Origin of the sequence: Collinsella aerofaciens (assembly GCF_028206995.1) — a bacterium.
Lineage (GTDB): Bacteria > Actinomycetota > Coriobacteriia > Coriobacteriales > Coriobacteriaceae > Collinsella > Collinsella aerofaciens_AQ.
Genome location: NZ_JAQLFL010000007.1, coordinates 1 through 57,488, shown reverse-complemented (window position 1 = coordinate 57,488; position 57,488 = coordinate 1). Strand labels below are relative to the sequence as shown.

The window sequence follows — 57,488 nt, the reverse complement described above, 5'->3', positions numbered from 1 at the left end:
TGTCCGGCGAGACGATCGACCTTCCCATTAAGGCGAACTTCCGCGAGGGCCTACTGCCGCTCGAGTACTTCATTTCGACCTACGGCGCCCGTAAGGGCCTGGTCGATACCGCATCCCACACCTCGGACTCTGGTTACCTGACCCGCCGTCTGGTCGACGTGGCCCAGGACGTCATCGTCCGCGAGGAGGACTGCGGTACGCACGAGGGCGTCACCTACAACCTCATCATCCCCGGCACCACCGACCTCAACACCGACCTCGTCGGCCGTTGCTTCATTGAGGACGTCGTGGCTCCCGATGGCACCGTGCTCTTTGAGCAGGACGGCTACATCGAGAAGGTCGCCGACATCCAGAAGATGGTCGATGCGGGCCTCAAGAAGGTCAAGCTTCGCGCGCTGCTCACCTGCCGCTCCAAGTACGGCGTGTGCCAGAAGTGCTACGGCTGGGATCTTTCCACCCGTCGTCCGGTCGCTATCGGTACCGCGGTCGGCATTATTGCCGCCCAGTCCATCGGCGAGCCCGGTACGCAGCTTACGATGCGTACCATTCACTCCGGCGGCGTCGCTGGCGTCGACGATATTACGCAGGGTCTGCCTACGGTCAGCCGTATGTTCGATATCGTCGGCAACGTCAACGAGAAGATCCTGGGTCGCGAGGCCGAGCTGGCTCCGTACTCCGGCCACCTCTCGATTAAGCCCGAGAAGTCCGAGTACGTGCTGACGCTCACCGACTCCGAGGATCACACCCGTGTCCTCGACGAGCGTCGCGTCCCCGCTTCGGTGCGCTTTATGCCCGAGATCGAGGACGGCTGCGAGGTTCGCGCCGGCGACCAGATCACCAAGGGCTTCGTCAACTTCCGCAACCTGCGCAAGCTGACCGACATCGAGTCGACGATGCACACCTTCGTCGAGAGCGTCAAGGACGTCTACACCAGCCAGGGCGTCGACCTGAACGACAAGCACATCGAGGTGCTCGCACGTCAGATGCTGCGTCGCGTTCAGATCACCAACCCCGGTGACTCCAAGTACCTGCTTGGTCAGTACGTCGACCGCTACGAGTTCGCCGACGAGGTCGAGCGCGTTGCCCGTCTGGGCGGTCAGGCTCCTGTGGCCGAGCCCGTCATCCTGGGTACGCTCAAGGTCGCGTCCAACATCGACTCCTGGCTGTCGAGCGCTTCGTTCATCCGTACCGCCGGCGTCCTTACCGAGGCTGCCATCGAGGGCAAGGTCGACCACCTGCTCGACCTTAAGTCCAACGTCATCGTCGGTAAGAAGATCCCGGCCGGTACCGGCCTCAAGCCGTACGCCAACGCCAAGCTGACGTATCGCACGGCCGACGGCTACGTGGACATCGACGGTCCGGCTTCGCCCAACGCCAAGTCGCTGCCCGAGTGGGCTCCTGTGGAGCTCAAGGACCTGGACGAGCAGCTTCCGCAGCAGCTCGACTGGGCCGGCTACGACGAGTTCGGTGGTGCTGACGGTTCGTTTACCCGCAACGGCCACACCATCTCCGCCGAGAAGGCTCGTCTGTACCTGTTCGACGACCTGGGCGTGTCGCAGCGCTGGACCAACAAGTTCAGCGAGGTTGGCATCGAGACGGTCGGCGACCTGGTCGGCAAGTCCGAGGAGGATCTGCTGCGCATCGATGGCATCGGTGCCAAGGCGATTGAGGAGCTCCGTGACGGCCTCGAGGCCCACGATTTGCTCTACATCCTCGAGAACAACGACGACGTTGCCGACGAGGAAGACCTCTCGCAGCTGCTGCAGATGGTCTTTAGCCCCGACGGTCCGGACGATATCCTGCTGGGTACCTCAGCTCCGACGCATCACGCTGACGCCGACGAGGAGCTCCTGGGCGCCCCGATCGACGACAAGAAGGCTCCCGCCAACGGTGCCATCAACGAGGACATGGCTTCCCTCGACGAGCTGCTCAACCAGCTCGTGGACACCGACGATGCCGAAGAGGCCAAGGACAACGACGAGGAGTAATTTCCTAGTACGTTAACCGTCCTTCCAAAGACCCGCTTCCCAACAGGGGAGCGGGTCTTTTTTGTTGATGAAAACCTACCAAAAAGGGACAGGTTTATTTTGGTAGGTTTTTCCTGCTTGAATTTGAAACATTCCGTTCGGTCAAAGCGTATCTATGGTGAGGGCCTCATCAAGAATCATTAACGTCACCGGGAGGTGATTATGGAAGAACAGGCATTTAGACAGGCGGTCGAAGATCACCGGGATATCGTGTTTCGGATCGCATTGACGTACCTGCGCGATTGTGCCGACGCCGACGATGTTGCCCAGGATGTCTTTCTTAAGCTGCTTAAAAGCGATGGACATTTTGAGAGTTGGGAGCATCTTCGCCGCTGGCTTATCCGGGTCACGATCAATGAATGTAAATCGCTCTTTCGAAAGCCATGGAGGCGCGTGGAGGATATTGAGAACTTGGCCGATTCGCTTTCGGCGGCGCAGGATGAGACCAAGGCGGTCCTGTCAGACGTTATGCGACTTCCGGAGCGATTCCGCGTTCCCATCGTGCTCTATTACTATCTGGGCTTTTCGACCTCAGAGATTGCCGAGTTGTTGCATGTACCAGCCGCGACCGTTCGAACGCGTTTGGCTCGCGGCAGGTCGAAGCTCAAGTTCATCCTAGAGGAGGGCGACCGTGAAATCCAACCAAATCAAGCAGGCCTTCGAGTCCATCCAAGCCGATAGCGATCTTGCAGATCGCGTCCTAAATACCGCTGCGGGTGAGCCGCTTCATCGAAAGGGCCACGCGAAGCCTCTCTATGTTGCCGTAATCGGATGTCTTGCCGGAGTACTGGCGACCGGAGGGGTCGCCTACGCCGTTGTCAATTCTGGCTATTTTGCCTCAGCCTGGGGAAACCACGGCAATGGGGATTCCATTACCTGGACCAACGGTGGCTCATCGGGGACTAAATACACCTACACCAGAGAGTTTGGTGATGGCATCGCGCCCCAAAGCCTGGAGGGTGCAGTCCAGAAGGTTAATCTGTCCGTCGAGGGTAACGGTTATACGCTCGATATCCATGAGATGGCTATCGATCAAAACGGCTGCGGCGCCGTGACGTTTACGTTGTCCAATCCAAATGGAGTTAACTGCTACAAGCCGGCAGCAGAGATCGGCGAACTTGTTCTTTATGGTGAAGAAGAACAGGGCATCGGCACGCCCGACATGAAGTTCGGCGAGGAATGGGCTGACACACGCTGCACCATTGATAAGGACACATCAAGCGATACTGTCATTAATGGCACGATGTACTTTGCTTCTATGGATCGCGAGCGAGGTTTTCAACATGCGGTCACCTGGAATATCTCGTGGACCGAGGGCGAAGGCGAGGATGCGAAGCCGTTCGAGGCATCGACGCCCGAGTTTAGCGTTGGAGCGTACGTCGATACAAAGGAACTCCGCTCCGATGACTCGCCTCTCGAGATCAGCCCGTTTTCCATCCAGACGCACATCGATGATTTAGGCTATGAAGCAGTTGATAATAAGCTGACCGTCAGCTACAAGGATGGATCGGAGCAGATTATCGAAGATGACGACGCAGGGGTGTTCAACTTATATTTTTCTTATGCGCGCAATAGCGGAGAGAACATCTGGGTGCCAACGAAGTTGATTGATGTCGACCAAGTGGTCTCAGTAACGCTTGAGGGCACGAGGTGCACGTCAACAGGAGAGACCGAAACGGAAGAGCCCTTTACTATCGTCTATTCGTAAGGTCTGAGGCCGCTTCCTACTAGGGGAAGCGGCCTCTTTTGCGTTAAATGGAAACGCCGCCGATTTCCATGCGACAGATGAGAGCAGATTACCGCTGGAGCGCAGCGTTTCCCCAGATAAAACCGACCAAAATAAACCTGTCCCTTTTTGGCGGGTAACGTTGCCCCGACGAGCACGTCGGATTCCCGGGCCGGGCGGCACAGGGGTTAAGTTTGTCGCGAGTTCCGCACGAGCCGGAGGCCACTTAATGTGGCCTCCGTGCGAGCCAGGACTGTAGAGCAGCAAACTTAACCCCTGTGCCGCCCGGACCGGGAATCCGCCCACGCGCACAGAAGGGGATCCCTTTTGTGTAGGGTTTGCGGAAATGTGCCCATTTTGGGATACGCCCGGCGGCGTGGTCTGTTGACGGCACAGCTAACGCCACGTATTCTATCGAACTGCGTGTTTCGTAGGGGGATGCTGACCCCTCGATTCAAGCCGTTGCACTTTACAGAAAGCTGGAATCATTCGAGAAGGAGTACGCTTTGCCTACTATTAACCAGCTGGTTCGCCAGGGCCGTCGTTCCGTGCCCAAGAAGTCCAAGAACGCTGCTCTGCAGCACAACTCCCAGAAGCGCGGCGTGTGCACCCGCGTCTTCACCACGAGCCCCAAGAAGCCGAACTCGGCTCTTCGTAAGGTTGCCCGTGTTCGCCTTGTCAACGGCATCGAAGTTACTGCTTACATCCCGGGTGAGGGCCACAACCTGCAGGAGCACTCCATCGTGCTCGTCCGTGGCGGTCGTGTCCGTGACCTCCCTGGTGTCCGTTATCACGTCATCCGTGGCGCCTACGACGCTGCTCCGGTCCAGAACCGTATGCAGGCCCGTTCCAAGTACGGTGCTAAGCGCCCCAAGGCTAAATAAGCCAGATAACGTTTTGATACTTTCGCCGTGTGCCGCCTAAGCGCCGCACGGTAGACACTTAAGGAGATTTCACATGCCGCGTCGTGCAGCAGCTAATCGTCGTGAGGTTCAGCCTGACGCCGTTTACAACAACCGCCTGGTGACTCAGCTCATCAACAAGGTCCTTCTTGACGGCAAGAAGGCCACCGCTGAGCGCATCGTTTACACCGCTTTCGAGATCGTTGCCGAGAAGTCCGAGGGTGGCGACGCTCTCGCTACCTTCAAGAAGGCTATGGACAACGTCAAGCCCACGCTCGAGGTTAAGCCCAAGCGTGTCGGTGGCGCTACCTATCAGGTCCCGATGGAGGTCAACTCCCGTCGTTCCACCGCTCTGGGTATCCGCTGGATCGTCAACTTCTCCCGCGCTCGCAAGGAGAAGACCATGGCCGAGCGTCTCGCCAACGAGATCCTCGACGCTTCCAACGGCCTGGGCGCTTCCGTCAAGAAGCGTGAGGACGTCTTCAAGATGGCCGAGGCCAACCGCGCGTTCTCTCACTATCGTTGGTAAGTTAAGGTAAGGAACTAACATGGCTAAGCCTAAGTACAAGCTTTCCGATACCCGTAACATCGGCATCATGGCTCACATCGATGCCGGTAAGACCACCACGACCGAGCGTATTCTTTACTACACCGGTAAGACCCACAAGATCGGTGAGGTCCATGAGGGCGCTGCCACCATGGACTGGATGGTTCAGGAGCAGGAGCGCGGCGTAACCATTACCTCCGCTGCTACCACGTGCTTCTGGAACAAGGACGGTAAGGACTACCGCATCCAGATCATCGACACCCCGGGCCACGTTGACTTTACCGCCGAGGTCGAGCGCTGCCTGCGCGTCCTCGATGGCGCTGTCGCCGTCTTCGACGCCGTTGCCGGCGTTCAGCCCCAGTCTGAGACCGTTTGGCGTCAGGCTTCTACCTTCAACGTTCCCCGCATCGCCTTCATCAACAAGTATGACCGCGTGGGCGCTGACTTCTTCAACGCTATCGAGACCATGAAGGATCGTCTCGACGCTAACGCCGTGGCCGCTCAGGTCCCGATGGGCGCCGAGGACAACTTCTGGGGCGTCATCGACCTCGTTACCATGACTGCATGGGACTTCAAGGCCGACGAGAAGGGCATGACCTACCCCGAGCCGATGGACGAGATCCCGGCTGAGTTTGCCGACATCGCTGCCACCAAGCGCGAGGAGCTCCTCGACGCTGCTGCCAGCTTTGACGACGAGCTCATGGAGAAGATCCTCATGGAGGAGGACTTCACCGTCGAGGAGCTCAAGGCTGCTCTGCGCAAGGGCGTTCTGGCCAACGAGCTCAACCTCGTCTTCGTGGGCTCCGCCTACAAGAACAAGGGCGTTCAGGAGCTGCTCGACGCTGTCGTCGACTATCTGCCCAGCCCGCTCGACGTTGAGGCCGTCACCGGTACCGATCCGGACACCGGTGAGGAGATCGAGCGTCATCCTTCCTTCGACGAGCCCTTCTCCGGCCTGGTCTTCAAGATCATGACCGACCCGTTCGTCGGTAAGCTCACCTATGTCCGCGTTTACTCCGGTCGTGCCGAGTCCGGCTCCTACGTGGTCAACGCTTCCAACGGTCAGCGCGAGCGCCTCGGCCGCATCCTCGAGATGAACGCCGCCGAGCGTATCGACCGTGACGACGCCGCTGCCGGCGACATCGTCGCTTGCGTTGGCTTCAAGAACTCCACCACCGGCGACACCCTGTGCGCCGAGGGCAAGGAGATCGTCCTCGAGAAGATCGAGTTCGCTAAGCCCGTTATCGACGTTGCCATCGAGCCCAAGACCAAGGCCGAGCAGGACAAGATGTCCCTGGCTCTGACCAAGCTCGCCGAGGAGGACCCGACCTTCCAGGTGTCCACCAACCACGAGACCGGTCAGACCATCATCGCCGGCATGGGCGAGCTGCACCTCGAGATCATCGTCGACCGTCTGCTCCGTGAGTTCAAGGTTGACGCTAACGTTGGTAAGCCCCAGGTTGCCTACCGCGAGACCGCTGGTCACGACGTCGAGAAGGCTGAGGGCAAGTTCGTCCGTCAGTCCGGCGGTCGCGGTCAGTACGGCCACGCCGTCATCAAGCTCGAGAAGATGGAGGAGGGCTTCGGCTACGAGTTCGTCAACGCTATCGTCGGCGGCGTCGTGCCCAAGGAGTACATCCCGTCCATCGACAAGGGCATCCAGGAGGCCCTGAACACCGGTGTTATCGCCGGCTTCCCGGTCCTCGACGTTAAGGTCACCCTGTTCGACGGTTCTTACCACGAGGTCGACTCCTCCGAGGCCGCCTTCAAGATCGCCGGTTCCATGGCTATCAAGGACGCCCTCAAGAAGTCCGATCCGCAGCTGCTCGAGCCGATCATGGCTGTTGAGGTCGAGACCCCCGAGCAGTACATGGGCGACGTTATGGGCAACCTCTCCGGTCGCCGCGGCAAGATCGAGGGTATGGAGGATCGCAAGAACAGCAAGCTCATCCGTGCCAAGGTGCCGCTGGGCGAGATGTTCGGTTACGCTACCGACCTTCGCTCCCAGACCCAGGGCCGTGCATCCTACACGATGCAGTTCGACTCTTATGAGCCCGCGCCCAAGTCCATCGTGGACGAGGTCATGAGCAAGAACGCCTAAGTTCGAGCTCCCTGTTACGTAATCCGCGAGAACATCTCTCGCACTCTTTGGAGGTTTAAGTTGGCTACCCAGAAGATCCGCATTCGCCTCAAGGGCTATGATCACGAGGTCGTCGATCAGTCCGCGAAGCTCATCGTCGAGACCGCTCAGAAGACCGGCGCTCGCGTTTCCGGTCCTGTCCCCCTGCCCACCGAGCGCAACCTGTACACGGTTATCCGCTCGCCGCACGTGAACAAGGACTCCCGTGAGCAGTTCGAGATGCGCACCCACAAGCGCCTCATCGACATCCTCGACCCCACCTCGGGCACTGTTGATTCGCTTATGCGTCTCGACCTTCCCGCTGGCGTCGACATCGACATCAAGCTCTAAGCGATATCCTCATAGCTTAAAGGGCCCCGCTGCCGTTACGGTAGCGGGGCCCTTTTGTTTTGAGTTTAGATTTTGGGATAGCGAATTCGTCTGCCGAGCCGACGGCTGCGGCGCCCTATTCGCTCAGGGGGCGCAAGGATGCTTCTTCGAAGTGGAAGACGCACAAGCCGCTCTCGGTCTCAATGCTTGCGCGGCCGCAATCGTCGACCGTTCTAAATATGCCTCGTGCCAGCTCGTCTCCAGCGGGGGAGCGGGCGATAACGTGCTTCCCGATCCAATTGAGGTGAGCGATATATTCGTCGTGGACGGGCGCGAGCGGACCGGCGTCTTCTTCCTTGGCGTTGAGGCGCTCTGCCCAGGTATCTACAGCGTCTATAACTGCGTGATAGACCTCATCGAGGAGCATGTCGACGGCGGGAACGCTCTCGTTGAGGTCCGAGAGGCCAATTGCCGCCAGGCCGCCATCGGGCACCTCTTGGGGCGTGTAGTTTACGTTGACACCAATGCCGCAGACGGCGAAAGGTTTGCCTTCGTTATCGCGTGCGGCCTCGACCAGAATGCCGCCGAGCTTGCGTCCTCGCGCGACCAGGTCGTTGGGCCACTTGAGGGCTATTTCGCTTGCAAGGCCTTGCTTTTCGAGTGCTTCGAGCACCGCTAGGCCGCTGACGGCGGCAAGACCAGAGTACTTTGCGGGATTAACGCATGGACGCAGGACAATCGAAAGCAATAGGTTGCCGGCGGTTGAATCCCACTTGTGGCCGCGCCGGCCGCGTCCTGCCGTTTGCGCGCGGGCGGCAAGTCCTGTGCCGTGCGGCGCACCCTGTTTTCCTGCCTCGAGCAGGTCATCGTTGGTCGATCCGGTTACATCGACAATCGTTAATTGGGCATCCATAGCGGCTGCTACCTCCTTATTGAATAAGTGAATGGCGCAATGGTGTCGAGAGATAGACACAATGTGAAGCCTTTGTCGCATTTGGACAATTTAATGTTAACACGTCAACAAAGACTGAAATGCGTTATCCTCTCTTGGTCGATGTAAACACGTCAACAACTCAAAGGAGGTTAGTGATGGGTTTCACGATTCTTGGAACAGGTTCGGCACTTCCTGAGCGCAGTGTTTCCAATGACGAGCTGTCTGAGTTCCTCGATACCTCGGATGAGTGGATTTTTACTCGCACAGGTATCAAGAGCCGCCACGTCTGCACCACCGAGTCACTTGACGACCTTGCCGTAGCAGCGAGCGAGCGGGCACTCCAGGTGTCCGGGATCGACGCGAGCCAGCTGGATCTGATCGTCTGCTCGACGACGACGGGTGACCACCTTGTTCCCGCCGAGGCGTGTGCCGTTGCTGAGCGACTAGGCGCGACGTGCCCTGCCTTCGATGTCTCGGCGGCTTGTGCCGGCTTCGTATTTGCGCTCGATGTCGCCGAGGGCTATATCGCCCGCAGCCGTGCCGAGCGCGTGCTTGTTGTTGCTGCCGAGCAGATGACGCGCGCGCTCGAGTGGACCGACCGTGCCACCTGCGTGCTATTTGGCGATGGGGCAGGCGCCGCAGTGATTGAAGCTGGGGGAGACAACCCCCTTGCCGTTGAGCTTTCGACGGCGCCCGACGTCGAGACGTTGCGCGTTCCCGGTCTGGTCGGTACGTCGCCGTTTAAGGCCTCCGCAGATAGCGCGAGTGTGCTGTCCATGAATGGCCGCCGCGTGTTCAAGTTCGGCGTCAACGCCATCTGCGACACGGTCCATAAGCTTGCGATCGATGCGGGCATTTCGGTCGAAGACATCGATCATTTTGTATTCCATCAGGCTAACGAACGAATCCTGAGCCAGGCGGTCAAGCGCCTGGGCGTGCCGGACGAGCGCGTGGTTCGCACGTTGCGCGAGACCGGCAACATTTCGAGCGCATGCATTCCGCTTGCCCTCGACCGGCTGGCAAACGCCGGTGCACTTCACACAGGCGACACCATCGCCTTGGTTGGATTTGGCGCCGGTCTGGATATAGGTGGCTATCTGCTTCGTTGGAAGTAGTCGCACATAGGAAATGAAAACGCCCCTAGGGCACAAACAAAGGAGAACTACCATGGCAGATCAGAAGACCTTCGAGCGCGTTTGCGACGTTATCCGCGAGACCGCTGGCCTTGACGACGTCGAGATGAAGCCCGAGTCCACGCTCGAGGAGATTGGCCTCGACAGCCTGGGTACCGTCGAGATTCTCGTCGCCGTTGAGGACGAGTTTGGCATCCAGCTTGATACCGAAGAGAACCCCAAGACGGTCGGCGAGTTCGCCGATACGGTCGAGGCGGCATTGGAGAAGTAGAGATGCTCAAGACTCCTCTCTGCGATCTGCTCGGCATCGAAAAGCCCGTGTTCCAGGGCGGCATGGCCTGGATTGCCGACGCCTCACTGGCATCGGCCGTATCCGAGGCGGGCGGCCTAGGCATCATCGCGGCAATGAATGCCGACGCCGACTGGCTTCGCGACCAGATTCATGAGCTGCGCACCAAGACGGATAAGCCCTTTGGCGTTAACGTCATGCTCATGAGCCCGTTTGCCGACGAGGTTGCACAGGTTGTGATCGATGAGCAGGTGCCCGTTGTGGTGACTGGTGCCGGTAATCCCACCAAGTACATGAAAGCTTGGAACGATGCGGGCATCAAGGTCATCCCCGTTGTGGCTTCGGTGGCGCTCGCCCGTCTCGTGGCGCGTCGTGGAGCCACAGCGGTTGTTGCCGAGGGCACCGAATCGGGCGGCCATATTGGCGAGACCTCGACGATGGCACTGGTGCCGCAGGTCGTCGATGCGGTCGACATTCCCGTAGTGGCTGCCGGCGGTATTGCCGACGGCCGTGGCGTGGCGGCCGCCTTTATGCTGGGCGCTGCCGGCGTCCAGGTGGGTACGCGCTTTCTCGTTGCAAATGAGTGCACCGTCTCGGAGCAGTACAAGGAAATGGTCCTGAAGGCCAACGACACTTCGACGCGTGCGACCGGCCGCTCGACGGGACATCCGGTGCGCGCCCTCAAGAGCCCCTTCACCAACGCCTACGCCAAGAGCGAGGCGGCGGGCGTAAGTGTCGAGGAGCTCGGGGCCATGGGCACGGGCGCCCTTCGCAAGGCCGCCAAGGACGGCAATTACGAAGAGGGTTCGTTTTTGTGTGGACAGATTGCCGGCATGGTTAGCGAGCGCCAGAGCGCACGCGAAATCGTTGACGATCTGGTCGATGGCGCCGAGCGCGTCCTGAAGGGTGCGTCCGCATGGGTAGCGTAGCGTTTCTGTTTGCCGGCCAGGGTGCCCAACACCCCGCGATGGGCGTCGACCTGATCGAGACATCGCCGGCGGCCGCCGAGGTGTTCACCATTGCCGACGAGGTGCGCCCGGGGACCAGCGAGCAGTGCCGGAGTGCCTCCAAGGAGGAGCTCTCGCAGACCGAGAACACGCAGCCGTGCGTGTTCGTTCACGACCTGGCAGCGGCTGCCGCCCTGCGTGAGCGCGGCGTGGTACCTGCCGCCTGTGCGGGTTTTTCGCTGGGCGAGGTCGCCGCGCTCACCTTTGCGGGGGCATTCGATACGCGAGCGGGCTTTGAGCTCGTGTGCGAGCGCGCGGTGCTGATGGCCGTGGCTGCCGAGCGCCATCCGGGCGGCATGCGCGCCGTCATCAAGCTCGATGCGGAGCAAGTCGAGGGCCTGGCAAAACAGGCCGGCGAGGACTGCTGGCCGGTCAACTACAACAGCCCGCAGCAGACGGTCGTTGCCGGAGCGCCCGAAGCGCTGCAGGAGCTCGACGTCCTAGTAAAAGAGGCCGGTGGCCGCGCTATGAAAGTCGCGGTGTCGGGTGCATTTCATAGCCCCTATATGGCCGAGGCGACTGAGGGGCTGGCGACGTATATCCAAGCCGGCCACGCGCCGTCTCCGCTGCTGATTCCGGTCATGGCAAACATGACGGCGGCGCCCTATCCGGCGGACCCGCGAGCGGCATCGGATGTCTTGGCCAACCAGGTGAGTCATGCCGTTCGCTGGGTCGACACGCTGCATACTCTGCAGGATCAGGGCATCGACACGTTTATTGAGGTCGGCCCTGGCAAAACCCTGTCGGGCCTGGTCAAGCGTACGCTGAGCGATGTTCGCGTGTATTCGTGCGAAACGGCCGAGCAGGTCGCAGCTATTGCCGACGAGCTTGCATAGTCCACAGGGCTGTAACCCGAAAGGAATGACATGGGCAACTTGAATAACGGCACGCTCGAGCGCAACGACTCACGTCGCGTGGCGCTGGTCACGGGTGGCTCGCGGGGTATCGGCCGCGCCTGCGCTGTCGGTCTGGCGGAGGACGGCTTTGATATCGCCGTCGTCTATGCCGGTAGCGTCGATGCGGCGCGCGAGACGTGCGAAGCCTGCGAGGCGGCTGGCGCCACGGCACGCGCATATCAATGCGACGTGGCCGACCCCGCTGCCGTCAACGCGTGCGTGGAAGCGGTCCTGAGCGACTTTGGCTCCATTTGGGCGCTCGTCAACAACGCCGGCATCACCCGCGATGGCCTGCTCATGCGCATGGGCGATGACGCCTTCGATCGCGTGCTCGATGTCAATCTCAAGGGAACATTCAACATGACGCGCGCGCTCACCAAGACCTTTATGCGCCAGCGCGGCGGCTGCGTCGTCAACATGAGCTCGGTCGTGGGCCTGATGGGCAATGCCGGGCAGGCCAACTACGCTGCCTCCAAGGCGGGCGTGATAGGGCTTACCAAGGCGGTGGCGCGCGAGCTTGCGCCCCGCGGCGTACGAGTGAACGCGGTTGCCCCCGGGTTTGTCGAGACGGATATGACGGCAAAGCTCTCGGAGAAGGTTCGCGCGGCAACCGAGGAGCAGATTCCCCTAAAGCGCATGGCGCGCCCCGAGGAAGTGGCCGGCGTGGTGCGCTTTTTGGCGAGCGATGCGGCTGCCTACATTACGGGCGAGGTCGTACGCGTTGACGGCGGAATGGCGATGTAGAAATCAGGGCCGAAGAACGGCTTGGATGAGGAGACCATGATGGAACAGAGAGTTGCAATCACCGGCATCGGTGCCGTATCGCCGCTCGGCAACACCGCGCTTGCCACCTGGGCGGCCATGTGCGCCGGCACGTGCGGCATCGGCCCGATCACGCACTTCGATACCGATGCGTTTGCCGTTAAGGTGGCGGCCGAGGTCAAGGGCTTTGACGGCAACGAGTACTTTGGCAAGCGTGACGCCAAGCATCTCGACCCCTGCGTTCAGTTTGCGATGGCGGCTTCGGACGAAGCCATGCACGATGCGGGCTTTGATGTCGAAGGCGCCATCGATCGCGAGCGCCTGGGCGTCTACGTGGGCTCGGGCGTGGGCGGCATGACGACGCTCGTCGACAACGTCCATACGATTGCCGAACGTGGGCCCCGCCGCGCATCGCCCTATATGATCGCGATGATGATCCCCAACATGGCATCGGGCAATATCGCAATCCGCCACAAGGCAAAGGGCCCGACCCTGCCCGTGGTGACCGCGTGCGCAACCTCGGCCCATGCGGTGGGCGAGGCGTTCCGCGCCATCAAGCACGGCTATGCCGACGCGATCCTCGCGGGCGGCGCCGAGGCCGCAATTATCCCCGATGCCGTTGCGGGCTTTACGTCCTGCCGCGCATTGACCACCAACCCCGATCCCGCGACGGCCTGCCGTCCGTTCGATGCAGACCGCGACGGCTTTGTGATGGGCGAGGGCGCCTGCGTGCTCGTGCTCGAGAGCATGGAACATGCGCAGGCGCGCGGTGCGCACATTTATGCCGAGGTCGTGGGCTACGGCAACACCGATGATGCCTATCACATCACGAGCCCTGATCCCGAGGCTGCCGGCATTGCCCGCGCGATATCGCTGGCGGTGACCGAGGGCGACGTCAAGCCTTCCGAGGGTCTCTACATCAATGCCCACGGCACATCTACCAAGCTCAACGATTCGTCCGAGACGGCGGGCATTAAGCGTGCGCTCGGCGAGGACGCGGCGCGCGCCGCGCACGTCTCGTCGACTAAGTCGATGACCGGCCACATGATCGGTGCCACGGGCGCCATCGAGGTCATGGCCTGTGCCATGGCGCTCGAGCAGGGCGTGGTGCCGCCGACCATTAACTACCACACACCCGATCCCGCCTGCGATCTTGATTACACGCCCAATCGCGCGGTTCGCGCCGACCTTACCTGGGCGCTTTCGACCAACCTGGGCTTTGGCGGGCACAACGCCGCCATCGCACTGCGTAGATATACGAGGAGCTAGAGCATGGATTCCAAAAGACTTGCCGAGATAGCCGATGTTATGGAGGACCGCGGCCTCACGCGCGTGCGCGTTGAGGAGCCCGATGGCACCGCGGTCGAACTCGAGCGCGCGAGTGCGGCACAGCCGGTTGCCGTGCCCATGCCTATGCCGGGTGCCGTGACTGCTCCGGCGGTGGCTCCTGTCGCCATGCCTGCCGCCGCACCGGAGCCCGCCGCGCAGGCGCCTGCCGCCGCACCGGAGCCCAAGGGCACCGAGGTGACCGCTCCCATGGTCGGCGTTTTCTATGCTGCCCCGGCGCCGGGCGACGAGCCGTTTGTGCACGTGGGCTCCAAGGTCAAGGCCGGCGAGACGCTCTGCATCATCGAGGCCATGAAGGTTCTCAACGAGGTGACGGCAGAGGCGGATGGCGAGGTGCTCGAGATCTGCGTGGCCGACGGCGACCTCGTGGAGTTTGGCAGCTGCCTCATGAGGATCGGATAGGTGATATCCATGAACAAAGAAGAGCTCAAGAAGCTGTTACCGCATCGCGAGCCGATGCTTTTGCTCGACGAGGCCGAGCTGGTGGGCGACGAGGCCCACGGCAAGATCACGATCACGGGCGACGAGTACTTTTTGCAGGGGCATTTTCCGGGAAACCCGGTGGTCCCCGGCGTGATCCAATGCGAGATGCTCGCCCAGAACTGCTGCGTGCTGCTGATGGGCGATGAGGAGGCGCGCGGCGCGACGCCGTTCTACACGAGTCTGGACAAGGTGCGCTTTAAGCGTCCGGTGCGCCCGGGCGACACGGTGGACCTGGTGTGCTCCATCACGCGAGCGCGCGGGCCGTTCCGCTTTGCGACGGGTACTGCGAGCGTCAACGGTGAGGTTTGCTGCCGCGCCGATATGTCCTTTGCACTCATGCACGAAAGTTAAGGAAGTCTTCATGTTCGACAAAGTGCTCATCGCCAACCGCGGCGAAGTCGCGGTCCGTGTTATCCGCGCGTGCCGTGATATGGGCATCAAGACCGTCGCCGTCTACTCCACGGCCGATGCGGACGCGTTGCACGTGCAGCTTGCCGACGAGGCGTATTGCATCGGCGGCCCGCGTCTTGCCGAGAGCTACCTCAACGACGATGCCGTGCTCACCTGTGCCGTAAAGTCAGGAGCTAAGGCAATTCATCCCGGCTATGGCTTTTTCTCCGAGAAGGCGAGCTTCGTACGCGACTGCGACAAGTATGGCCTAGCGTTTGTCGGTCCTTCGGCCGAGGTAATCGACAGCATGGGCGACAAGGACGCCGCACGTCGAACGGCTGCCGCGGCGGGCGTGCCCATCGTTCCGGGCTGCGATTTGCTCAAAAGCCCCGAGGAGGCAACGGCCGAGGCCGAGCGCATTGGCTGCCCCGTGCTCATTAAGGCGCGTGCAGGTGGCGGCGGTCGCGGCATTCGCAAGGTCGAGCGCGTGGAAGATGCGGCAAAGGCGTTCATCGAGGCGCGTGCCGAGGGCGAGGCCGTTTTTGGCGACGGCGAGTGCTACATGGAGAAGTTCGTCGCGCCGGCGCACCACGTTGAGGTGCAGATTATGGCCGATAAGCAGGGCCATGTGTTTTCGCTCGGTGAGCGCGAGTGCTCGGTGCAGCGCCGCAACCAAAAACTGATCGAGGAGAGTCCCGCGCCGTGCCTCGACGGACACGACGACATTCGTGCTCGCATGCACAAGGCAGCACGTGACCTGGCTCGTGCCGTCGGCTACGAAGGAGCCGGAACCATCGAGTTCCTGTATTCGGACGACGGCAATTTCTACTTTATGGAAATGAACACGCGCTTGCAGGTGGAGCATCCGGTTACGGAGTTTGTGACCGATACCGACTTGGTCAAGTGGCAGCTGCGCGTGGCAGCCGGCCAGCCTCTGCCCTTTGAGCAGGAGGACATGCCGGTCCGCAACCACGCCATGGAGTGTCGCATCAATGCCGAAACGCCGGACTTTCTGCCGTCATGCGGAACGGTCACCGCGTTGCGTGTGCCGGGCGGTCCGCGCGTGCGCTGGGATTCCGCCATGTTTACCGGTGCGAACGTTCCGCCGTACTACGACTCCATGCTCGGCAAGCTCATCGTGTGTGCGCCCACGCGTGACGGCGCCATTCGCAAGATGCGCTCGGCCCTGGGCGAGCTCGTGATTGAGGGCGTGAGCGAAAACAGCGAGCTTCAGCTCGACGTGCTGGCAAACGACGAGTTCTTGTCGGGCATGTATCACACCGATCTGATGGGGCATCTCTATGCTGATGAATAGAAAAGCGAAGACGGTTAACGTCCTCGAGGGGCCGATAACCGAGTCGTGCGCCGAGTTTCCCGCGCGCCACGTGTTTATCAAGTGCCCGGAGTGCCGTCGCGTGATCGATGAGGCGCGCCTGCACGACAACCTCGAGGTCTGCCCTCGTTGCGGCAAACACTTTCGCGTGAGCGGTCGCGCGCGCATGCGCATGACGGTTGACGAGGGCACGTTTGAGGAATGGGATGCCAATCTGGCGTCGGAGGACTTTCTCTCGTTTCCCGGCTATGCCGACAAGCTCAAGAGCGTAAGCGAGCGTTCGGGCGAGCGCGATGCCGTTGTGTGCGGCAGGGGCAAAATCTGCGGTTGCGATACGGCGCTCTTCTTTATGGACGCCAACTTTATGATGGGCTCGATGGGTTCCGTAGTGGGCGAGAAGATCTGTCGCGCATTTGAGCGTGCGACCGAGTTTGGATTGCCGGTTGTCGGTTTTACCGTTTCGGGCGGTGCGCGCATGCAAGAGGGCGTGACATCGCTTATGCAGATGGCCAAGATCTCTGCGGCGGTTCGGCACCACAGCGAGGCGGGCGGCCTGTATATCACGGTGCTCACCGACCCCACGACCGGAGGCGTAACCGCGAGCTTTGCCATGGAGGGCGACATTATCCTGGCCGAGCCCGATGCCCTGACGGCATTTGCCGGCCCGCGCGTGATCGAGCAAAACATGCACAAGCGCCTGCCCAAGGGATTCCAGCGCTCCGAGTTTTTGCTGGAGCACGGCTTTTGCGATGCCGTTGTTCCGCGTGGCGAGATTGCGCTCACGGTAGGCGAGCTGCTGGCGCTGCACGAAGGGCACGCGCCCGGCCTGGGGGCACCGCATGAGATCGTGCATACGGGTCGCCGTGGCAAAAAGCTGGGACACTTGTTCAAGCGCTCGGCCGCACCAAAAACCGCGCTCGAGATTGTCAAGCAGACCCGCTCGGCAGATCGCGCCACGGCAGGCGAGATGATCTCGCTGGGCCTGGATGGATTTGTGGAGCTGCACGGCGACCGCTACTTTGGCGACGACGCTGCTGTGGTGGCTGGCATTGGCTGGAAAGACGGACGCCCCGTAACGGTCATCGCCATCGAGCGCGGCACCACGACCAAAGAGCGCATGCGTCGCAACTTTGGTATGGCACATCCCGAGGGCTACCGCAAAGCGCGTCGCCTGATGCGCCAGGCCGAAAAGTTTGGTCGACCGGTTCTGTGCCTGGTCGATACTTCGGGCGCGTTTTGCGGCATCGGTGCCGAGGAACGCGGCCAGGGTGAGGCGATTGCCCAGAACCTCATGGAGATGAGCGGCCTTAAGACGCCGATTGTCTCGGTGGTGACAGGCGAGGGCGGCTCTGGTGGCGCGCTGGCGCTGTCCGTGGCCGACCGCATCCTGATGCTCTCGAGCTCGGCCTATTCGGTCGTGAGCCCCGAGGCCTGTGCGTCGATCCTGTGGAAGGATACCGAGCGCGCGAATGAGGCCGCCGAGGCGCTTAAGCTCACGGCCCCCGATCTGCTGGCGCTCGGCATCATTGACGGCATTGTTGACGATAAGGGCCTGTCGCATGAGGAGATCGCCGGTGCCGTCATGTCCTCGGCACTTGATGCCTTCGATGCGCTTGGGCAGCTCGACGACGCGACCCTCACAAACCTCCGCTACGAAAAGTACCGCGCAATCGGTCAGTACCGCACGATGTGACAAAGGGACAGCCCGCATGTCATATTGGGAAAGGCGTTCCATGCTACAAGTTTCTAACACCTCGTTTACAACGTCGGTTTCATCAAACGCCATGGCCGTGGTCGATTATCTGTCCAAAAGCATGATGTCGGCGCTGCCGTTTATTGTCTGCGCGGCGTTGTTCCGCACCGTCGCCGTCATTATGGGCGAAGGCATGCTGGGCCTGTGGTCTGCCGATTCCGAAATCTATCGCCTGTTCTACAGTTGGCTCTATAACGCCGGCTACTACTTTTTGCCCATCTATCTTGGTTGGGCGGCCGCCCGCCAGCTCGGTTGCTCGGAGCAGCTGGGTATGATGCTGGGCGGCGTATTGATTGCGCCCGATCTGCTCAAGCTCGTCGATGCCGCATCGACGACGGGGGCATCGATGACTTCCGTGTATGGTCTGCTTCCCGCGCCGGTCAACGATTACACGACGACTGTTATTCCAGTTCTCCTTTCGGTGCCTGTGCTATGGCGAGTGGAGTGTTTCTTTCAGCGCGTTATCCCTAGGGCCGTGGCGTTTTCGTTTGTTCCGTTTGCGACCATGCTTGTCATGGTTCCGGTTTCGCTGTGTATTACGGCACCGGCGGGCAGCTATCTGGGCATGCTGTTGGGCCAGCTTATGTTTATGCTTGGCAATTCCGGTGGCATCGTGTCGCTGCTCACGCTCATGGGGCTTGCTGCGGGCTGGGAGTTCCTAAAGATCGCCGGCGTCAGCAACGTTGTCCTATCGCTCGCCTATGCGCAGTTTATGAGTGTGGGAACGGATTCGTGCATCCTGATCGCCGCGACGATGGCAACGTTCGCCGTTTGGGGCATGCCCTTTGGCGCGTCGCTTCGCGTTGCGGATAAGGACGAGAAGGCGCTCATGCTGGGCTATTCAATCTCGGGTGTTCTTGGCGGCGTAAGCGAGCCGGCGCTGTACGGTTGCGGCTTTAAATATGGCAGGTGCCTGACGTGCATGGCCATTGGCGGCGCCGTCGGAGGCCTTGTTGCGGCCGTGGGCCACGTTACGGCCTATACCATCGGCATGACGAATGTCCTTATGGTCATTGGCTTTGCCACGGGCGGCATCTCGAACCTGCTGTGGTGCTGCGCTGCCGGCGGTGTGGCATTTGCGGTGTCTGCGGCGCTGAGCTACTGCTTTGGCGTGGTGCCGGCGAAGGGACAGACGACGGGGGACGGAGCCGATTCACCCGAAACCTCGAAGAGCGTGGCCGAAGTAAGCGCGTAAACCTGTGCGACACAAGGACGATTCCTTTGCCATATTCCAAGGCCGTGGCCCGTGTGGGTTGCGGCCTTTTTGTATCTGGGGGACAAAGTGGCTACACTACAATCCGTTTGAGCAATAGATATATAGGTAGTACCGTGGGGGCGGATGTAGATGGTCGAGTGGATTGTTAAGCGTGCGCAGGGCGACCGTGCGCGCGTGGGCACGTTGACGGGCGTGGTGTGTATTCTCGCCAATGTGGCACTATGCGCTGCGAAGGGCGTAATTGGCGTGCTGTCGGGATCGGTTTCGATTGTGGCGGATGCCATGAACAACCTGTCCGATGCAAGCTCGAATATCGTGAGCGTGCTGGGCTTTAAGCTGGCGAGCAAGCCGGCCGACCCCGAGCATCCTTACGGACATGGCCGCTACGAGTATCTCTCGGGTCTGGTCGTGGCGGCGCTCGTGCTGCTGATCGGCCTTGAGCTTATCAAGGCCTCGTTTGAGCGCATCATCCACCCCGAACCTGTCGAGTTCTCGCTTGCCCTGGTGGCAGTTCTAGTGCTTTCGATGGTCGTAAAGCTCTGGATGGCGGCCCTCAACCAAAAGCTCGGCGATCGCATTGAGTCCGAGACGCTGCATGCGACCGCGCAGGATTCCAAGAACGATGTCCTTGCCACAGGCGCCGTGCTGGCATGTGCGATTGTTTCGCAGGTGACGCACATCAATCTTGACGCATGGGTTGGCCTTGCCGTTGGCGCCTATATTGGCTGGAGCGGCCTTGAACTTATTCAAGATACGGTGAGCCCGCTTTTGGGCCAGTCACCCGATCCTAAGCTGGTCAAGCACATTCGAGACAAGATCATGAGCTATCCCGGCGTTTTGGGCGTTCACGATTTGATGGTTCACGACTACGGCCCGGGCAGGAAGTTTGCAAGTGCGCACGCCGAGATGGCGGCCGAGGCCAGCCCGCTGGAAAGCCACGACACGCTCGATAACATCGAGCAGTCGTTTAGGGACGAAGACGGCATGATCGTCACGCTTCACTACGATCCCATCGTGACCGATGACCCCAAGGTGGCGAGCATGCGCTTGCGCATTCACGCCATGGCTCAGGAGATCGATAACCGCCTCTCGATTCATGACCTACGCTGTGTGCCGGGTCCTACGCACACCAACGTGATCTTTGACTGCGTGCGTCCCTCGGATCTGCAGATGAGTGCCGAAGACTTAAAGCACGCGCTGGCACAACGGGTCGAATCGGAATTTCCCAAGTCGATTGCCAAGATTACGATCGACGAAGACTACGTAGGGCATACCCACGAGTAAAGCTGTGCCGGCAAAGCAGGTTATGCAGAAGGGGAGAGCATGAAGAAGCTGTATCTACTCCGCCACGGTCAGACGGAGTTCAACGTCAAAAAGCTGGTCCAGGGCCGCTGCGATTCGCCGCTGACCGATCTGGGCCGTCAGCAAGCCGGGATGGCAGCCGCATGGCTTAAGGGCCACGGCGTCGTCCCCGACAAAGTGGTCTCTTCGCCCTTAGGCCGAGCCATGGACACAGCTCAGCTCGTCGCATGCGAGCTCCTCGGCCCGGACGCAGCAGCCGAGCCCTGCGAAGGCATTATCGAGCGCTGCTACGGCTCCTTCGAAGAAGGCCCGCACGGCGCGCTGCCCACCGACGTCTGGGATCCGGGCGAGGACCTGGTCCCCTTCGGAGGAGAAGGAAGCCAGGCGCTGCAAGAACGTATGGTGGATGCGCTTACCAATATCATGGGCTCCGAGGGCATCGAAACCCTTCTAGCAGTAAGCCACGGCAGCGCCAGCCGCCAATTTATCAAGGCCGCAGCCCCAGAGGGCTTCGAGCTCCCAACAAAACTCCCCAACTGCGCCATCATGATCTTCGATTTCGATGAGCAAAAGCCACAAGCAGAAGGCGAACCAATGCAGTGTAAGTTCACCCTTCAGCAAATAGTGGACCCCCAACAAAGTAATTAGCTGAGCGAGCAGAGTTAAACAGACATCAACGTGTCGTCTCCCGAGCTTGGCAGAGGGGCGGCGAAATATATTAAGTTTGTCGCGAGTTCCGCACGCAAAGGAAAGCACTTAATGTGCTTTCCGTCTTGCGCAGGACTGTAGAGCAGCAAACTTAATATATTTCGCCGCCCCTCTGCCAAGCCCAGGCGACTCCACGCACTTTACCTGCGTAAACAATGTGAGTGAAATATGAATCTCGATGGATACGCCCGCAGCCGTGTATACTAAACAGCTGTGTGTAACCAGGGGAGTATTCTGGCTGGACAAAATGCCTGCTTAATAGGGTTGTCAGGTAGTCCGGGCGAAATACAAGGCTGGGGAGCACGTCGTGTAAGTAGTGGTCCTCTAGGGGCGTACGCTCGGTGGTGTACGCATTGTCCCAAGACCACGCGAGAGTTGGGATCATATCTTGATCAGCATGATTCTCGGCCGCAAGATTGGCATGACCCAGGTTTGGGACGAGGACGACAACGTCGTTCCCGTCACGGTCATCCAGGCTGGCCCCTGCGCTGTCTCGCAGGTTAAAACTCAGGCAACCGACGGCTATGACGCCGTCCAGATCGGTTTCGGCGACATCAAGGCCAAGAACGTGAACAAGCCCATGGCTGGTCACTTCGCCAAGGCTGGCGTCGAGCCTGTTCGCTTCCTTCGTGAGGTTCGCGTCGAGAACGGCGAGGAGCACAAGGTCGGCGAGGTCGTCACCGTCGCTGATTTCGCTGATGTCGAGAAGGTCGACGTCATCGGTACCTCCAAGGGTAAGGGCTTCCAGGGTCGCATCAAGCGCTGGGGTCAGCGCCGCGGTCCTATGACGCATGGTTCTCACTTCCAGCGTCACCCCGGTTCTATCGGTCAGTGCGCCTATCCTGCGCGCGTCCTCAAGGGCGTCAAGATGGCCGGTCACATGGGTAACGAGCGCGTTACCGTCAAGAACCTTTCCGTTGTCCGCATCGATGCCGAGCAGAACCTCATCTTGGTCAAGGGCGCTGTCCCGGGTGCCAAGAATGGTCTCGTCGCCATCCGTATGGCCTAAGGGCCCAGCCCATTTAGCCCAGCGTCATACCAAGGAGAACACTTAAATGGCAAAGTTTGAAGTAAAGAACAGCGAGGGCAAGAAGGTCGCCGAGGCCGAGCTCGCCGCTGAGGTGTACGGCATCGAGCCGAACATCCACGTTATGCACCACATCGTCAAGTGCCAGATGGCCTCTTGGCGTCAGGGCACCCAGTCCGCTAAGGGCCGCTCTGAGGTTTCCGGTGGCGGCAAGAAGCCTTGGCGTCAGAAGGGCACCGGCCGTGCCCGCCAGGGTTCCATCCGTGCTGCCCAGTGGCGTCACGGTGGCGTTGTCTTCGCCCCCAAGCCCCGTTCCTACGCTAAGCGTATGAACAACAAGGAGGTCAAGCTGGCTATGCGCTCCGCGCTGTCCGCCAAGCTGGCCGATGGCGAGCTCGTGCTCGTCGACGACTACGGCTTCGAGAAGCCTTCCACCAAGGCTGCCGTTGCCATGCTTAAGGCTCTCGGCCTTGAGGGCAAGCGTCTGACCATCATCGTTCGCGATGAGGACGTCAACGCCTACCTGTCGTTCCGCAACATTCCCAAGACGTTCATCATCACCGCCGACGAGGCCAACACCTATGATCTCGTCAACAACAACGCCGTGCTGATGCCCGCCGACATCGCCGCTCACTTCGGGGAGGTGCTTGCATAAATGACCGCCCACGAGATCATCATCCGTCCGATCGTGTCCGAGCGTTCCTTCTCCGGCATGGAGCAGAACAAGTACACGTTCGAGGTCGCCAAGGATGCTAACAAGTATCAGATCAAGGACGCTGTCGAGGAGATCTTCGGCGTCAAGGTCGTTCGCGTGAACACCCTGACGGTCAAGCCCAAGACCAAGCGCGTGCGCTATGTCGCCGGCAAGACCCGTTCTTGGAAGAAGGCCATCGTCACGCTGGCCGAGGGCGACACCATCGAGGTCTTTGGCAACCAGGCCTAAGACTCGCTGCTGTTGAGTGAGCTCATGCCTCCCAAATAGGGGAGGCGGGAGCTCAAGGTTTTGGGCGTATTAAATGGACACGCCCGGAACCGTGTATACGTCCGGTGTCATCGCACCCGAGGCAGAACCTCGAATCCCTGTCTGCGATGGCTAACGGATTCCTATTGAAAGGGATTGTAATGGCTGTAAAACACCTTAAGCCGACCTCCGCTGGTAGGCGTTGGCAGACGATCTCCGACTTCTCCGAGATCACCTGCACCAAGCCCGAGAAGTCTCTTCTCGAGCCCCTGCCCAAGAAGGCCGGTCGTAACAACAACGGCCGCATCACCACCCGCCACCAGGGCGGCGGCGTGAAGCGTCGTTACCGCGTGATCGACTTCAAGCGCAACAAGGACGGCGTGCCCGCCAAGGTTGCCACGATCGAGTACGATCCGAACCGTTCCGCTCGCATCGCTCTGCTGCACTACGCTGACGGTGAGAAGCGCTACATCCTGGCCCCCAAGGGCCTCGAGGTCGGTCAGACCATCATGTCCGGTTCTGACGCCGACATCAAGCCGGGCAACGCTCTGCCTCTCGCCGACATCCCCGTCGGTACGCTCATCCACGCCGTCGAGTTCCAGCCGGGCAAGGGCGCCGCTATCGCCCGTTCCGCCGGTAACTCCTGCCAGCTGATGGGTAAGGAGGGCAAGTACGCTATCGTCCGTATGCCTTCCTCCGAGATGCGCCGCATCCTCGTTACCTGCCGCGCCACCGTCGGTGAGGTCGGCAACGCCGATCACTCCAACATCGTCATCGGCAAGGCCGGCCGTAAGCGTCACATGAACGTGCGCCCGACCGTCCGCGGTACCGTCATGAACCCTGTCGACCACCCGCACGGCGGTGGCGAGGGCAAGAACCACACCTCTGGTCGGCCCTCCGTTACCCCCTGGGGTAAGCCGACGAAGGGCCTTCGTACGCGCAAGAAGAAGAAGGTCTCGAACCAGCACATCATTCGTCGCCGTAAGAAGTAATTTCGGATACCGAGTTTTAGGAGAAAGCACTTATGAGCAGAAGTCTCAAAAAGGGCCCGTTCGTGGAGACTCGCCTTCTCTCGCGTATCACCGCGATGAACGAGGCTGGCAAGAAGGACGTCGTGAAGACCTGGTCCCGCGCGTCCACCATCTTCCCCGAGATGGTTGGTCACACCATCGCCGTCCACGACGGCCGCAAGCATGTACCCGTGTATGTTACCGAGTCCATGGTTGGTCACAAGCTCGGCGAGTTCGCGCCGACTCGTACGTTCCGTGGCCACAAGGCCAAATAGGGGGTTAACCGTAAATGGCAACTAAGTCTATTGAAACTGAGGCCACCGAGGTTCGCGCCGTCGCTAAGTACGTGCGTGTTTCCCCCAGCAAGGCCCGCCTGGTGGTCGATCTGATCCGCCGCAAGCCTGTCGCTCAGGCCTTCGACATCCTCCACTTCTGCGACCGCGCCGTCGCCGTGGATGTCGAGAAGGTTCTCCGTTCCGCCGTTGCGAACGCCGAGAACAACAACGGTCTGCGTGCCGACAACCTGGTTGTCGCCGCTGCCTATGTTGACGAGGGTCCGACGCTTAAGCGCATCCGTCCCCGCGCCAAGGGTTCCGCTTCTCGCATTCTGAAGCGTACTTCCCACATCACCGTCGTCGTTGCTCCTCGAAAGGAGGCGTAAAGCTGTATGGGTCAGAAAGTCTACCCCACCGGCTTCCGTCTTGGCATCACCGAGAACTGGCGCTCCCGCTGGTTCGCAGAGAAGGATTACGCTAAGACCCTCGGTAACGATCTCGAGATCCGCAAGTACCTCGAGAAGCGTCTTTCCCGCGCAGCTGTCTCCCGCGTCGAGATCGAGCGCGCTGGCGACAAGGTGAAGGTCATTATCCTCACCGCTCGCCCCGGCGTTGTCATCGGTAAGAAGGGTGCCGAGATCGATACCCTCCGCACCGAGCTCGAGAAGGTCGCTGGCGTCTCCAAGGGCCAGCTCTCCGTCGACGTTGTCGAGATCAAGCGCCCCGAGCTCGACGCCAACCTCGTTGCTCAGTCTATCGCCGAGCAGCTCGAGGGCCGCGTTGCCTTCCGTCGCGCTATGCGCAAGGCTGTCCAGTCCGCCCGCAAGGCCGGCGCTAAGGGCATCCGTATCCAGTGCTCCGGTCGTCTCGGCGGTGCCGAGATGGGCCGTCGTGAGTGGTACCGCGAGGGTCGCGTGCCTCTGCACACCCTCCGTGCCAAGATCGACTACGGCACGGCTGTCGCCAGCACCACCATGGGCGCTTGCGGCGTGAAGGTCTGGATTTACCTGGGCGAGAAGCTCCCGGGCCAGCCTGTTCCCAACCCTGCACTCGAGGGCTCTTCCCGTCCTCGTCGTCGTAACTCCGAGAGGAGGGGTCAGTAGTGCTTGCCCCTAAGCGTATTCTTCACCGCAAGGTGCAGCGTGGCTCCATGAAGGGCCAGGCCAAGGGTAATACCGAGCTGCATTTCGGCGAGTTTGGTATCCAAGCTCTCGAGGCCCATTGGATCACCAACCGTCAGATCGAGGCCGCTCGTATTGCCATGACCCGCTACATGAAGCGTGGCGGTCGTGTCTACATCACGATCTTCCCCGATAAGCCCATCACCAAGAAGCCTGCCGAGACTCGCATGGGTTCTGGTAAGGGTAACCCCGAGGAGTGGGTGGCCGTCGTCAAGCCCGGCCGCATCATGTTCGAGGTCAAGGGTGTTCCCGAGGAGGTCGCTCGCGAGGCTCTGCGTCTTGCGCAGCACAAGCTCCCCATCAAGACCAAGATTGTTGCTGCCAAGAACGCTGAGCAGCGCATCGAGAAGGAGATGGCTGAGGAGGCCGCTCTCGAGGCCAAGTGGGCTGCTGAGGACGCCGCCGCCGCCAAGGAGGAGAACTAATGAAGCCCGCAGAGATTCGTGAGCTCTCGGACGCTCAGCTCGTTGAGAAGCTGAAGGAAATGCGCGCCGAGCTCTTTAACCTTCGTTTCCAGATGGCTACCAGCCAGCTGGACAACACCGCTCGCGTCAACACCGTGAAGAAGGACATCGCTCGCGTCCTCACGGAGCAGCGCGCCCGCGAGATCGCAGCGGAGAAGTCCGCTGTCGCCGAGTAGGACCTAAGGAGAGAACATGACTGATTCGCGTAACTCGCGTAAGGTCCGTACGGGTGTCGTTACCTCCGTCTCCGGTGCCAAGACCATTGTTGTCACCATCACCGAGCGCAAGCGTCACCCCAAGTACGGCAAGATGATGACCAGCTCCAAGAAGCTGCACGCTCACGACGAGGAGTGCACGGCTGGCGTGGGCGACACCGTCCGCGTTATGGAGACCCGTCCTATGTCCAAGATGAAGCGTTGGCGCCTCATCGAGGTCGTCGAGCGCGCTAAATAAGCAGTCGCTCTTACGACTTGTACGTTTCCGAAGATGTGCGTATGCCTGGCTTGCATACCACAGGCCGTATAAAGGCAGCGCACCTCTCTTCGGTTCTTAGTTCGGAGGAACATCTACCATGATTCAGATGCAAACCATGCTGAACGTCGCCGACAACTCCGGCGCTCGCAAGATTCGCTGCATCAAGGTGCTTGGCGGTTCCAAGCGTCGTTATGCAGGCATCGGCGATGTGTTCATCGGTGCTGTCCAGGAGGCTACCCCTGGCGCCAACGTCAAGAAGAAGGACGTTGTCCGTTGCGTCGTCGTTCGCACCGTTAAGGAGATCCGCCGCAAGGATGGCTCCTACATTCGCTTTGATGAGAACGCCTGCGTTGTCATCAACAACGATGGTTCGCCCGTCGGCACCCGTATCTTCGGGCCCGTCGCTCGCGAGCTTCGTGACAAGAAGTACATGAAGATCGTCTCGCTCGCTCCCGAGACCCTGTAGTTAGGGGAGATATATGTATATCAAGAAGGGCGATAAGGTCCAGGTTCTCTCTGGTAAGGATCGCGGCAAGCAGGGCGTTGTCCTGCGTGCTCTCCCCGCCGAGAACAAGGTCGTTGTCGAGGGCGTTTCGGTCGTCAAGAAGGCCGTCAAGCCCAACGCTGCCAACCAGCAGGGCGGCATCGTTTCGCAGGAGGCTCCTATCGACGCCTCCAACGTCAATCTCGTTTGCCCCGAGTGCGGTAAGGTTACCCGCGTCGGTCACGAGAAGGACGGCAAGAACAAGCTGCGCGTCTGCAAGAAGTGCGGCCACAAGTTCTAAGCTGCCCGCAACATCAAGTTGCTAGCAAAGGCCCGGATGCCACGGCACCCGGGCCTTTTTTCTATCCCTACTCATTGGGTACTCATTGGGGACAGCCTTAAATGAGTGGTTGCGCGCGCGAAAGGCTGGCGTGACAGTCGGTCAGCTCGTGCGTTGTTGCGAACTCGGTGAGGCAACGGTTAAAAGGGCAACTGCTGGCTGGCGCGACGCCTCAAATGATCCGTTTTCCTCCGTCCCCAACGGATCATCACAGCTTTCCGCGTAAAAGATGATCCGTTTTCCTCCGTCCCCAGGGGATCAGGTGATGCGCATCTGTGCGTAGCTGCGTGCGTATGATTGCGTGAGTATACGTGTATATGCGCCGTTAACTCCTGAATTTTGACCATTTAGCGGTAATACACGCAGAAGCACGCACATACACGCGCATTTGTGCGAATATAGAGCTGTCAGAAATGAAAGACTTTTCACGATGTAGGAGGCACATATGGCAGATTCCAAGCAGGCTCCACTCGACTCCGCGGCAGCCGCAAAGGCAGCGTTCGCTTCGGTCCAGGGCAAGCCGTTCCCCGATGATATCTTTACGGCTCCCGAGCTTCGTTGGGCTGTGATTGGGTGCGGCGTTATCGCCAACCAGATGGCCCAGTCTCTCGCTCTTGCCGGTCGCAAGCTTGCGGGCGTCGCTAATCGTACGCTGTCAAAGGCTCAAGCTTTTGCCGAGCAGTATGGCATCGAGAAGGTCTATGAAACGGCCGAGGACCTCTATGCCGACCCTAACATCGACGCGATCTATATCACCACTCCGCATAACACGCATATCACCTACCTGCGCGCCGCCCTGTCAGCTGGCAAGCACGTGCTCTGCGAAAAGGCCATTACCCTCAACTCCGCCGAGCTCGACGAGGCACGTGCCATTGCCGACGAGCATAACGTGGTCCTTATGGACGCTACAACGGTGCTCCACATGCCCTTATATCAAGAGCTGCGCCGCCGCATGGATGCCGCTGAGTTTGGCCGCATGAACCTCGCTCAGCTCAACTTTGGCAGCTACAAGGAGTACGGCGATCTGACCAACCGTTTCTACAATCGCAACCTTGCTGGCGGTGCCATGCTCGACATTGGCGTCTATGCTCTGTCCGTTATGCGCCTCTTTATGGCAAGCCAGCCCGCTGAGGTTGTCTCGCTGGGCAACACCTGTGAGACCGGCGTTGACGTTGCGGGCGGCATCGTCTGCCGTAATGCCGAGCAGCAGCTGGGTGTTGTGAGTCTTACGCTTCACTCCAAGCAGCCCAAGCGCTCGGTCATCAGCTTTGACAAGTGCTATATCGAGGTCAACGAGTATCCGCGTGCCGATCACGCGACCATTGTGTGGACTGCGGACGGCCACCGCGAGGAGGTCCACGCCGGCACCGAGGCTTATGCCCTGTGCTACGAGATGGCCGACCTCGAGAAGGCGGTTGCCGGCGACGACTCCAAGCGCGAGCTGCTGGATTATGCTTATGATGTTATGGAGCTTATGACCAAGCTCCGCGCCGACTGGGGAGTCGTGTACCCCGAGGAGGAGTAAGCGATGCTTGCGGAAGATAGGCTCAACGCGATTGTGTCGATGGTGCAGCAGGCTGGCTCGGTTACTGTGCCAGAGCTTGCCGATACCCTGGGCGTGACGGCGTCTACCATTCGGCGCGACCTGCAGACGCTCGATCGAGCGCACCGCATCGCCAAGGTCCACGGCGGAGCGACGAGTCTTGAACGCGCGCACGTGACGCGCGACCTAACGCTCAATGAGCGCAGCGACCTCCATAACGACGACAAGGAGCGTATCTGCGCCCGTGCGGCGGCGCTTGTGGAGCCCGAGAGCTTTGTATACATCGACTCGGGTTCGACAACGCTCAGACTCATCGAGCATCTTCCGCATCTCGAATCGGTCACCTATGTGACTGATTCCGTGCTCCATGCTCAGCATCTCGCTGTGCGCGGCATGCGCACCGTGGTGCTGGGCGGCGAGCTTAAACCCGAGACCGAGGCGCTCGTTGGCCCCGATGCTCTGGCAACCCTAGACCGCTACAACTTTAACTGCGGCTTTTGGGGTTCTAACGGCATTGCCGCCGAGCAGGGCTTTACGACGCCCGATATCGAGGAAGCGCAGGTCAAGCGTATCTCGATGCGCCATACAGCCAAACGCTTCGTAATCTCGGACGCCAGTAAGTTTGGCATGGTGGCTCCCGTAAAATTCGCGGACTTCCGTGACGCAACGGTTATCACCGCGGGCGAGGTGCCCGCCAAGTACCAGACGATGGAAAACGTCATCACGGTTTAGCAACGGGGCGAAGTAAGGCCAAAACCACCACAAAGGTGCCTGTCCCCATTGTGGTGGTTCCGATGGCCCCGTCGGGCATGATTTCCCAGTACCCCTGTTTCCATACGACGTGATCATGCCCGCCGGGGCCATCGTATAGATATCGCTTAAAAGCGCCGTCACTTCGGCGCTATCAATCACTCAAACACAAGGTAATACGCAGGTTGTGACCCTCAGAAGGGGAGGGCTGGGCCTGCTTGTGCAAAAGGAGGAAACATGTCAGCTGCAAACGAGAAGGTTGGGGGCGGCACTTACGATGTCGTTGCCATCACGGCATGTCCAACGGGCATTGCTCACACATTTATGGCGGCCAAAGGGTTGGAAGACCAGGCAGCCAAGATGGGCGTGAGCATTAAGGTCGAGACTCAGGGTTCGGGCGGCGCTAAAAATGTACTGACCGCGGCAGACATCGCTGGTGCCAAGGGTGTCATCATTGCGGCGGATAAAAATGTCGAGCTCGATCGCTTCGATGGCAAGTCGGTTTACTCCTGTGCGGTGACGCGTGGCATTAATGACGCCGAGGAACTTATCAATATTGCGCTTGCGGGCAATGCGCCTATTCATCATGTGTCCGGCGGCGCCGCGGTACAGGCGGCTGCCGAGGGCGAATCCGAGGGTTTGGGCCGCAGGGTCTATAAGGACCTGATGAACGGCGTTTCGCACATGCTCCCCTTTGTTGTTGGCGGCGGCATCCTCATGGCGCTTTCGTTCTTGCTGGACCAGGCGGGACTGGGCACGAGCGCATACGGCCACAGCACTCCGGTCGCGGCCTTCTTTAACCTTGCGGGCAACCAGGCGTTCAACTTTATGCTCCCCATCCTTGCGGGCTATATTGCCATGTCCATTGCTGACCGTCCGGGCTTGGCCGCGGGCTTTGTGGGTGGCTGGATTGCAAAGCAGGGCTTTACGTTGGGCTATCTCACCACGGCAATGGATGCCGATGCCCAGGCTCAGCTTGTCTCTGCTGGCTTTTTGGGCGCGCTGCTGGTCGGTTTTGCCGCCGGCATTATCGTCAATGCGCTCAAGAAGGCTGCAAGCGTGCTACCCGAGTCGCTCGACGGTATCAAGCCCATGCTCATCTACCCCGTGCTGGGCATTCTCTTTACGAGTCTCTTTATGATGGCCGTTAACCCGATTATGGGCGTTATCAACACCGCCATTAGCGGCGCGCTCAACGGTCTTTCGGGCACGAGTATCGTTCTTTTGGGCATTATCTGCGCCGGCATGCAGGCGACCGACATGGGTGGTCCCATCAACAAGGCCGCATATGTCTTTGGCACCGCGACCCTTGCCGAGCAAACGCTGCAGGGCAATATGATTATGGCTGCCGTCATGGCGGGCGGTATGGTACCGCCGCTGGTCATCGCGCTCTCCACGACGTTCTTTAAGAACCGCTGGACCGAGGCCGATCGCAAGGCAGGCCTGGTGAACTACATCATGGGTCTGTCGTTTATCACCGAGGGTGCCATTCCCTTTGCCGCGGCCGATCCGCTTCGCGTGTTGCCCGCCTGCATCCTGGGATCTGCGACCGCCGGCGGTCTGTCGATGCTCTTTGGTTGCGCGAGCCCCGCTCCGCACGGTGGCGCCTGGGTTATCGCGGTCATCACGAACCCGGCGCAGTACCTGTTGGCCCTTGCTATCGGCGCTGTGGTCGGCTGCTTGGTTCTGAGCTTCCTTAAGAAGCCTCTCGACAAGGCTACCGAGTAGCGGGAGCGGAAGGGTCTTGCCAATGGAAAGGCGGCAACGTCCACCAGGGACGTTGCCGCCTTTTGCTGTTTGGGGATTTGTCTCGATCTGTAACAGGAAGAGAGGGATATGGGTTCCAGATGTTACAAGCTGAGATATTTTTCCCGGTGGTCCCATAACGTCTCAATCTGTAACAGGAAGGTCAAAATGCGGGCTCCAGATGTTACAGATCGAGATGATTTCTCCGGTGGGATCCGAATATCTCAATCTGTAACATCTGGGACCGATTTTGCCGAGTTATTGTTATAGATTGAGATTTTCCCTTAAGGGGGATTTGAATGTCTCGATCTGTAACAGATAGACCGGAAAATGGGTTCTAACTGTTACAGATCGAGACATTTTGGGACCGCGGTTGAACCATTGCGGCAAAACCACCACAAAGGTGCCTGTCCCCATTGTGGTGGTTTAGGGCTCCCAGGGGCAGGGGGCTTCGATGTGGATGTGCTCGCCGGTTACGGGATGCGTGAAGGACACGCTGTGGGCGTGGAGCATCAGGCCGCAGGGGCGCGGCGTTCCGTACAGGTCGTCGCCAACCAGGGGATGATGCTCGCTTGCCAGGTGAACACGGATTTGGTGCTTGCGGCCGGTGAGCAACTCGACATCGATATACGAGCGCGCGGGCAGGCCACGACGGCTCTTAAGACGTTTGAGCACCTTCACGCGAGTTTGAGACGGCTTGCCGCTGGCGCCGACGCGCATCTTTCGGCTGTCGTGACGGTCGCGGGCGATGGGCTTGTCGATGAGCTTCTCGTTCCAGTCGATCTTGCCCTCGGCCAGCGCCAGATAGTGCTTTTCGAAGGCGTGGTCGTTCACCATCTGGTCAAAGGCGGGCTGCGTCTGCTTGTCGAGCGAGAACAGCACCACGCCGGTGGTGTTGCGGTCCAGGCGGTTGAGCGGCTGCATGTCGGTCGCGGCAAAGCCGTCGCCCATCGCCAGCAAAAGGTCGCTGGCGTAGTCGGTAAGTGTGCGCTCAGCGGTGCCGTCGCCGTGGACGATCATGCCGGCGGGCTTATCGATGGCCATGAGCCAGGCGTCGCAGTAGAGGACTTGAGGTTCTTCGTTCACGTGTAAGCCTTTCGGTTAGCTAATTCCCACAAACATGCAGCCCGAGGTGGCGCCGCGCAGGCGGGCAGCGGGCTTGCGACCTGCCTGAGCTGCCTCAATGGCGCGGCGGACACGAGCAACGGCACGGCCAATCTCATCGGCTTCGAGCAGGGTTCCGTCAACCATAAGACGGCGCACGCCGGCATCGAGCAGCTGCGGAACCTGCGGCGTGAGGTCGATAGGGTAGGCATCGTACAGGCGTGAGCGGCCGTGGATGTCGGTACGCACGGGCATGACCTTGCCGTCGATATTCTTGAGCGACAGCTTGCGGACGCGCAGGCGGCAGCTGGCACAATCGTGGATACAACCGTTGGCCACCTGCAGGATGCAGTGCTCGCTCGTCATAACGCGCGGGCGGCCGAACACGGTGATGCCCAGGGCTGCGGGCGCGGAGGTGCCAAGCGAGATAATCTCGTCGAGCGTGATCTCGGGCGAAAGCCAAAACGCGCCGGCTCCGCGCTCGGCAAGTGCCTCCATGCAAGGCGTGTTGTGCACGGGCAGGCAGGATCGGATCTCGGCCGTGGCGCCGGTCTGCGCGGCAGTAGCAAGCTCGGAGATATTGCCGACGGCGACAGTCGCTCCAGCCTGTATCCACGGGTCAACGCGGACGTGGTCAACGGCGCGGCAGACCTCGTCGAGCACGGGCACGATGCCCTGCTCAAGCGTATCGGCGGGGGAGAGCTCGGCCGCATCGAGCGCGTCGGTGGTCATGTAGATGCGCGTTGCACCCTCCGCGCGCGCTGCCTCGGCGGCCTCGAGCGAGGTGACGGTGGCGCAGATCTGCGGCTCATCGCGGTAGTGCTCAGGCGCGGGGCGGGAATCACTGGTTACAATCGCCGGCAGCTCGAGCGTGCGGACACGCTCCTCATACGGCGCCAGAATGGCCTCCTCCAGAGCCTTGCAGGCGGCGGTGCGCACCTTGTGCACAGCGGAGAAGCCCATGCCACAGCCCTCATCGAGTGCCACATCAAAGCTCGCGGCCTCAAAGGGCGAGGACCCCATGCGGCCCACATGCTCTACCAGATCGGAAGCCTCGACCGCGCGGGTCTTGGCGGCCTCGACGGTAAAGCCCGTGGCAGTGGCGGTGAGCGCGGGGTCGTCGCGGCAGCTGAGCGTAACGGTAAACGGCTCGCCCAGACGCGCCACAACGGACACGTCTACGGCGCGGCGGCGCAGCACGTCGCGCTTGAGCGCAGCCCCGGCGGCGTCGATAGCGCGCTGGCTTCGAATCACGCGCACACGGCAGCCCTCGGGCATGCTGCGAGGCACGCGGCAGTCGATGATGTCGCCCGCGGCGGCATCCTCGGCGGCGATGGTGGTCAGGAACTGGTCGAACTCATCGTCATGACGAAGCTCCAGCAGGTCGCCCTTGCCTACGGGTTCAAACAGCTCAATGCGGGCGATGGCGGCGCGGCGACGGCGGTCGTCGGGCTTGAGGCCGCGCACATCGCGGTTGGCCGGGCGGCTGCCCAGCACCGTGCCCACGATCTGGCCGCGGTTGTTGGAGCGCTCGTAGCTCATCATCTCGTCACCCGAGGTACCGTCTTGGTAGGCGTGCGTGAAGTCGCGGTTAAAGCAGCGCTTGAGCTGGCGCTGGCGGGCGGCCTCTTCATCCTTAGAGGTCGAAACATCGGCCAGCATGTCATTAATCTGATGGCGATACACGTCGACGATGGAGTACACATAATCGGGGGCTTTCATGCGGCCCTCGAGCTTGAGCGATGCGGCGCCGGCGTCATACAGACGGCGAACAAGCTGCGACGTGTTGGTGTCACGTGGGCACAGCGCGCGCTCGCGACCGGCAGGGGAGAGCGAACGGCCGTTCTCGTCGATCAGCTCGTAAGGCAGGCGACAGGGCTGAGCGCACATGCCGCGGTTGGCCGAGCGTCCCGCCATGGCAAAGCTCGACAGCAGGCACAGGCCCGAGTAGCAAAAGCAGATGGCACCGTGGCTAAAGACCTCCAGGTCAACGTCAGGCGCGGCGTCGTGGATGGCGGCGATCTCGTCGATGGAGAGCTCGCGCGACAAGGTCACGCGGTCGGCGCCCTGCTCACGGCACCAGATAGTCCCGCGGTCATCGTGGATGTTCGCCTGGGTCGAGATATGCGTCTCGATGCCGGGCATGGTGCGCTTGACCTCAAAGAACAGGCCCCAGTCCTGGATAATGAAGGCGTCGGCGCCCAGCGTGGAGCAGCGATGGATGAGTTGCAGCGCATCGCCCATCTCGGACTGCTTGATGACGATGTTGACCGTGACGTAGACGCGCGAGCCGGCCAGGTGCGCGGCGCGGCAGGCCTGCTCAAAGGCCTCGTCGGTAAAGTTCGTTGCCTTGCGGCGGGCGTTGAAGCTGCCCATGCCGCAGTAGATGGCATCGGCGCCGGCAGCGAGTGCGGCGGCAAAGGGCTCGGGGCCTCCGGCGGGGGCCAAGAGCTCGGGTCTGCGGTTGGTGGTTCGACTGGCGGTTGCGGTCATATCCTGCCTTTCAAAAATGCTCAGATACTCAAAAGTATAGTGGCGCCGTCGCGATGGGCGATGCCCGCAGCCTAAGCAGGACAAAGTCTTCAGCAGCCTCTCGGGCAAAAATGATCCCTTTTCCTCCGTCCCCAAGGAATTAGGTGCTCCGAAGGGGACGGAAGAAAAGGGGTTAGTTTTTAGGCAGGTTGCCAGTCACGCCGTTCGTCGGCCCGTACGCGCCGTTGGGCGATAAAATATTATCGCAATCTGATAATTATCTTGCATCGGGCAAAATCATCCCCTACTATCCCAATCAAGCGCGGTGTTCAGACCGAACTGTGCCTCCCGGTGCGAACGCCGCGCTCACGCTCTCTATTTGATCGTAAGGAGAAAAACATGAGCAAGACCGTCGTGTCTTCCGATAACGCACCCGCAGCCATCGGCCCGTATTCCCCCGGTATCCAGACCGGCAACATGGTGTTTCTGTCCGGCCAGCTGGGCATTGACCCTGCGACCGGCAAGATGCCCAAGGGTGTCGAGGCTCAGGCCAAGCAGTCCCTCGCTAACGTCGAGGCCCTGCTGACCGCTGCCGGCGCCACGTTTGCCGATGTCGTCAAGACCACGGTCTACCTGGCCGACATCGCCGACTTCGCCGCCGTGAACGAGATCTACGCCTCCAAGTTCGAGGCTCCGTTCCCCGCGCGCAGCGCCTTCCAGGTTGCCGCCCTTCCGGCTGGCGGTCTGGTCGAGATCGAGGTCATCGCCGCCCTCTAAGGCGTTGACAACAACTAAACATGACATGCAAAAAGACCCTGCAGCGCGTGCGAGCTGCAGGGTCTTTTGTCAAGCGATGCGACAAAAATGATCCGTTTTCCTCCGTCCCCAAGGGATCAGTGGGTTAGCCCTCCTTGCGGACCTTTTGCAGATAGCGGTAGACGCTGGGCTCAGAGATTCCAAGCACGGCGGCAGCGCAGGCAACGGCGCCCTTGAGCATAAACACGCCGTTGCCGTTGAGATGGCGGATAACATCGACGCGGTCGGCCTGGCCGAGCGAGGCGACATCCTGCCCGCGGCTTTCGAGCAGCTCGGAAATACTGCGGTCGATGAGCTCCTGTGTGGACTCCGAAAGGCTTTCGACCTCGATAGGGGCGGGCTCCGTGCGCGTCGGCGCCGCGTCGAAGCACGCCATGAGCTGCTGCGCCATGGCGTTGATGGAGCGTACGGTCGAGAGGTCGGTGTTGACGCAGAGCATACCGACGATCTCGTCATTCTCGCGGATAAAGTATGTCGCTGACTCCAACGTCTTGCCTCCGGCGCCGCGGCCCTCGTAGCCCGTAATAAACGGCAGGTCGCGATACTTGGCGTCGTGTATGATCTTGAGTGCCAGATCGGTGGCGGGACCGCCGACCTTGCGGCCGCTCACGATGCCGTTGCGAATATCGACGATGGCGTGGTCGGGATCCGAGAAATCGTGCAGCACGATTTCGCTGTTTTTGCCGAGTATCTGCTCCAGAAAATCGACCATCGGCAAAAAGCGACGTACGGTCTCGTTCACGGGCAACTCCTTGGGGTGAAATCGGAAATGTTCATAACAATTTTTTCTCATGGTAACACGCCATTCCTCATCTCGTATATCCGCAGGTACATTGCGTAATACAGACGAACGGTAGGAATTTGGCGGTAAACGGTCGACCAAAAGAATAGTTAGATGTTATTTTGACAAGACACTTTCCTGACCTGCGGAAATGCATTATCTCAGCCGAAGAATAGGCTGATAACAAAAAATTATTATTGAGAATGAGAATCATCTTTAATACGATATGCAACGAAGGCACAACCTCAACCCCGCACTGCGTCACAATAGAGCGTTAGATGCGAAAACAACTACTTCGAGGATTGGTGGTCAAATGACCCAGGAGACGGTTACGAACGGCACTGAAGCCCTGTTCACTCGCGAAGGCATGCCGCCCGTTAAGGAAATGATCCCGTGTGCCCTTCAGCACGTACTGGCATCGTTTGCCGGCATTATTACCCCGGCGGTCATCATGGCCGGCGTCTACGGCTTTAATAGCCAGCAGAGCACCGACATCATTCAGGTTGCGCTCATTCTTTCGGCAATCGACACGGCCCTTCAGGCCTTCGCTCCCTTCCGTCGCATCGGCGGCGGCCTGCCCATCGTCATGGGCGTTTCGTTCGCGTTCCTGCCGGCCCTGCAGGCCATGGGCGCCTCGGGCTTTAGCTTTGGCGCGCTGCTGGGCGGCGAGATCGTCGGCGGCGCCGTTGCGGTCCTCTTTGGTCTGGCCTACAGCAAGATCAAGTGGCTGTTCCCGCCCGTCGTGACCGGTACGGTCATCTTCTCCATTGGCGTCTCTCTCTATCCCACGGCCGTCAAGTACATGGCCGGTGGCATGGGCACGCCGCTGTGGGGCACCCCGCAGGCCTGGTGCGTCGCTCTTATCACCTTCGCCGTGGTCTTTGCGCTCGCCAACTTTGGCAAGGGCACGCTCAAGCTGGGCTCCGTGTTCTTTGGCATGATCGTTGGCATGATCGTCTCCATCCCCTTTGGCATGATCGACTTCTCCAGCGTCGCCACCGCTCAGGTCTTCGCTCTTCCCAAGCTCATGCCCTACGCGCTCGAGTTTGATCCCGAGGTCTGCATTACCCTCGCCGTCGTGTTCCCCATGGTTGCCATCCAGGTTATCGGTGACGTCTCCGCCGCCTGCCTGGGCTCCATCGACCGTATGCCCACCGAGCGCGAGCTCTCCGGCGCTATCGTGTCCCAGGGCCTCACCTCTATGGTCGGCGGTCTGCTGGGCGGTCTTCCCACCAGCGCCCTTGGCCAGAACGTGGGCATCATCTGCTCCAACAAGGTCGTCAACAAGTGGGTCTTTGTGATCATTGCGGCCGTCTTTGCCATCGCCGGTCTGTTCCCGCAGCTCTCTGCCGTCCTTTCCGCTATCCCGCAGCCCGTCATCGGCGGCGCGACCGTCGGCGTCTTTGGCACCATCACCATGAACGGCGTGCGCATGTTCACCCGCGAGGGCCTCACGCAGCGCACCACCACCATCGTCGGCACCTCCGTCGTCTTTGGCCTGGGTATCTGGATGGCCAGCGGTTGCCTTGCCGGCGAGGGTATGCCCGCCTGGGTGTCCACCGTCATCGGCTCCAATGCCGTAACCCCCACCGCCATCATGGCCATTGTCCTTAACCTGATCCTTCCGCAGACGCCGGTCGTGGCTCAGCACATCGATGCTGCCAAGGACGCTGCCGTGGATCTGGTCTTGCCCGAGAGCAAGAAGTAACCAATTCGGTGCTATTCGTCGGCGGACGCATCGCCTCGTCCGCCGACGCCATGCGGCACCAAGCCGCACTTCAAAGGGTTTGTCCCTTTGGTGAAGCGTTGACGGGAGAGGGCCCGTTTCCGGTGTAGGCCGGCGCTTCGCACTCCGCCATGTCAGAGGTGTCAAACCCCGCCTCTGATGTTGAAGGGAGCATCCATGCTTCTGGTCGCTAACGGTTCCGTCTTTACCCGCAACGCTCAGACCCCGTTTATTCCAAACGGTGCGGTCGCCATTGACGGAGATACGATCGTCGAAGTGGGCCCCGAGCGCGAGCTCAAGGCCAAGTACCCGGATGCCGAGTACGTCGATGCCCAGGGCAACCTCATCATGCCCGGACTCATCAACTGCCACACCCACATCTACTCGGGTCTGGCCCGCGGCCTTGCCATTAAGGGCTGCAACCCCACCAACTTCTTGGAGAATCTCGAGCAGCAGTGGTGGAAGATCGACGACAACCTGACGCTCGACGGCACCAAGGCCAGCGCCTATGCTACGATTTTGGACTCCATCCGTGATGGCGTCACCACGATCTTCGATCACCATGCGAGCTTCTGCGAGATCCCGGGAAGCCTCTTTACCATTAAGGATGCAGCTCAGGAGCTGGGCATGCGTTCGTGCCTGTGCTACGAGGTTTCCGATCGCCGTGGCCAGGAAAAATGCGACCAGGCCATTGCCGAGAACGCCGAATTTGCCCAGTGGGCCGCCAAGGAGCGTCGCGATAACGACAACCACATGATCGCTGCCATGTTTGGCGGGCATGCCACCTTTACGCTGTCGGACGAGACCATGGACAAGATGGCCGAGGCCAACAACGGCCTGACCGGCTTCCACATCCATGTGTGCGAGGGCATGAACGACGTGTGGGATTCCCGCCTCAACCGCGGTGGCATCAGCCCCGTCGAGCGCCTGCTGCAGCACAACCTGCTGGGTCCCGACACCATGCTCGGCCACTGCATCCACGTGACGCCTGCCGAGATGGATATCGTCAAGGAGTCCGGCACCTGGCTCGTCAACAACCCCGAATCCAATATGGGCAACGCCGTGGGCTGCGCCCCCGTGCTCGAGTTCTTCCGCCGCGGCATCCCCGTGTGCATGGGCACCGACGCCTACACCCACGATATGCTCGAGAGCCTTAAGGTCTTCCTGATCATTCAGCGCCACAACGCCGCCATGCCCAACGTGGGCTGGTGCGAGGCCATGACGATGCTGTTCGAGAACAACGCCAAGATGGCGAGCAAGTACTTCGATCGCAAGCTCGGTGTGCTCGAGGCCGGCGCTGCCGCCGACGTTATCGTTATGGACTACAAGCCCTTTACGCCGCTGAGCGAGGAGAACATCGACGGTCACATGCTCTTTGGCATGATGGGCAAAAACTGCCGCACCACCATCATCAACGGCCGCGTCCTGTACAAGGATCGCGAGTTCGTTGGCATTGATGAGGAAAAGATCAACGCGTGGACCATGGCTGAGTCCAAGAAGCTCTGGAGCACGCTTAACGATCGCGCCTACTAATTCACAAGTAGATTCACGCGCGTCGGGTGTTTCGCCGCATCCGGCGCGCGTATAGGCGGCCTCCGCGGGGTCGCCGGCGCTGTGCTAGCGCTACACCGTATTTGCGCCCGCCGCGCGGTCTCGCCGGGCGTTACAGAGAGGAGCTCACTATGAGCGACATCATGAGGCCGATCCCGTTTTCGCAGCTGATGAACTGGATCATCGAGGAGCACAAGACTCAGGGCGCCGTCTTTGGCGTGCGCAAGATGGTCACGACCAACCAGGAGGGTGCGCTTCCCATTTTTGACGAGCGCATCGAGACTCCGTTTGGCCCGGCCGCCGGTCCCAACACGCAGCTGGCCCAGAACATCGTGGCATCCTACGTGGCCGGTTCCCGCTTCTTTGAGCTCAAGACCGTTCAGGTTATGGACGGCGAGGAGCTCTCCAAGTGCGTCAACAAGCCCTGCATTGTGGCGCAGGACGAGTGCTACAACTGCGAGTGGTCGACCGAGCTCGAGGTTCCGCAGGCTTTTGCCGAGTACGTGAAGGCATGGTTTGCCTGCCACCTGATCGCTCGCGAGTACGGCCTGGGCAGCCCGGACGGCTTTGTCTTCAACATGTCCGTGGGCTATGACCTGGAGGGCATTAAGAGCCCCAAGGTCGACGCCTACATCGAGGGCATGAAGGACGCCAGCGGCTCCGACGTCTGGAACGAGTGCCGCGCATGGGCGCTCGCCAACCTGGACAAGTTTGAGCATGTCGACGCCGCGTTTGTCGAGTCCATCCCGGCACGCGTGTCCAACTCCATCACCGAGTCCACGCTGCATGGCTGCCCGCCGGCCGAGATCGAGCGCATCGCGACCTATCTGATCACCGAGAAGGGCCTCAACACCTACATCAAGTGCAACCCCACGCTGCTGGGCTATGAGTTTGCCCGCCAGCGTCTGAACGAGCTGGGCTTTGACTACATCGTCTTCGATGACACGCACTTCCGCGAGGACTTACAGTGGGTCGACGCCGTGCCCATGTTCGAGCGCCTGATTGCCCTGTGCGCCGAGCGCGGCCTGGAGTTTGGCGTCAAGCTGACCAACACGTTCCCCGTTGACGTGACGAGGAACGAGCTGCCTTCCACCGAGATGTACATGTCGGGCCGTTCGCTGTTCTCGCTGACCATCGAGGCTGCCCGTCGTATTACCGAGCAGTTCGATGGCAAGCTGCGCATCAGCTACTCCGGCGGTGCCACGGTCTACAACATTCGCGCCCTGTACGATGCCGGCATTTGGCCCGTTACCCTGGCGACCGACGTGCTCAAGCCCGGTGGCTACGAGCGTTTTAGCCAGATGGCCGGCGAGTTTGGCGATCTGGACGGCAGGCCGTTCGCGGGCGTCTCTCTCGAGGCTGTGACCGCGATCCAGACCGATTCGCTCACCAACCCGCTCTACAAGAAGCCGCTGCGTCCGCTGCCCGACCGCAAGGTCGCCGGCAAGAGCCCTCTTTCCGATTGCTTTACCACGCCGTGCCGCACGAGCTGCCCCATCCAGCAGGATATTCCCGCCTACCTGGCGGCCGTTGACGAGGGCCGCTACGAGGACGCACTCAACATCATCATCGAGCGCAACGCCCTGCCGTTCATTACCGGCACCATCTGCCCGCATCCCTGCGGCCGTGCCTGCGAGCGTGCGTTCTACGAGCCCGAGGGCGCCCAGATTCGCGCCAGCAAGCTCAAGGCCGCCCGCGAGGCCATGACCGCCGTGCTGCCCAAGCTGCGCACCCAGGCCATCGCCAACGACGGCGAGCGCAACGTTGCCGTTATCGGTGGCGGCCCGGCCGGCCTGGCGACGGCATTCTTCCTGACGCGTGCCGGCGTGCCCGTCACCATCTTCGAGGCCCGCGACTCTCTCGGCGGCGTGGTCCGTCACGTGATTCCCGAGTTCCGCATTGCGAGCGACGATATCTCCCACGACGCCGAGCTCTGCCTGGCCTTTGGCGCCAAGGTGCAGCTCAACGCTCGCGTGGAGTCCATTGACGAGCTCAAGGCCCAGGGCTTTACCGACGTGGTCGTGGCCACCGGTGCCTGGATGCCCGGCTCTGCGGGCCTGGGCGAGGGTGCCGAGCTCGATGTGCTGGAGTTCCTCGAGGCCGCCAAGAAGGGCGAGAAACTCGAGCTGGGTGAGGATGTCGTGGTCATTGGCGCCGGCAACACCGCCATGGACGCGGCCCGCGTGGCCAAGCGCCTTGCTGGCGTGAAGAACGTGCGCCTGGTGTATCGCCGCACCAAGAAGCAGATGCCCGCCGACGAGGAAGAGCTCGATCTTGCTCTTGCCGACGGCGTTGAGTTCTGCGAGCTGCTGGCGCCCAAGGCGCTCAACGGCTCCGTGCTGACCTGCGACGTTATGGAGCTCGGCGAGCCGGATGCAAGCGGCCGTCGCAGCCCCGTCGCCACGGGCGAGACCGTCGAGCTTTCCGCCACCACGGTGATCTGCGCCGTGGGCGAGGGCATCGATGCCAGCCTGTACGATGCCGCGGGCGTCGAGCACGACCGTCGCGGCCGTCTTGCCGCCACCTCCACCGGCGTCGAGGGCGTCTGGGCTGCAGGCGATTGCCGTCGCGGTCCGGCCACCGTGGTCGAGGCTATTGCCGACGCCGCCGAAGTCGCACGCGCCATCGCCGGCGTGGACTTTAACAAGTACGCCGACTGCAACGAGAAGGCCGGCCGCGAGGACACCTGCTACGAGCGCAAGGGGTCGCTGTGCCGCGACAAGCGCAACTGCACCAAGACCCGCTGCCTGGGCTGCGGCTCGGTGTGCGAGGTCTGCTGCGACGTGTGCCCCAACCGCGCCAACGTTGCCATTAAGGTGCCGGGCCTGGCCAAGCATCAGGTCGTCCACGTCGACGGCATGTGCAACGAGTGCGGCAACTGCGCCGTGTTCTGCCCCTACCAGGAGGGTCGTCCCTACAAGGACAAGCTCACCCTGTTCTGGAGCGAGGAGGACATGGAGAACTCCGAGAACGAGGGCTTCCTGGCCGTGGGCGATGATCACTTTAAGGTCCGCGTCGCCGGCACGGTCCGCACCGTCTCGGTCGATGCCGTCAACACCGGTCTTCCCGAGGCCGTCCGCCTGACCATCAGGGCTGTGCGCGACAACTATTCGTACCTTCTTAAGAAATAGGCGAGTCTCTTATGGCCAAATCCATTCAACATAACGTGGCCTACGTTGCCTGCGGAAGCGGTTGCGCCTCCGCAGGCGGCGACGCCCGCTGCAGCGAAGGCTGCATTGGCTGTGGCGCCTGCGTCACGGCCTGTCCCCACGGTGCCATCGTACTGGTCGATGGCGTCGCCCGCGTGGACCGCTCCAAATGCACGGGCTGCGGTCTGTGCGGTATGGCGTGCCCGCAGCGCGTGATTGCCTTCGTTCCCGGCTACCAGAACATCCTGGTGCGCTGCAACAACACCGATAAGGGCGCCATTGCGCGCAAGATCTGCGACACCAGCTGCATCGGTTGCGGCATGTGCGCCAAAAAGTGCCCTGCCGGCGCTATCCGCATCGAGGACAACTGCGCCCATATCGACGGCGCGGATTGCCTGTCGTGCGGCATGTGCGCCGTCGTCTGCCCGCATGGCGCCATCCACGACCGCACCGGCATCGCCGCCGGCGTGTAGAAGGGAATCACCATGGCACAGGAATTCACTTTTACCGTTAACGGCGTCGAGCGCACGACGACCCAAAATAAACCGCTTCTGCGCTACCTACGCGACGACCTGCACATTCACTCCGCCAAGGACGGTTGCTCCGAGGGTGCGTGCGGCACCTGCACCATCCATGTGGACGGTGCAGCCGTCAAGGCGTGCGTGCTGACCACCGCTCTTGCCGCCGGCCGCGACATCGTGACCGTCGAGGGCCTGCCCGAGGACGTGCGCGAGGCCTTTGTGTACGCCTTTGGCGCCGTGGGCGCCGTGCAGTGCGGCTTTTGCATCCCCGGCATGGTCATGGCGGGTGCGGCGCTCATCGCCGAGGATCCCGAGCCCACCGAGGAGCAGATCAAGTACGCCATCCGCGGCAACGTCTGCCGCTGCACCGGCTACAAAAAGATTATCGAGGGCATCTCGCTGGCCGCTGCGGTGCTCCGTGGCGAAAAGCAGATCGACGAGGACCTGGAGCGCGGCGACGACTACGGCGTGGGCAAGCGCGCCTTCCGCATCGACGTGCGCAAGAAGGTGCTCGGCGAGGGCAAGTATCCCGACGACATTGACGAGCTCGATCAGCCGGGCCTGACCTACGCTAGCGCCGTGCGCTCCAAGTATCCGCGCGCCCGCGTGCTCTCCATCGATACCTCCAAGGCCGAGGCCCTGCCCGGCGTGGTGGGCATCCTGCGCGCCGAGGACGTGCCGGTCAACCAGGTCGGCCACCTTATCCAGGACTGGGATGTCATGATCGCGGCGGGCGATATCACCCGCTGCGTGGGTGACGCCATCGTGCTGGTGGTTGCCGAGGACGAGGCGACGCTCGAGAAGGCCAAGAAGCTCGTCAAGATTGATTACGAGCCGCTGGAGCCCGTGCGCAACATCGCCGAGGCCAGGGCTGCCGACGCCCCGCGCCTGCATGACAGTTTCTTTGCCTTTGGCAACACGGTGGAGCTCAAGGACAACGTGTGCCAGAGCCGCCATGTGACGCGTGGCGACGCCGCCAAGGCGCTGGCGGAGAGCGCATTCACCGTGACGCAGCGCTTTACCACGCCCTTTACCGAGCATGCCTTCTTGGAGCCCGAGTGCGCCGTCGCCTTCCCGTACAAGAACGGCGTCAAGGTGCAGTCGACCGACCAGGGTGCCTACGATACGCGCAAAGAGTGCGCCCACATGTTTGGCTGGGACAACGAGCCCGAGCGTGTGGTCGTCGAGACCATGCTCGTGGGTGGCGGCTTTGGCGGCAAGGAGGACGTGTCCATTCAGCACTTGGCCGCGCTCGCTGCCTATAAGTTCCAGCGTCCTGTGAAGTGCAAGCTCACGCGTGCCGAGTCGCTTGCTTTCCATCCCAAGCGTCATGCCATGGACGGCACCTTTACGCTGGGTTGCGACGCCGAGGGCAACTTTACCGGTTTGGATTGCGAGATCAACTTTGATACCGGAGCCTACGCGTCGCTGTGCGGCCCGGTGCTCGAGCGCGCCTGTACGCATGCCGTCGGCCCCTACAAGTACCAGAACACCGACATCCGCGGCTTTGGCTACTACACCAACAACCCGCCTGCCGGCGCGTACCGCGGCTTTGGCGTCTGTCAGTCCGAGTTTGCGCTCGAGAGCCTGATCGACCTGCTGGCCGAGAAGGTCGGCCTGGATCCGTGGGAGATCCGCTACCGTAACGCCATCGAGCCGGGCGAGGTTCTACCCAACGGTCAGATTGCCGATTGCTCCACGGCACTTAAAGAGACGCTGCTCGAGGTCAAGGATGCCTACTACGCGCATCCCGGACACGCCGGTATCGCCTGCGCCATGAAGAACGCCGGCGTGGGCGTGGGCCTGCCCGATGCCGGCCGCTGCAAGATCCGCATCGAGGATGGCCGCGCCGTGGTCTACGCCGCCACGTCCGACATCGGCCAGGGCTGTAACACCGTCTTTTTGCAAGACGTTGCCGAGGCCTGCGGTCTGCCGCTGAGCTGCATTGCCAATGGCGAGTGCTCCACCGAGAACGCTCCCGACTCCGGCACTACGTCTGGCTCGCGTCAGACGGTCGTGACCGGCGAGGCCGTGCGCGGCGCCGCCTTCCTGCTGCGCGATGCCATGGTTGGCATCGAGGCGGGCAAGCCTGCACCCGATGCTCCCGTGAGCGCGCATGGCGACGGCGTCAAGATCGAGTACGACGACGGTCGCGCCTATCAGCTGCACACGCAGGAGCTCGTCGCCGGCCAAGGTATGCATCCTCAGGATCCCGCGGCCGCCATCAAGGCGCTCGAGGGATGCGAGTTTGGCTACGTGTATCTGGAGCCGACCGACAAGCTGGGTGCGGATGTTCCCAATCCCAAGAGCCACATCTGCTACGGCTTTGCCACACATGTGGTCATTCTGGATGATGACGGCCGCGTGAGCGAGATCTATGCTGCGCACGATTCCGGCAAGGTGGTCAACCCCATCTCCATCCAGGGTCAGATCGAAGGCGGCGTGCTCATGGGTATGGGCTATGCGCTTACCGAGGACTGGCCGCTCAAGGACTGCGTGCCCCAGGCAAGGTACGGTACGCTCGGGTTGTTCCGTGCGCCCGAGATTCCGGATATCCACGCCATTTACGTGGAGAAGGACGAGCTGCTGCCCGTGGCATACGGCGGCAAGGGCATCGGCGAGATCGCAACGATCCCCACGGCGCCCGCCGTACAGAACGCCTACCGCGCGTTTGACGGCAAGCTGCGTCCAGATCTGCCCATGGTGGATACGCCGTACAGCCGCGCCCGTCACCGCGGGTAGGGTAGGGCGCGGACGGTCATTGCTGACGAGCTGTTCGCGCTCAACATCAACTACATACGCTGCGCCTTTGGCCCCGGCTCCATCGCGAGCCGGGGCCTTTTGTTTGGAGCGCCTCCGCATGCGGAAGCTGCGTCCCAGATTTCGGCTCCAGAATGGGACGTACTTTCCAGACGGGGCTTCAAACGGAAACTGTATCCCGGATTCGACGCTCAGAATGGGATTCGTTTTCCGGTAGAGGCCCTCAAATGGAAAGTGTGTCCCGGAATATGGCTCTAGCGTGGGATGCATTTTCCGGTTGAAGCTTCAAGCGGAAACCGCGTCCCGGAATTCGGTCTCGGAACGGGTCGTGCTTTCCGGATCGTCCCTCAACCGGAAGTTGTGTCCCGGAATCATGCCTCAGAATGGGACGCGCTTTCCGTTGGCGTGGCCGTTGGGAAAACGCGGCCCAGATAGGGGGGGATGCGATCCGGCGATGCGCGGCCTAACAGCTCCTACAGCTCCGCTTCATTGAGCCATGTCGGCAGCGCGGTCTGCCGGATGCCTGCCGTCTGCAGCTTTTTGGCGAGCATTCCTGCCGAACGGACCTCGTTCATGGTAAAGCGCAGCAGAGGGTGGCCGTAGAGCGATAGGTGCGCCTCGCGCTGTCGTTCGGCAACGAGCGCCTCGGCGGTGGTGCGTCCGGCCAGCATGGTCTGGTCGGTATATTTGATGAGCCCGTCGAGCTCGCCCAGCGTGAGTTCCCGCGCCTGGCGCTCCCAGACAAAGTCCGTTCGTATGGGCTTGGCCGAATCGAAGGGGTCCGTCAGCTCGTATTGAAGCCAGTCGGGCGCAAAGCCCGTCTCGATCATGACGGCTCGGGCGACCGATTCCCCGCCGCTCTCGGCGCGGGCGTCGGCATATCGAAGCGTTGTGAGGGCGGTGCGAATCGCGCGACCATTGCGGGCAGTCGCTCGTTGCTCAACGGCCTCCATCAGCTGTTCCGGCGCAAGGCCGAGCTTCAGGATCGCCGAATCGGCAATGGGCATGCCGTCGGCAAAACCGGTCTGCAACAGGCAATCTGTGACCGTTTGGATGGGCGGCGTTACCGATATGCCGGCTCAATCTGGTGCCGCTGAATATGTGCGCCCGGGCGAGCCGACGGCTTTGTCGAGCTGCAAACATGCACAACATTCAGATGTCGCCACGAGACCTCGAGCCCCAGCAGGCAAGCTGCCGAAAACGAGCAGAACGTCCAATCGGGATGGATGATCGCAAGGGCGCGGAGGATCTCGCAATGGCGTTGCGCTCGGTTGAGTTCATCCCAGCGCGTTTTTCGCGCAAATAACCCCGGCATGGGCGAGACAACCGTGCCGCCGGTGCGCCGAAGGAGCGCTTTTCGGATCGCCGTGCTCGGGGGAACCCGACAGCGCCCCTCTTGTTCGGCTTGGTTCAACAGCTGGTCGATGAGTTGGTCATTGCAATGGGTCATGAGCTACCGCCTCCTTTTGGGTAGCAAAAACGTATCAGCTGGAACTTGCCGCTCAGCTGACCAAAAGCTGACCAAAATCTAACCATGCAGGTAGATGGCCTGGTTTTGACGTCATTTTTTGAAGCTGAATCGGTGGGCGGTAATCGGCGACCTTGAACGGTAGCGAGTTCTGAAGAATGGGTAAGTTTCGGGACGTGTGCTTTTTTGAAAAAGAGCATTCTATCTGCTGTTTTGTGTCTCTGGATCGCATATTTGAAGGCATGTGATATGGGCTGCGGATCGTCGTCTTGTATCTGTGGAAGCTGTGACCCGGAATGAGCGCTCGGAATGGGATGCATTTTCCGGTAGAAGCTTCAGCGGAAACCGCATCCCAGAATTCAGGCTCAGAGCGGGAAGCGCTTTCCGGATGACATGTTTGGCGGAAACTACGGCCCAGTTTTTGGCTCCAGAACGGGATACATTTTCCGGAACGGTCCACGTGCGGCGGTGTATCGCCCCTTTTCGTGCGCCGCTTGTCGAATTGCGTTATAGCTAGCTATATTATAGGAAGGTATAATATGGCTAGCTATAACGTGAAGGAAGGATGGCCCTATGTTTATCGGAAGAACAGCGGAAATGTCCGAGCTCAATCGACTGTATGGCACGGGCTCCTTTGAAATGCCTGTGATTTACGGCCGCCGTCGTGTGGGTAAAACGCGCCTTATCACAGAGTTCATCCAAGGCAAGAAGGCTATTTACTTTCAAGCTCGTCGTACCAATGCGGAGGCAAACCTGCACGGCTTTAGCCAGGCGATACTTGCAGGCTCGGTTGGTGCTGCAGGCGTGTCGTTTCGTAGTTTTGACGAAGCGTTCGATGCATTGGCCACCATGGCTCGCACGGAACGTTTGGTTGTCGTGATTGACGAGTATCCCTATCTCGCCCAATCGAATCCCGAAATCAGCTCGTTGCTGCAAGACAAGATCGATCACCTGTACAAAGAGACCAAGCTCATGCTTATCCTGTGCGGGTCGTCGCTTTCGTTTATGGAAGAGCAGGTGCTGGGCTACGAGAGTCCGCTATACGGTAGACGTACGGCCCAGTTTAAGATCATGCCGCTCGATTTTACGGCGACCCTCGGCCTGTGGCAGAGCATGAGTCGCAAAGACGCTGCAGTTTGCTATGGCATGACGGGCGGCATTCCTGCATATATCGAAAAAGTCGACCCTACCGTATCGCTCAAGGACAACATCAAACGTCTTTTCCTTACTCCTACGGGCTATCTCTTTGAGGAGCCGAGTAACCTGCTGTTGCAAGAGTGCCGCAATCCCGAGCAATATGATGCGATCGTGCAGGCAATTGCCCAGGGGCGCTCGAAGATCTCGGAGATTGCGAGCTCTACGGGAATCCCTGCGAGCAACGTAAAGAGCTATGTGGATAAGCTGGCGTCGCTTGGGATTGTCGAGCGCGAGCTGCCCCTAAACGAGACGAGCAATAAGCGAGCCGTGTATCTGCTGAGCGATCAGATGTTTAGGTTCTGGTACAAGTTTGTGCCGCAGAACATCGGGCTGATTCAAACCGATATGGCCGAGATGGCGTATGAGCGCATTGAGCCGCACGTATCGGATTACATGGGTACGGTCTTTGAGATTATATGCAGACAATACGTGTACGAACTCGCGCGCGCGGGCCAGCTCGATGTGGTTCCGGCGAGTGTCGGGCGCTGGTGGGGGACGGATAATCGCACGCATACGCAGGAAGAAATCGACTTGATTGTTGACGATGGCGAGGGCGCTGCGCTGTTTGCGGAGTGCAAATGGCGCAATGAACCGGCGGGCGAAGACGCGCTGCAAAAGCTCGTGCACCGAAGCGAGCTCTTTAGACGGCAACGAAAAAGCTATGCACTTTTCTCAAAAAGCGGCTTTACGCAGGGATGTCGGGATGCTGCGGAGAGTAGGGGAGACGTCAAGCTGATTTCGTTTGCCGAGATGTGTGGGCGGAGATAACGCTGCTCGGGGGTAAAGCCTGTCCTCGAATGGCTGGAACGGGGCCCTCTGTTGTCATGCTAGCTGCCAGCGGAATGCCGGCGGAAAGCGTGTCCCAGATTTCGGCCCCAGAGTGGGATGTCGTTTCCAGATCGGGCCTCAAACGGAAATTGCATCCCGGAATGAGCGCTCAGAACGGGATGAACTTTCCCAACGAGGTCGCATGCGGAAGCTGTGTCCCGGATTCTGACTCCAGAGTGGGATGCCGTTTCCGGCTGAGGTCTCTGGCGGAAGCTGTATCCCGGAATCGAGCTTCAGAGTGGGACGTGCTTTCCCGTCAGGAGCTCAAGTGGAAACTGCGTCCCGGATTCAAGCCTCGGAATGGGACGTGCTTTCCGGATGGGCTTCAAGCGGAAACTGTGTCCCAGAATCGACATGGCTTCAAGTGGAAAGCGCGTCTTAGAATACCGCGCCGGCGTTTTTGGCGGTCGTGGTTGGAAAGGGGAGCATTGCCTACACGCGCGACGACGGCGTGGCGGTGATCCCCATGGCGGCACTTGGGGCGTAGTGATTTTGCGGTTTGCGGTTTGCGGGGTACTGGGCCTCCATTACCGAAAATCCATTTGGTAAACCAGATGCTCGCGGATAGAATAAAGTCGACGGCAGCCCAAGTGGTGAAGAGCTGGGCAGCGCCGTTGCTTGGTCAAGAGGTCAGCGCCTTAATGGCAGCGACTTGTTATGCTTCGAATGCTGCTTGAGTGCCTCGGAAAGTTCGATAAGCGCCGTGAAGAGCGAGACCAAAGCAACCAAGAGCTCTGTGAGCTCTGATGGGCCCGGGATGACCGCTGATTCAAGTCACCGGGCCTAAATCTTTTTCACACATTCGAATAGGCGGGCGACTCTTTTGGGGCTGTCTGCGTGGCGCGTGCCTGGTGCATGGCACTGCATCCCGCTTTTGTGTCCGCACGGGCGGCTACGCTTACCGCAACGTAGCCATTCGTGGAAAGGACGGATGCCATGTCGATGGATAAAACTGGGTTCGTGAGCGTTGGCGCCGAGATCGAGGACGAGGTGATGCCCGATCGCGTCGTGTTTAGCATCTGCTTTGGGGGAAGCTTCGATACCAAGGAGGCGTGCCTGAACGACTACAACGCCGATCGCGTTAAGGTCGCTGCGGCATTGGTGCCCTTTGGTTTGGATGACGAGCTAACGTGTCGCGGTTACGCCTGCTACGCGCGAACGACACGCAGAAAGGCGACGATCACTGGCTATAGCTACCATGCCTACGGCACAATCGCCGCGTCGATTGACGCCGTCGATGTCGCCGCTATATGGACGGCTCTTAACACCTGCGGTTCGCGCGCCGACATGAGCGTAGGTTTTGATCTAGCCGACCGGCGTGCTGCCGAGGATGCCCTCATCGCCCGCGTCGTCAAGCGAGCCCGCAACAATGCGCAGGCGCTTGCGGCGGCATCGGGTTCTAAGCTGGATGGCGTCAAGCATATCTCCTACAACAGTCAGCTTGGCAGCATGGATCGGCTTTGCTATGCAAGTGCGGCCGATTTTGCGCTCGGAGCTCCTGCGGGATCGGCTGATTCCAAGGTGACGGTGCTGGAGCCAGAGCCTATCGAGGTCGAGTGCTCCGTGGATGTGGAATGGTGGCTGGAGTAGAGGGGCGAGCCCGGGCGAGCCCCGGACTTCGTAACCGAAATTCCATTTGTTAAACCTGGCGCCCGTGGGTAAAATAAAGTCGACGGCAGCCCAAGTGGTGGAATGCTGGGCAGCGCCGTTACTTCGATTAAGGGGTCAATGCCTTAGAGGCGTCGACCCCTCTTTTTCTGCTTCGTACACTGCTTGAGTGCCTCGGTAAGTCCGATAAGCGCCGTGAGGAGCGAGACCAAAGCGGTCAGGAGCTTCACGAAATCAGTCAGATCGGTCATGGGCATCACCTCCCGTCGCATGGAGGGCGCTGCCCGGCACATGGAACTGCCGTCAACAACTGCAATTCTATCAAAGTACTGCTATAAATACGAATATATGTTCGTTAATAACAGTGACATGATTCTCTCAAAGTGTGGCTTTACGCAAGGATGCCGGAAAGCCGTGCTGTGCGATTTCATGTCCGCACGGGCGCCTATCCTTACGGCAATGTAGCCACCTATGTAGCAAGCGGCAGTTGACGGAGAGAGGCCGTAACCGTGTCAGCTGAAAAGACGCCGTGTATCTCGGCTATCGATACGACGAACTTTGCGCGCCAAATTGTGCTTGATTTTGAGTTTGCGCCGGTGCCAAAGCAGCGCCAGCGCCGCGGACTGCGCAACGAGATTATCGAGGTCGGCGCTGTTAAGCTCGATTACCACGGCAACGTGATGGGCGAGTTCTCGCAGTTTGTGCAGACGGAATATGCCGAAGGCGTTGCGTATCCCGTCCGCGAGCTCACGGGGATATCGGCCGTGGATACCGCCATGGCTGATCCTCTCTACGTGGTGATGAAAAGGCTCAACGATTGGATCGGTCGCTACTCCGCCCAGATAGTTTGCTGGAGCGGGACGGATCGTCGACAGCTTTTGACCGAGTGCCAGGCAAAGCACATCGACCTTGCCGCATTTCCTACGGACTGGGCCGACCTGCAGGCGTTTTACACCTCGATCATGGACGTGGGCAGCCATGGGCGCGTCTCTTTGAGTGACGCGGCGACGTGGTTTGGCATCGAGTTCGACGAGTCGACGGGTCACGCCCACAGCGCCCTTGCCGATGCTCGTGTGACCGCCAAGCTGCTCAAGCAGATGATGGACGGGAACTACCGCGTGAGCCCGCGCGCCCAGGAGATACGCCAACGATGGGGGATGGGCGAGCGAGCTCAGACGCGCCTTTCCAGCAAGTGCCCCGAGCTGAGCGATCTGCTGCTGAAGTTGAAAGCGGAGGGAAGGTAGGCGGGGCTCCGGGAATGACCTCTGACTCGATTCGCCGGGGCTCTTTTGTTTTCTTTGGAGCTTTCTTGCGGCGCTGACTTTGCTTCGCCTCATTTCGTATAAAGCGGCTGCTAGATTGCATGGTGATGATAAAATTAATCAGTTCAACACCAACAGTTGCCGTCTTGCGCAACGAGGAGTTCCGAGACGTATGAACGAGTCTGACACACGGCTTAAACTCATTGATCCTGCGATTATGAAGTCGTGGGATCGTAATACCCAAGTCTTCACTGAGTATTTCTTTACCAGTGGCGAGATCGTTGTGCGCGGAAGCATGGTCACCCGTAAAGACAAGAAGAAGGCTGACTACCTTCTGATGTATGCTCCGGGCATCCCTATCGCAATCGTCGAGGCTAAGGATACGGAGCACACCGTTGATGCCGGTCTCCAACAGGGGATGGGATATGCCCAGCTGCTCGATATTCCGTTTGCGTACAGCTCAAACGGAAAGGGTTTTGTTGAGCACGATTTTCTTACCGGGAAAGAGCGCGCTCTTGCCATGGACGAGTTTCCCACTCCGGCGGAACTTTGGACACGATACTCAAAAGCTAAGGGGCTTGAACATCCGTATAGCCAGGAGATTGTGACCGCTCCGTATTACCAGGAGCACGGCGGCAATCATCCTCGCTACTATCAGTGCATCGCCATCAATCGTACGCTTGAAGCTATTGCGCGAGGTAAGAATCGCATCTTGCTCGTTATGGCAACGGGAACGGGAAAGACTTTTACGGCTTTTCAAATCGTTCATCGCTTGCGACAGACTACCGAGGTTCGTAAGGTTCTCTATCTGGCGGACCGCAATATTCTCGTCGATCAGACCATAGACGGCGATTTCAAGCCTCTCAAGAGGGTTACAACCAAGGTCGTAGGTCGAAAGCTCGATTCTGCTTACGAGGTCTATTTCTCGCTCTACCAACAGCTTGTTGGAGAAAACGGTGAAGAAATATTCCGCGAGTTCGACTCGGAATTCTTTGATTTGATTATCGTCGACGAGTGCCATCGCGGAAGCGCCGCGGCGGACTCCGCATGGCGTAAGGTACTTGAGTATTTCAATTGTGCAATTCAAATCGGTATGACGGCTACGCCAAAGGAGACTGAAGAGGTTTCAAACATTACCTACTTCGGCGAACCTGTCTACACCTACTCCCTTAAACAGGGAATCGAGGATGGCTTTCTCGCCCCGTATAAAGTTATTCGTCCTAAGCTGAACGTCGACATTTACGGATACCGTACTGAGGAAGGCACCATAGATGATCGCGGCGAAGCTCTGCCCAAACGTGTTTTCGAGAAGCAAGACTTCGACAGCGAGATTGTCATCAAAGAGCGCTACGAGGAAGTTGCCAAGCGGATAACTCAATTTCTAAAGGAGACGGATCGTTACTCCAAGACCATAGTCTTTTGCGTTGACATCGAGCATGCCGAAAATATGCGACGTGCCCTTGTAAACGAGAACGCCGATATCGTAAGAGATCACCCCACCTACATCATGAAGATTACGGGTGACGACAGGGAAGGTAAGGCTCAGTTAGATAACTTCATCGACCCCGACGAGAAATACCCGACCATCGTTACGACTTCGAAGCTTCTCACCACTGGTGTTAATTGCAAGACGTGTAAGGTAGTCGTGCTCGACAACAAGTTCGGTGAGCACGGAATGACGGAGTTCAAGCAGATTATCGGCCGCGGAACCCGTATCTGTGAGGACTACGACAAACTCTATTTCACCATCCTCGATTTTCGTGACGCATCGCGTTTGTTTGCAGATCCCGAGTTTGATGGCGAACCTGTTGTTGTGTTTGAGCCTAATCCGGGTGACCCCATTGCGGATCCGGGTCCCGGCGGCAATGGCGGCAGTCCCGTTCCGCCTCCGTCTCCGATCGTAGACCCACCCGTATTGCCGCCGGACGATCCGTCCTCCCATGTGAAATATCACGTTCATGGGGCCGACGTCTATGTAGTGTCGGAGATGGTGCAGTATTACTCCTCCGATGGCCTTCTTGTAACTGAGAGCCTTAAGGACTATACGCGAAAAAACATTCTCGGCGAATACGACACTCTTGACCACTTCCTAGCGGCGTGGAACTCTGAACATAAGAAACAAGCGATTATCGATGAGCTGCGCGCTCATGGCGTATTTCTGGATGAGCTGCGGCTTGAGACTGGACAAGAGCAAATGAGCGACTTTGACCTCATTTGCCATATTGCTTACGACCAGAGGCCCCTGACGCGCAGCGAGAGAGCCAATAGCGTCAAGAAGAAGGGCGTGCTTTATGAGTATGCCGGCGTCGCGCGTGAGGTCCTTGAAGCGCTTCTCGACAAATATGCGACGTCGAACCTCGTAGACTTGGACGACACCCACGTCCTCGACCTCGAGGAATTCCGTCGGTTTGGCAGCCCAATGAAGATCGTCGCCGCATTCGGCGGCAAACAACAGTACATTCAGGCAGCGCAGATGCTCGAGGACGAGCTCTACATCGCATAGAGAAAGGTAACGATAGCAAATGGCACTGGGATCTCTCGTAAAGACCCTGCAGAACATCATGCGCAAAGACGCCGGCATCAATGGCGATGCGCAGCGCATTGAGCAGATGACTTGGCTTTTCTTCCTCAAGATCTACGATGCCAAGGAGCAGGAGTGGGAGTTTCACGATGACTCCTATCAGTCCATCATCCCCGAGCGCTTGCGCTGGTATAGCTGGGCGCACGATGCGAAAGACGGCAAGGCGCTTACTGGCGATGAGCTTCTCGACTTTGTGAACAATGATCTATTCAAGACTCTTGAGAGTCTTGAGCTTGCACCTGATGCGCCTTTGCGACACGTCGTCGTCAAGGCTGCTTTTACTGACGCCAACAACTACATGAAGGATGGGATTCTACTTCGTCAAGTCATCAACGAGATTGACGAGTCGGTTGATTTTACCGAGTACAAAGAGCGCCACGCCTTCGGTGAAATTTACGAGACCATCCTGAAAGACTTACAGTCCGCGGGTAATGCCGGCGAGTTTTACACGCCCCGAGCGGTGACTGACTTTATGGCCCAGGCACTTGCGCCCAAGCTCGGCGAGACTGTGGCTGACTTCGCGTGTGGCACGGGCGGCTTTTTGACGAGCGCCCTCAAGATTCTCGACTCCCAGGTTCAGACTCCAGCCGATCGTGAACTCTATGCAAGATCGGTCTACGGCATCGAGAAGAAGCAGCTCCCTTACCTGCTGTGCGTGACCAACATGCTGTTGCACGATATCGATAATCCTGAAGTCTTTCACGATAACTCTCTCGAGAAGGATGTTCGCGAGTGGAAGCACAAGCCTGACGGCCAGTTTGACGTCGTACTTATGAACCCGCCCTATGGCGGGTCCGAGAGTGCATCGGTGCAAAACAACTTCCCTGTTGCACTCCGTAGCTCCGAGACCGCAGATCTATTCCTTGGACTCATTCTTTATCGTCTTAAGCGAGGCGGCCGCGCTGCTGTTATCATTCCGGATGGTTTTCTCTTTGGCCAGGATAGTGCAAAGACGGAGATCAAGCGTCGCCTGCTTGAGGACATGAACTTGCATACTGTCTTGCGCCTTCCACAGAGTGTTTTCGCTCCGTACACGAGCATCACTACTAACGTTCTGTTCTTCGATAATACGGGGGCCTCTGAGGGCGTTTGGTTCTATCGCATGGACATGCCCGAGGGGTATAAACACTTCTCTAAGACCAAGCCCATTAGGATCGAACATTTTGCACCTGTAAAGGAATGGTGGGAGAACCGTCGGGATATCGAGGAAGACGGCAATCCCAAGGCCAAGTACTATACGGTTGACGAGTTGCGAGACGGCGGTTTTAACTTTGACGTGTGCGGCTATCCTCACGAGGAAGAGGAGATCTTACCGCCTGACGAACTGATCAGGAACTACAAAGAAGAGCGCGCTAAGCTCGATGCCGAGATTGACCAGAAGCTTGCTCGTATTTGCGAGATTCTTGGGATTGAGGCGTAGATGAAGGCAAAAGACCTGAAGAACTCAATCCTGCAAATGGCGATTGAGGGAAAGCTCGTTCCACAAGACCCGAGTGATGAGCCTGCAAGCGTCCTGCTTGAGCGTATTCGTGAAGAGAAGCATAAGCTTATTGCTGATGGTAAGGCTAAATTCCCGAAGGGCGGGGAGAGCATTATCTATATCGGTTTCGATGGCTCCCCCTATGAGAAACACGTGGACACTAAGGGACGCGTTCTGAGCGACAAGTGCATCGCAGACGAGGTTCCGTTTGGGATTCCGGAAAGCTGGGCCTGGGCGAGATTTAGTGAAGTCATTGGAATTGCAGCGCGTTTGGTCGACCCGTTGAAATATCAGGACTTTCCTCATATCGCGCCTGACAACATCCAAAAAGGCACCGGAAAGCTCTTGTTCTGTCATAGTGTTAAGGCCGACGAGGTTAAGAGCGCCAATCACCTGTTCTCTGCAGGACAGATTCTCTATTCGAAGATTCGTCCAGCTCTTCGAAAGGCGGTTATCGCCCCTTTTGATGGGCTGTGTAGTGCGGATATGTATCCGCTCAACACCAAGCTGCAACCTGAATATGTCCTCACGGTTCTCCTCAGCAATTTCTTCACTGAGGAGACGCTTAAGGGTGATACGCGTGTCAAAATGCCAAAGACTAATCAGAAGTCATTGAACGTCATTCTGGTCCCAGTTCCGCCCCTAGCTGAGCAGCGCCGCATCGTCGAGCGGGTGAACGAGCTCATGCCCCTGGTCGAGGAGTACGGTGAGCTCGAGGACGCCCG

Annotated in this window: 53 protein-coding genes and 1 pseudogene (1 of these 54 running past the window's edge); 47 read left to right on the top strand and 7 right to left on the bottom strand. The window is 59.8% G+C overall.

Going from position 1 to position 57,488, the window contains the following annotated elements; translation table 11 throughout:
- The 7 genes from PMX60_RS06495 to rpsJ all read left to right on the top strand — a co-directional run.
- Positions 1 to 1,988, top strand: partial view of a DNA-directed RNA polymerase subunit beta' gene (locus tag PMX60_RS06495; RefSeq protein WP_022094180.1) — the final stretch only. It extends 2,488 nt beyond the left edge of the window; the window shows 1,988 of its 4,476 coding nt (coding positions 2,489-4,476); its start codon lies beyond the left edge, outside the window; it ends in the stop codon at positions 1,986 to 1,988.
- A gap of 201 nt (positions 1,989 to 2,189) precedes the next feature.
- Entirely contained in the window at positions 2,190 to 2,708 is a 519-nt protein-coding gene (locus tag PMX60_RS06490; protein WP_271747296.1) for an RNA polymerase sigma factor, read from the top strand.
- Positions 2,659 to 3,735, top strand: coding sequence for a DUF4179 domain-containing protein (locus tag PMX60_RS06485; protein ID WP_271747295.1), 1,077 nt, complete (start codon positions 2,659 to 2,661; stop codon positions 3,733 to 3,735). The genes PMX60_RS06490 and PMX60_RS06485 overlap by 50 nt, the downstream gene beginning before the upstream one ends.
- A 524-nt stretch (positions 3,736 to 4,259) precedes the next feature.
- Positions 4,260 to 4,637 (top strand): 30S ribosomal protein S12, encoded by a 378-nt coding sequence (rpsL, locus tag PMX60_RS06480; RefSeq protein WP_006235012.1) that lies wholly within the window; start codon positions 4,260 to 4,262, stop codon positions 4,635 to 4,637.
- A 73-nt stretch (positions 4,638 to 4,710) separates the two neighbouring features.
- Positions 4,711 to 5,184: a 30S ribosomal protein S7 gene (gene rpsG / locus PMX60_RS06475; RefSeq protein WP_006235013.1), complete on the top strand. Its 474-nt coding sequence runs from the start codon at positions 4,711 to 4,713 to the stop codon at positions 5,182 to 5,184.
- Between the two features lie 19 nt (positions 5,185 to 5,203).
- A complete protein-coding gene (gene fusA / locus PMX60_RS06470; protein WP_117797416.1) occupies positions 5,204 to 7,303 on the top strand; it encodes an elongation factor G in 2,100 nt (699 codons plus the stop codon).
- A 60-nt stretch (positions 7,304 to 7,363) separates the two neighbouring features.
- A complete protein-coding gene (gene rpsJ, locus PMX60_RS06465; RefSeq protein ID WP_022094184.1) occupies positions 7,364 to 7,672 on the top strand; it encodes a 30S ribosomal protein S10 in 309 nt (102 codons plus the stop codon).
- A 115-nt stretch (positions 7,673 to 7,787) separates the two neighbouring features.
- Here the strand turns inward: rpsJ and PMX60_RS06460 are convergent, their stop codons facing one another.
- Entirely contained in the window at positions 7,788 to 8,564 is a 777-nt protein-coding gene (locus PMX60_RS06460) for a biotin--[acetyl-CoA-carboxylase] ligase (protein ID WP_271747292.1), read from the bottom strand.
- Positions 8,565 to 8,740: 176 nt separating this feature from the next.
- On the opposite strand from PMX60_RS06460, the gene PMX60_RS06455 reads away from it, so the two are divergent.
- The 28 genes and pseudogenes from PMX60_RS06455 to PMX60_RS06320 all read left to right on the top strand — a co-directional run bounded on the left by PMX60_RS06455 (position 8,741) and on the right by PMX60_RS06320 (position 31,441).
- Positions 8,741 to 9,700, top strand: a complete 960-nt coding sequence (locus PMX60_RS06455) for a 3-oxoacyl-ACP synthase III family protein (RefSeq protein WP_271747291.1) — start codon at positions 8,741 to 8,743, stop codon at positions 9,698 to 9,700.
- A gap of 52 nt (positions 9,701 to 9,752) precedes the next feature.
- On the top strand, positions 9,753 to 9,989 hold the full coding sequence (locus tag PMX60_RS06450) for an acyl carrier protein (protein WP_006235019.1): 237 nt from the start codon (positions 9,753 to 9,755) through the stop codon (positions 9,987 to 9,989).
- A 2-nt stretch (positions 9,990 to 9,991) separates the two neighbouring features.
- Complete coding sequence (gene fabK / locus PMX60_RS06445; protein ID WP_271747290.1) at positions 9,992 to 10,936, top strand: enoyl-[acyl-carrier-protein] reductase FabK; 945 nt, start codon at positions 9,992 to 9,994, stop codon at positions 10,934 to 10,936.
- Complete coding sequence (locus tag PMX60_RS06440; RefSeq protein WP_271747289.1) at positions 10,924 to 11,850, top strand: ACP S-malonyltransferase; 927 nt, start codon at positions 10,924 to 10,926, stop codon at positions 11,848 to 11,850. The genes fabK and PMX60_RS06440 overlap by 13 nt, the downstream gene beginning before the upstream one ends.
- Before the next feature lie 30 nt (positions 11,851 to 11,880).
- Positions 11,881 to 12,654: a 3-oxoacyl-[acyl-carrier-protein] reductase gene (gene fabG / locus PMX60_RS06435; protein ID WP_271747288.1), complete on the top strand. Its 774-nt coding sequence runs from the start codon at positions 11,881 to 11,883 to the stop codon at positions 12,652 to 12,654.
- 39 nt (positions 12,655 to 12,693) lie between these two features.
- Positions 12,694 to 13,941 carry a beta-ketoacyl-ACP synthase II gene (fabF, locus tag PMX60_RS06430; protein ID WP_271747287.1) on the top strand — a complete coding sequence of 416 codons (1,248 nt, stop codon included), beginning with the start codon at positions 12,694 to 12,696 and terminating at the stop codon, positions 13,939 to 13,941.
- A 3-nt stretch (positions 13,942 to 13,944) separates the two neighbouring features.
- Entirely contained in the window at positions 13,945 to 14,421 is a 477-nt protein-coding gene (accB, locus tag PMX60_RS06425) for an acetyl-CoA carboxylase biotin carboxyl carrier protein (RefSeq protein WP_117765060.1), read from the top strand.
- Between the two features lie 9 nt (positions 14,422 to 14,430).
- Positions 14,431 to 14,853 carry a 3-hydroxyacyl-ACP dehydratase FabZ gene (gene fabZ / locus PMX60_RS06420; protein WP_099432064.1) on the top strand — a complete coding sequence of 141 codons (423 nt, stop codon included), beginning with the start codon at positions 14,431 to 14,433 and terminating at the stop codon, positions 14,851 to 14,853.
- A gap of 10 nt (positions 14,854 to 14,863) precedes the next feature.
- On the top strand, positions 14,864 to 16,207 hold the full coding sequence (locus PMX60_RS06415) for an acetyl-CoA carboxylase biotin carboxylase subunit (protein ID WP_250786757.1): 1,344 nt from the start codon (positions 14,864 to 14,866) through the stop codon (positions 16,205 to 16,207).
- Positions 16,194 to 17,918, top strand: a complete 1,725-nt coding sequence (gene accD, locus PMX60_RS06410) for an acetyl-CoA carboxylase, carboxyltransferase subunit beta (protein WP_271747286.1) — start codon at positions 16,194 to 16,196, stop codon at positions 17,916 to 17,918. Before PMX60_RS06415 ends, accD begins: the two co-directional genes overlap by 14 nt.
- Positions 17,919 to 17,958: 40 nt before the next feature.
- Positions 17,959 to 19,173: a PTS sugar transporter subunit IIC gene (locus PMX60_RS06405; RefSeq protein WP_271747285.1), complete on the top strand. Its 1,215-nt coding sequence runs from the start codon at positions 17,959 to 17,961 to the stop codon at positions 19,171 to 19,173.
- 150 nt (positions 19,174 to 19,323) lie between these two features.
- Positions 19,324 to 20,478 (top strand): cation diffusion facilitator family transporter, encoded by a 1,155-nt coding sequence (locus PMX60_RS06400; RefSeq protein WP_271747284.1) that lies wholly within the window; start codon positions 19,324 to 19,326, stop codon positions 20,476 to 20,478.
- A gap of 39 nt (positions 20,479 to 20,517) precedes the next feature.
- Positions 20,518 to 21,144: a histidine phosphatase family protein gene (locus PMX60_RS06395; protein ID WP_271747283.1), complete on the top strand. Its 627-nt coding sequence runs from the start codon at positions 20,518 to 20,520 to the stop codon at positions 21,142 to 21,144.
- Between the two features lie 448 nt (positions 21,145 to 21,592).
- Entirely contained in the window at positions 21,593 to 22,213 is a 621-nt protein-coding gene (rplC, locus tag PMX60_RS06390; protein ID WP_035137484.1) for a 50S ribosomal protein L3, read from the top strand.
- Positions 22,214 to 22,259: 46 nt separating this feature from the next.
- Positions 22,260 to 22,886 (top strand): 50S ribosomal protein L4, encoded by a 627-nt coding sequence (gene rplD / locus PMX60_RS06385; protein WP_006235032.1) that lies wholly within the window; start codon positions 22,260 to 22,262, stop codon positions 22,884 to 22,886.
- On the top strand, positions 22,887 to 23,174 hold the full coding sequence (rplW, locus tag PMX60_RS06380; RefSeq protein ID WP_006235033.1) for a 50S ribosomal protein L23: 288 nt from the start codon (positions 22,887 to 22,889) through the stop codon (positions 23,172 to 23,174).
- Positions 23,175 to 23,353: 179 nt separating this feature from the next.
- Positions 23,354 to 24,184 (top strand): 50S ribosomal protein L2, encoded by an 831-nt coding sequence (gene rplB, locus PMX60_RS06375; RefSeq protein WP_022094198.1) that lies wholly within the window; start codon positions 23,354 to 23,356, stop codon positions 24,182 to 24,184.
- Between the two features lie 32 nt (positions 24,185 to 24,216).
- Positions 24,217 to 24,477 carry a 30S ribosomal protein S19 gene (gene rpsS, locus PMX60_RS06370; RefSeq protein ID WP_006235035.1) on the top strand — a complete coding sequence of 87 codons (261 nt, stop codon included), beginning with the start codon at positions 24,217 to 24,219 and terminating at the stop codon, positions 24,475 to 24,477.
- Positions 24,478 to 24,491: 14 nt separating this feature from the next.
- On the top strand, positions 24,492 to 24,863 hold the full coding sequence (gene rplV / locus PMX60_RS06365) for a 50S ribosomal protein L22 (RefSeq protein ID WP_006235036.1): 372 nt from the start codon (positions 24,492 to 24,494) through the stop codon (positions 24,861 to 24,863).
- A 6-nt stretch (positions 24,864 to 24,869) separates the two neighbouring features.
- The gene (rpsC, locus tag PMX60_RS06360) at positions 24,870 to 25,580 is read left to right on the top strand and encodes a 30S ribosomal protein S3 (RefSeq protein WP_006235037.1); all 711 of its coding nucleotides are present in this window, start codon (positions 24,870 to 24,872) and stop codon (positions 25,578 to 25,580) included.
- Positions 25,580 to 25,996, top strand: a pseudogene (gene rplP / locus PMX60_RS06355) (50S ribosomal protein L16); the annotation flags it as partial. The gene rpsC and the pseudogene rplP, both read left to right, overlap by 1 nt.
- An 86-nt stretch (positions 25,997 to 26,082) precedes the next feature.
- Complete coding sequence (rpmC, locus tag PMX60_RS06350; protein ID WP_006235039.1) at positions 26,083 to 26,298, top strand: 50S ribosomal protein L29; 216 nt, start codon at positions 26,083 to 26,085, stop codon at positions 26,296 to 26,298.
- Positions 26,299 to 26,314: 16 nt separating this feature from the next.
- The gene (gene rpsQ / locus PMX60_RS06345; RefSeq protein WP_006235040.1) at positions 26,315 to 26,575 is read left to right on the top strand and encodes a 30S ribosomal protein S17; all 261 of its coding nucleotides are present in this window, start codon (positions 26,315 to 26,317) and stop codon (positions 26,573 to 26,575) included.
- Positions 26,576 to 26,693: 118 nt separating this feature from the next.
- Positions 26,694 to 27,062 (top strand): 50S ribosomal protein L14, encoded by a 369-nt coding sequence (gene rplN, locus PMX60_RS06340; RefSeq protein ID WP_006235041.1) that lies wholly within the window; start codon positions 26,694 to 26,696, stop codon positions 27,060 to 27,062.
- A 13-nt stretch (positions 27,063 to 27,075) separates the two neighbouring features.
- The gene (gene rplX, locus PMX60_RS06335; protein ID WP_006235043.1) at positions 27,076 to 27,381 is read left to right on the top strand and encodes a 50S ribosomal protein L24; all 306 of its coding nucleotides are present in this window, start codon (positions 27,076 to 27,078) and stop codon (positions 27,379 to 27,381) included.
- A gap of 484 nt (positions 27,382 to 27,865) precedes the next feature.
- Complete coding sequence (locus PMX60_RS06330) at positions 27,866 to 28,945, top strand: Gfo/Idh/MocA family protein (RefSeq protein ID WP_271747282.1); 1,080 nt, start codon at positions 27,866 to 27,868, stop codon at positions 28,943 to 28,945.
- Positions 28,946 to 28,948: 3 nt separating this feature from the next.
- Complete coding sequence (locus tag PMX60_RS06325; protein WP_271747281.1) at positions 28,949 to 29,695, top strand: DeoR/GlpR family DNA-binding transcription regulator; 747 nt, start codon at positions 28,949 to 28,951, stop codon at positions 29,693 to 29,695.
- A 255-nt stretch (positions 29,696 to 29,950) separates the two neighbouring features.
- Positions 29,951 to 31,441: a PTS fructose transporter subunit IIC gene (locus PMX60_RS06320; RefSeq protein WP_271747280.1), complete on the top strand. Its 1,491-nt coding sequence runs from the start codon at positions 29,951 to 29,953 to the stop codon at positions 31,439 to 31,441.
- A gap of 444 nt (positions 31,442 to 31,885) precedes the next feature.
- Here the strand turns inward: PMX60_RS06320 and PMX60_RS06315 are convergent, their stop codons facing one another.
- Complete coding sequence (locus PMX60_RS06315; protein ID WP_271747279.1) at positions 31,886 to 32,545, bottom strand: RluA family pseudouridine synthase; 660 nt, start codon at positions 32,543 to 32,545, stop codon at positions 31,886 to 31,888.
- Between the two features lie 15 nt (positions 32,546 to 32,560).
- Entirely contained in the window at positions 32,561 to 35,056 is a 2,496-nt protein-coding gene (locus PMX60_RS06310) for a U32 family peptidase (protein ID WP_271747278.1), read from the bottom strand.
- A gap of 378 nt (positions 35,057 to 35,434) precedes the next feature.
- Between PMX60_RS06310 and PMX60_RS06305 the strand changes: the two genes are divergently transcribed.
- A complete protein-coding gene (locus PMX60_RS06305; RefSeq protein WP_271747277.1) occupies positions 35,435 to 35,812 on the top strand; it encodes a RidA family protein in 378 nt (125 codons plus the stop codon).
- 124 nt (positions 35,813 to 35,936) lie between these two features.
- On the opposite strand, the gene PMX60_RS06300 is transcribed toward PMX60_RS06305, so the two are convergent.
- Positions 35,937 to 36,593, bottom strand: a complete 657-nt coding sequence (locus PMX60_RS06300; RefSeq protein WP_271747275.1) for a helix-turn-helix transcriptional regulator — start codon at positions 36,591 to 36,593, stop codon at positions 35,937 to 35,939.
- A gap of 352 nt (positions 36,594 to 36,945) precedes the next feature.
- Between PMX60_RS06300 and PMX60_RS06295 the strand changes: the two genes are divergently transcribed.
- The 5 genes from PMX60_RS06295 to xdh all read left to right on the top strand — a co-directional run bounded on the left by PMX60_RS06295 (position 36,946) and on the right by xdh (position 46,321).
- Complete coding sequence (locus tag PMX60_RS06295; RefSeq protein ID WP_055285183.1) at positions 36,946 to 38,340, top strand: uracil-xanthine permease family protein; 1,395 nt, start codon at positions 36,946 to 36,948, stop codon at positions 38,338 to 38,340.
- A 195-nt stretch (positions 38,341 to 38,535) separates the two neighbouring features.
- Positions 38,536 to 39,891, top strand: coding sequence for a putative aminohydrolase SsnA (gene ssnA / locus PMX60_RS06290; protein ID WP_271747274.1), 1,356 nt, complete (start codon positions 38,536 to 38,538; stop codon positions 39,889 to 39,891).
- Between the two features lie 149 nt (positions 39,892 to 40,040).
- On the top strand, positions 40,041 to 43,040 hold the full coding sequence (gene ygfK / locus PMX60_RS06285) for a putative selenate reductase subunit YgfK (RefSeq protein WP_271747273.1): 3,000 nt from the start codon (positions 40,041 to 40,043) through the stop codon (positions 43,038 to 43,040).
- Positions 43,041 to 43,051: 11 nt separating this feature from the next.
- Positions 43,052 to 43,531, top strand: a complete 480-nt coding sequence (locus tag PMX60_RS06280) for a 4Fe-4S binding protein (protein WP_271747272.1) — start codon at positions 43,052 to 43,054, stop codon at positions 43,529 to 43,531.
- Positions 43,532 to 43,543: 12 nt separating this feature from the next.
- Positions 43,544 to 46,321, top strand: coding sequence for a selenium-dependent xanthine dehydrogenase (gene xdh / locus PMX60_RS06275; RefSeq protein ID WP_271747271.1), 2,778 nt, complete (start codon positions 43,544 to 43,546; stop codon positions 46,319 to 46,321).
- A 491-nt stretch (positions 46,322 to 46,812) separates the two neighbouring features.
- Here the strand turns inward: xdh and PMX60_RS06270 are convergent, their stop codons facing one another.
- Positions 46,813 to 47,370: a hypothetical protein gene (locus tag PMX60_RS06270; protein ID WP_271747270.1), complete on the bottom strand. Its 558-nt coding sequence runs from the start codon at positions 47,368 to 47,370 to the stop codon at positions 46,813 to 46,815.
- A 32-nt stretch (positions 47,371 to 47,402) separates the two neighbouring features.
- Entirely contained in the window at positions 47,403 to 47,789 is a 387-nt protein-coding gene (locus tag PMX60_RS06265) for a hypothetical protein (protein ID WP_271747268.1), read from the bottom strand.
- Between the two features lie 591 nt (positions 47,790 to 48,380).
- Between PMX60_RS06265 and PMX60_RS06260 the strand changes: the two genes are divergently transcribed.
- On the top strand, positions 48,381 to 49,772 hold the full coding sequence (locus PMX60_RS06260) for an ATP-binding protein (RefSeq protein WP_271747267.1): 1,392 nt from the start codon (positions 48,381 to 48,383) through the stop codon (positions 49,770 to 49,772).
- 996 nt (positions 49,773 to 50,768) lie between these two features.
- Positions 50,769 to 51,422, top strand: a complete 654-nt coding sequence (locus tag PMX60_RS06255; RefSeq protein ID WP_055309379.1) for an SIMPL domain-containing protein — start codon at positions 50,769 to 50,771, stop codon at positions 51,420 to 51,422.
- 143 nt (positions 51,423 to 51,565) lie between these two features.
- On the opposite strand, the gene PMX60_RS06250 is transcribed toward PMX60_RS06255, so the two are convergent.
- On the bottom strand, positions 51,566 to 51,691 hold the full coding sequence (locus PMX60_RS06250; RefSeq protein WP_262348828.1) for a hypothetical protein: 126 nt from the start codon (positions 51,689 to 51,691) through the stop codon (positions 51,566 to 51,568).
- 258 nt (positions 51,692 to 51,949) lie between these two features.
- Here PMX60_RS06250 and PMX60_RS06245 point away from each other — a divergent pair, with 258 nt between their 5' ends.
- From PMX60_RS06245 to PMX60_RS06230, 4 genes are all read left to right on the top strand, one after another.
- Positions 51,950 to 52,684: a 3'-5' exonuclease gene (locus PMX60_RS06245; protein ID WP_055309378.1), complete on the top strand. Its 735-nt coding sequence runs from the start codon at positions 51,950 to 51,952 to the stop codon at positions 52,682 to 52,684.
- 133 nt (positions 52,685 to 52,817) lie between these two features.
- Positions 52,818 to 55,205 (top strand): EcoAI/FtnUII family type I restriction enzme subunit R, encoded by a 2,388-nt coding sequence (gene hsdR / locus PMX60_RS06240; protein ID WP_416377926.1) that lies wholly within the window; start codon positions 52,818 to 52,820, stop codon positions 55,203 to 55,205.
- A 19-nt stretch (positions 55,206 to 55,224) separates the two neighbouring features.
- Complete coding sequence (locus PMX60_RS06235) at positions 55,225 to 56,703, top strand: class I SAM-dependent DNA methyltransferase (protein ID WP_006235244.1); 1,479 nt, start codon at positions 55,225 to 55,227, stop codon at positions 56,701 to 56,703.
- On the top strand, positions 56,704 to 57,488 hold a 785-nt coding region (locus PMX60_RS06230; RefSeq protein WP_271747266.1), incomplete at its 3' end, for a restriction endonuclease subunit S.

What these genes read in the sequence shown, in the direction of transcription:
- rpsC (WP_006235037.1), top strand. Translation starts at nt 24,870, where the DNA reads ATGGGTCAGAAAGTCTACCCCACCGGCTTCCGTCTTGGCATCACCGAG.
- PMX60_RS06330 (WP_271747282.1), top strand. Translation starts at nt 27,866, where the DNA reads ATGGCAGATTCCAAGCAGGCTCCACTCGACTCCGCGGCAGCCGCAAAG.
- ssnA (WP_271747274.1), top strand. Translation starts at nt 38,536, where the DNA reads ATGCTTCTGGTCGCTAACGGTTCCGTCTTTACCCGCAACGCTCAGACC.
- PMX60_RS06295 (WP_055285183.1), top strand. Translation starts at nt 36,946, where the DNA reads ATGACCCAGGAGACGGTTACGAACGGCACTGAAGCCCTGTTCACTCGC.
- fabZ (WP_099432064.1), top strand. Translation starts at nt 14,431, where the DNA reads ATGAACAAAGAAGAGCTCAAGAAGCTGTTACCGCATCGCGAGCCGATG.
- PMX60_RS06320 (WP_271747280.1), top strand. Translation starts at nt 29,951, where the DNA reads ATGTCAGCTGCAAACGAGAAGGTTGGGGGCGGCACTTACGATGTCGTT.
- PMX60_RS06460 (WP_271747292.1), bottom strand. Translation starts at nt 8,564, where the DNA reads ATGGATGCCCAATTAACGATTGTCGATGTAACCGGATCGACCAACGAT.
- PMX60_RS06260 (WP_271747267.1), top strand. Translation starts at nt 48,381, where the DNA reads ATGTTTATCGGAAGAACAGCGGAAATGTCCGAGCTCAATCGACTGTAT.
- rpsG (WP_006235013.1), top strand. Translation starts at nt 4,711, where the DNA reads ATGCCGCGTCGTGCAGCAGCTAATCGTCGTGAGGTTCAGCCTGACGCC.
- PMX60_RS06250 (WP_262348828.1), bottom strand. Translation starts at nt 51,691, where the DNA reads ATGACCGATCTGACTGATTTCGTGAAGCTCCTGACCGCTTTGGTCTCG.
- PMX60_RS06440 (WP_271747289.1), top strand. Translation starts at nt 10,924, where the DNA reads ATGGGTAGCGTAGCGTTTCTGTTTGCCGGCCAGGGTGCCCAACACCCC.
- PMX60_RS06255 (WP_055309379.1), top strand. Translation starts at nt 50,769, where the DNA reads ATGTCGATGGATAAAACTGGGTTCGTGAGCGTTGGCGCCGAGATCGAG.
- PMX60_RS06405 (WP_271747285.1), top strand. Translation starts at nt 17,959, where the DNA reads ATGCTACAAGTTTCTAACACCTCGTTTACAACGTCGGTTTCATCAAAC.
- PMX60_RS06310 (WP_271747278.1), bottom strand. Translation starts at nt 35,056, where the DNA reads ATGACCGCAACCGCCAGTCGAACCACCAACCGCAGACCCGAGCTCTTG.
- PMX60_RS06400 (WP_271747284.1), top strand. Translation starts at nt 19,324, where the DNA reads ATGGTCGAGTGGATTGTTAAGCGTGCGCAGGGCGACCGTGCGCGCGTG.
- rplV (WP_006235036.1), top strand. Translation starts at nt 24,492, where the DNA reads ATGGCAACTAAGTCTATTGAAACTGAGGCCACCGAGGTTCGCGCCGTC.
- PMX60_RS06490 (WP_271747296.1), top strand. Translation starts at nt 2,190, where the DNA reads ATGGAAGAACAGGCATTTAGACAGGCGGTCGAAGATCACCGGGATATC.
- PMX60_RS06265 (WP_271747268.1), bottom strand. Translation starts at nt 47,789, where the DNA reads ATGACCCATTGCAATGACCAACTCATCGACCAGCTGTTGAACCAAGCC.
- fabG (WP_271747288.1), top strand. Translation starts at nt 11,881, where the DNA reads ATGGGCAACTTGAATAACGGCACGCTCGAGCGCAACGACTCACGTCGC.
- PMX60_RS06305 (WP_271747277.1), top strand. Translation starts at nt 35,435, where the DNA reads ATGAGCAAGACCGTCGTGTCTTCCGATAACGCACCCGCAGCCATCGGC.
- accD (WP_271747286.1), top strand. Translation starts at nt 16,194, where the DNA reads ATGCTGATGAATAGAAAAGCGAAGACGGTTAACGTCCTCGAGGGGCCG.
- rpsQ (WP_006235040.1), top strand. Translation starts at nt 26,315, where the DNA reads ATGACTGATTCGCGTAACTCGCGTAAGGTCCGTACGGGTGTCGTTACC.
- fabK (WP_271747290.1), top strand. Translation starts at nt 9,992, where the DNA reads ATGCTCAAGACTCCTCTCTGCGATCTGCTCGGCATCGAAAAGCCCGTG.
- PMX60_RS06450 (WP_006235019.1), top strand. Translation starts at nt 9,753, where the DNA reads ATGGCAGATCAGAAGACCTTCGAGCGCGTTTGCGACGTTATCCGCGAG.
- PMX60_RS06455 (WP_271747291.1), top strand. Translation starts at nt 8,741, where the DNA reads ATGGGTTTCACGATTCTTGGAACAGGTTCGGCACTTCCTGAGCGCAGT.
- ygfK (WP_271747273.1), top strand. Translation starts at nt 40,041, where the DNA reads ATGAGCGACATCATGAGGCCGATCCCGTTTTCGCAGCTGATGAACTGG.
- PMX60_RS06235 (WP_006235244.1), top strand. Translation starts at nt 55,225, where the DNA reads ATGGCACTGGGATCTCTCGTAAAGACCCTGCAGAACATCATGCGCAAA.
- PMX60_RS06325 (WP_271747281.1), top strand. Translation starts at nt 28,949, where the DNA reads ATGCTTGCGGAAGATAGGCTCAACGCGATTGTGTCGATGGTGCAGCAG.
- rplX (WP_006235043.1), top strand. Translation starts at nt 27,076, where the DNA reads ATGTATATCAAGAAGGGCGATAAGGTCCAGGTTCTCTCTGGTAAGGAT.
- rplB (WP_022094198.1), top strand. Translation starts at nt 23,354, where the DNA reads ATGGCTGTAAAACACCTTAAGCCGACCTCCGCTGGTAGGCGTTGGCAG.
- rpsS (WP_006235035.1), top strand. Translation starts at nt 24,217, where the DNA reads ATGAGCAGAAGTCTCAAAAAGGGCCCGTTCGTGGAGACTCGCCTTCTC.
- PMX60_RS06280 (WP_271747272.1), top strand. Translation starts at nt 43,052, where the DNA reads ATGGCCAAATCCATTCAACATAACGTGGCCTACGTTGCCTGCGGAAGC.
- accB (WP_117765060.1), top strand. Translation starts at nt 13,945, where the DNA reads ATGGATTCCAAAAGACTTGCCGAGATAGCCGATGTTATGGAGGACCGC.
- PMX60_RS06415 (WP_250786757.1), top strand. Translation starts at nt 14,864, where the DNA reads ATGTTCGACAAAGTGCTCATCGCCAACCGCGGCGAAGTCGCGGTCCGT.
- xdh (WP_271747271.1), top strand. Translation starts at nt 43,544, where the DNA reads ATGGCACAGGAATTCACTTTTACCGTTAACGGCGTCGAGCGCACGACG.
- rplN (WP_006235041.1), top strand. Translation starts at nt 26,694, where the DNA reads ATGATTCAGATGCAAACCATGCTGAACGTCGCCGACAACTCCGGCGCT.
- rplD (WP_006235032.1), top strand. Translation starts at nt 22,260, where the DNA reads ATGGCAAAGTTTGAAGTAAAGAACAGCGAGGGCAAGAAGGTCGCCGAG.
- rpmC (WP_006235039.1), top strand. Translation starts at nt 26,083, where the DNA reads ATGAAGCCCGCAGAGATTCGTGAGCTCTCGGACGCTCAGCTCGTTGAG.
- fusA (WP_117797416.1), top strand. Translation starts at nt 5,204, where the DNA reads ATGGCTAAGCCTAAGTACAAGCTTTCCGATACCCGTAACATCGGCATC.
- rplW (WP_006235033.1), top strand. Translation starts at nt 22,887, where the DNA reads ATGACCGCCCACGAGATCATCATCCGTCCGATCGTGTCCGAGCGTTCC.
- PMX60_RS06395 (WP_271747283.1), top strand. Translation starts at nt 20,518, where the DNA reads ATGAAGAAGCTGTATCTACTCCGCCACGGTCAGACGGAGTTCAACGTC.
- fabF (WP_271747287.1), top strand. Translation starts at nt 12,694, where the DNA reads ATGGAACAGAGAGTTGCAATCACCGGCATCGGTGCCGTATCGCCGCTC.